Source organism: Cyanobium sp. ULC082 (assembly GCF_977927535.1).
Window position 1 is genome coordinate 817,510 of record NZ_OZ376397.1, and the last position, 54,891, is coordinate 872,400.

59 protein-coding genes and 1 riboswitch (2 of these 60 cut by a window edge) are annotated in these 54,891 nt (G+C 67.1%); of the genes, 28 read left to right on the forward strand and 31 right to left on the reverse strand.

What is annotated here, in order from left to right; translation table 11 throughout:
* Positions 1–430, forward strand: partial view of a glutaredoxin family protein gene (locus ACXMDY_RS04375; protein ID WP_259728584.1) — the 3' portion only. The gene continues 302 nt to the left of window position 1, outside the view; only the last 430 of its 732 coding nucleotides appear in the window; its start codon lies off the left edge, out of view; it ends in the stop codon at positions 428–430.
* 69 nt (positions 431–499) lie between these two features.
* A complete protein-coding gene (locus ACXMDY_RS04380; RefSeq protein ID WP_457767405.1) occupies positions 500–1,204 on the forward strand; it encodes a DUF305 domain-containing protein in 705 nt (234 codons plus the stop codon).
* Between the two features lie 16 nt (positions 1,205–1,220).
* On the opposite strand, the gene ACXMDY_RS04385 is transcribed toward ACXMDY_RS04380, so the two are convergent.
* Genes ACXMDY_RS04385 through ACXMDY_RS04395 form a run of 3 tightly spaced genes read right to left on the reverse strand, consistent with a single transcriptional unit; the run spans position 1,221 to position 1,968 of the window.
* Entirely contained in the window at positions 1,221–1,535 is a 315-nt protein-coding gene (locus tag ACXMDY_RS04385) for a hypothetical protein (protein ID WP_259700920.1), read from the reverse strand.
* Complete coding sequence (locus ACXMDY_RS04390) at positions 1,532–1,786, reverse strand: DUF3721 domain-containing protein (RefSeq protein WP_259700919.1); 255 nt, start codon at positions 1,784–1,786, stop codon at positions 1,532–1,534. Before ACXMDY_RS04390 ends, ACXMDY_RS04385 begins: the two co-directional genes overlap by 4 nt.
* Before the next feature lie 47 nt (positions 1,787–1,833).
* The gene (locus tag ACXMDY_RS04395; protein ID WP_259700929.1) at positions 1,834–1,968 is read right to left on the reverse strand and encodes a DUF3721 domain-containing protein; all 135 of its coding nucleotides are present in this window, start codon (positions 1,966–1,968) and stop codon (positions 1,834–1,836) included.
* 72 nt (positions 1,969–2,040) lie between these two features.
* On the opposite strand from ACXMDY_RS04395, the gene ACXMDY_RS04400 reads away from it, so the two are divergent.
* Positions 2,041–2,445, forward strand: coding sequence for a heavy metal-responsive transcriptional regulator (locus ACXMDY_RS04400; RefSeq protein WP_457767406.1), 405 nt, complete (start codon positions 2,041–2,043; stop codon positions 2,443–2,445).
* A gap of 92 nt (positions 2,446–2,537) precedes the next feature.
* Positions 2,538–3,701 carry a fatty acid desaturase gene (locus ACXMDY_RS04405; RefSeq protein ID WP_259700917.1) on the forward strand — a complete coding sequence of 388 codons (1,164 nt, stop codon included), beginning with the start codon at positions 2,538–2,540 and terminating at the stop codon, positions 3,699–3,701.
* Between the two features lie 173 nt (positions 3,702–3,874).
* Here the strand turns inward: ACXMDY_RS04405 and cax are convergent, their stop codons facing one another.
* Positions 3,875–4,948, reverse strand: coding sequence for a calcium/proton exchanger (gene cax, locus ACXMDY_RS04410; RefSeq protein ID WP_259700916.1), 1,074 nt, complete (start codon positions 4,946–4,948; stop codon positions 3,875–3,877).
* A gap of 25 nt (positions 4,949–4,973) precedes the next feature.
* Positions 4,974–5,300, reverse strand: a complete 327-nt coding sequence (locus ACXMDY_RS04415) for a hypothetical protein (RefSeq protein WP_259700915.1) — start codon at positions 5,298–5,300, stop codon at positions 4,974–4,976.
* 145 nt (positions 5,301–5,445) lie between these two features.
* On the opposite strand from ACXMDY_RS04415, the gene ACXMDY_RS04420 reads away from it, so the two are divergent.
* Positions 5,446–6,048 (forward strand): peroxiredoxin, encoded by a 603-nt coding sequence (locus ACXMDY_RS04420; protein WP_259700914.1) that lies wholly within the window; start codon positions 5,446–5,448, stop codon positions 6,046–6,048.
* A 2-nt stretch (positions 6,049–6,050) separates the two neighbouring features.
* Here ACXMDY_RS04420 and purQ read toward each other — a convergent pair whose 3' ends face one another.
* Complete coding sequence (purQ, locus tag ACXMDY_RS04425; RefSeq protein ID WP_259700913.1) at positions 6,051–6,704, reverse strand: phosphoribosylformylglycinamidine synthase subunit PurQ; 654 nt, start codon at positions 6,702–6,704, stop codon at positions 6,051–6,053.
* The gene (gene purS, locus ACXMDY_RS04430) at positions 6,701–6,976 is read right to left on the reverse strand and encodes a phosphoribosylformylglycinamidine synthase subunit PurS (RefSeq protein ID WP_259700928.1); all 276 of its coding nucleotides are present in this window, start codon (positions 6,974–6,976) and stop codon (positions 6,701–6,703) included. The genes purQ and purS overlap by 4 nt, the downstream gene beginning before the upstream one ends.
* A gap of 98 nt (positions 6,977–7,074) precedes the next feature.
* Here purS and ACXMDY_RS04435 point away from each other — a divergent pair, with 98 nt between their 5' ends.
* On the forward strand, positions 7,075–7,416 hold the full coding sequence (locus ACXMDY_RS04435; protein WP_259700912.1) for a hypothetical protein: 342 nt from the start codon (positions 7,075–7,077) through the stop codon (positions 7,414–7,416).
* On the opposite strand, the gene cobW is transcribed toward ACXMDY_RS04435, so the two are convergent.
* From cobW to ACXMDY_RS04450, 3 genes are all read right to left on the reverse strand, one after another.
* Complete coding sequence (gene cobW, locus ACXMDY_RS04440) at positions 7,398–8,474, reverse strand: cobalamin biosynthesis protein CobW (protein WP_259700911.1); 1,077 nt, start codon at positions 8,472–8,474, stop codon at positions 7,398–7,400. The genes ACXMDY_RS04435 and cobW overlap by 19 nt on opposite strands.
* A 1-nt stretch (position 8,475) precedes the next feature.
* Entirely contained in the window at positions 8,476–9,087 is a 612-nt protein-coding gene (locus ACXMDY_RS04445) for a HupE/UreJ family protein (protein WP_259700910.1), read from the reverse strand.
* Between the two features lie 24 nt (positions 9,088–9,111).
* Positions 9,112–9,273, reverse strand: a riboswitch (cobalamin riboswitch).
* A complete protein-coding gene (locus ACXMDY_RS04450) occupies positions 9,267–9,791 on the reverse strand; it encodes a pentapeptide repeat-containing protein (RefSeq protein WP_399243544.1) in 525 nt (174 codons plus the stop codon). Its footprint overlaps the riboswitch before it by 7 nt.
* Positions 9,792–9,851: 60 nt before the next feature.
* Here ACXMDY_RS04450 and upp point away from each other — a divergent pair, with 60 nt between their 5' ends.
* The 3 genes from upp (at position 9,852) to glmU (ending at position 13,298) form a co-directional block, all read left to right on the forward strand.
* Positions 9,852–10,517: a uracil phosphoribosyltransferase gene (upp, locus tag ACXMDY_RS04455; protein ID WP_259700926.1), complete on the forward strand. Its 666-nt coding sequence runs from the start codon at positions 9,852–9,854 to the stop codon at positions 10,515–10,517.
* A gap of 26 nt (positions 10,518–10,543) precedes the next feature.
* Entirely contained in the window at positions 10,544–11,881 is a 1,338-nt protein-coding gene (aroA, locus tag ACXMDY_RS04460; protein ID WP_259700909.1) for a 3-phosphoshikimate 1-carboxyvinyltransferase, read from the forward strand.
* 64 nt (positions 11,882–11,945) lie between these two features.
* A complete protein-coding gene (glmU, locus tag ACXMDY_RS04465) occupies positions 11,946–13,298 on the forward strand; it encodes a bifunctional UDP-N-acetylglucosamine diphosphorylase/glucosamine-1-phosphate N-acetyltransferase GlmU (RefSeq protein WP_259700908.1) in 1,353 nt (450 codons plus the stop codon).
* Here glmU and ACXMDY_RS04470 read toward each other — a convergent pair.
* From ACXMDY_RS04470 to menD, 6 genes are all read right to left on the reverse strand, one after another.
* Positions 13,295–14,659 carry a UDP-N-acetylmuramoyl-tripeptide--D-alanyl-D-alanine ligase gene (locus ACXMDY_RS04470; RefSeq protein WP_259700907.1) on the reverse strand — a complete coding sequence of 455 codons (1,365 nt, stop codon included), beginning with the start codon at positions 14,657–14,659 and terminating at the stop codon, positions 13,295–13,297. The two genes, glmU and ACXMDY_RS04470, sit on opposite strands and share 4 nt — an antisense overlap.
* 4 nt (positions 14,660–14,663) lie before the next feature.
* Complete coding sequence (locus ACXMDY_RS04475; RefSeq protein ID WP_259700906.1) at positions 14,664–15,407, reverse strand: hypothetical protein; 744 nt, start codon at positions 15,405–15,407, stop codon at positions 14,664–14,666.
* A gap of 12 nt (positions 15,408–15,419) precedes the next feature.
* Positions 15,420–16,958 carry a glycogen synthase GlgA gene (gene glgA, locus ACXMDY_RS04480; protein ID WP_259700905.1) on the reverse strand — a complete coding sequence of 513 codons (1,539 nt, stop codon included), beginning with the start codon at positions 16,956–16,958 and terminating at the stop codon, positions 15,420–15,422.
* 85 nt (positions 16,959–17,043) lie between these two features.
* Entirely contained in the window at positions 17,044–17,640 is a 597-nt protein-coding gene (locus tag ACXMDY_RS04485) for a L,D-transpeptidase family protein (RefSeq protein ID WP_311133926.1), read from the reverse strand.
* A 64-nt stretch (positions 17,641–17,704) separates the two neighbouring features.
* The gene (gene menB, locus ACXMDY_RS04490; protein WP_259700904.1) at positions 17,705–18,568 is read right to left on the reverse strand and encodes a 1,4-dihydroxy-2-naphthoyl-CoA synthase; all 864 of its coding nucleotides are present in this window, start codon (positions 18,566–18,568) and stop codon (positions 17,705–17,707) included.
* 22 nt (positions 18,569–18,590) lie between these two features.
* Entirely contained in the window at positions 18,591–20,396 is a 1,806-nt protein-coding gene (menD, locus tag ACXMDY_RS04495) for a 2-succinyl-5-enolpyruvyl-6-hydroxy-3-cyclohexene-1-carboxylic-acid synthase (RefSeq protein WP_259700903.1), read from the reverse strand.
* A 27-nt stretch (positions 20,397–20,423) separates the two neighbouring features.
* Between menD and lepB the strand changes: the two genes are divergently transcribed.
* Together lepB and ACXMDY_RS04505 are read left to right on the forward strand one after the other, a co-directional pair.
* A complete protein-coding gene (lepB, locus tag ACXMDY_RS04500) occupies positions 20,424–21,008 on the forward strand; it encodes a signal peptidase I (protein WP_259700902.1) in 585 nt (194 codons plus the stop codon).
* A gap of 44 nt (positions 21,009–21,052) precedes the next feature.
* Entirely contained in the window at positions 21,053–21,400 is a 348-nt protein-coding gene (locus tag ACXMDY_RS04505; protein ID WP_259700924.1) for a DUF760 domain-containing protein, read from the forward strand.
* A 7-nt stretch (positions 21,401–21,407) separates the two neighbouring features.
* On the opposite strand, the gene ACXMDY_RS04510 is transcribed toward ACXMDY_RS04505, so the two are convergent.
* The 6 genes from ACXMDY_RS04510 to ACXMDY_RS04535 form a co-directional block, all read right to left on the reverse strand.
* Positions 21,408–22,583 carry a DUF4336 domain-containing protein gene (locus ACXMDY_RS04510; RefSeq protein ID WP_259700901.1) on the reverse strand — a complete coding sequence of 392 codons (1,176 nt, stop codon included), beginning with the start codon at positions 22,581–22,583 and terminating at the stop codon, positions 21,408–21,410.
* Positions 22,567–23,445, reverse strand: coding sequence for a metal ABC transporter permease (locus ACXMDY_RS04515; protein ID WP_259700900.1), 879 nt, complete (start codon positions 23,443–23,445; stop codon positions 22,567–22,569). The genes ACXMDY_RS04510 and ACXMDY_RS04515 overlap by 17 nt, the downstream gene beginning before the upstream one ends.
* Complete coding sequence (locus ACXMDY_RS04520) at positions 23,445–24,188, reverse strand: metal ABC transporter ATP-binding protein (RefSeq protein ID WP_259700899.1); 744 nt, start codon at positions 24,186–24,188, stop codon at positions 23,445–23,447. Before ACXMDY_RS04520 ends, ACXMDY_RS04515 begins: the two co-directional genes overlap by 1 nt.
* Before the next feature lie 5 nt (positions 24,189–24,193).
* Positions 24,194–25,189 (reverse strand): metal ABC transporter substrate-binding protein, encoded by a 996-nt coding sequence (locus ACXMDY_RS04525; protein WP_259700898.1) that lies wholly within the window; start codon positions 25,187–25,189, stop codon positions 24,194–24,196.
* Between the two features lie 139 nt (positions 25,190–25,328).
* Positions 25,329–26,405: a photosystem II q(b) protein gene (gene psbA, locus ACXMDY_RS04530; protein ID WP_259700897.1), complete on the reverse strand. Its 1,077-nt coding sequence runs from the start codon at positions 26,403–26,405 to the stop codon at positions 25,329–25,331.
* 152 nt (positions 26,406–26,557) lie between these two features.
* Positions 26,558–27,967 (reverse strand): YcjF family protein, encoded by a 1,410-nt coding sequence (locus ACXMDY_RS04535; protein ID WP_259700896.1) that lies wholly within the window; start codon positions 27,965–27,967, stop codon positions 26,558–26,560.
* 110 nt (positions 27,968–28,077) lie between these two features.
* On the opposite strand from ACXMDY_RS04535, the gene ACXMDY_RS04540 reads away from it, so the two are divergent.
* The 6 genes from ACXMDY_RS04540 (at position 28,078) to ACXMDY_RS04565 (ending at position 33,047) form a co-directional block, all read left to right on the forward strand.
* The gene (locus ACXMDY_RS04540; protein ID WP_259700895.1) at positions 28,078–29,016 is read left to right on the forward strand and encodes a cation diffusion facilitator family transporter; all 939 of its coding nucleotides are present in this window, start codon (positions 28,078–28,080) and stop codon (positions 29,014–29,016) included.
* Complete coding sequence (locus ACXMDY_RS04545; protein ID WP_259700894.1) at positions 29,009–29,539, forward strand: hypothetical protein; 531 nt, start codon at positions 29,009–29,011, stop codon at positions 29,537–29,539. The genes ACXMDY_RS04540 and ACXMDY_RS04545 overlap by 8 nt, the downstream gene beginning before the upstream one ends.
* 36 nt (positions 29,540–29,575) lie before the next feature.
* Entirely contained in the window at positions 29,576–30,196 is a 621-nt protein-coding gene (locus ACXMDY_RS04550; protein WP_259700893.1) for a hypothetical protein, read from the forward strand.
* The gene (gene trpS, locus ACXMDY_RS04555; protein ID WP_259700892.1) at positions 30,193–31,209 is read left to right on the forward strand and encodes a tryptophan--tRNA ligase; all 1,017 of its coding nucleotides are present in this window, start codon (positions 30,193–30,195) and stop codon (positions 31,207–31,209) included. Before ACXMDY_RS04550 ends, trpS begins: the two co-directional genes overlap by 4 nt.
* Positions 31,210–31,334: 125 nt before the next feature.
* A complete protein-coding gene (locus ACXMDY_RS04560; protein WP_259700891.1) occupies positions 31,335–32,084 on the forward strand; it encodes a hypothetical protein in 750 nt (249 codons plus the stop codon).
* A gap of 297 nt (positions 32,085–32,381) precedes the next feature.
* A complete protein-coding gene (locus tag ACXMDY_RS04565; protein ID WP_259700890.1) occupies positions 32,382–33,047 on the forward strand; it encodes a glycoside hydrolase family 24 protein in 666 nt (221 codons plus the stop codon).
* Here ACXMDY_RS04565 and ACXMDY_RS04570 read toward each other — a convergent pair.
* Together ACXMDY_RS04570 and ACXMDY_RS04575 are read right to left on the reverse strand one after the other, a co-directional pair.
* On the reverse strand, positions 33,022–33,993 hold the full coding sequence (locus ACXMDY_RS04570; RefSeq protein ID WP_457767407.1) for a hypothetical protein: 972 nt from the start codon (positions 33,991–33,993) through the stop codon (positions 33,022–33,024). The two genes, ACXMDY_RS04565 and ACXMDY_RS04570, sit on opposite strands and share 26 nt — an antisense overlap.
* Before the next feature lie 25 nt (positions 33,994–34,018).
* Entirely contained in the window at positions 34,019–34,477 is a 459-nt protein-coding gene (locus ACXMDY_RS04575; RefSeq protein ID WP_259700888.1) for a TM2 domain-containing protein, read from the reverse strand.
* A 111-nt stretch (positions 34,478–34,588) separates the two neighbouring features.
* Between ACXMDY_RS04575 and ACXMDY_RS04580 the strand changes: the two genes are divergently transcribed.
* On the forward strand, positions 34,589–35,647 hold the full coding sequence (locus ACXMDY_RS04580; protein WP_259700887.1) for a hypothetical protein: 1,059 nt from the start codon (positions 34,589–34,591) through the stop codon (positions 35,645–35,647).
* A 29-nt stretch (positions 35,648–35,676) separates the two neighbouring features.
* On the opposite strand, the gene ACXMDY_RS04585 is transcribed toward ACXMDY_RS04580, so the two are convergent.
* Together ACXMDY_RS04585 and ACXMDY_RS04590 are read right to left on the reverse strand one after the other, a co-directional pair.
* Positions 35,677–36,690, reverse strand: coding sequence for a hypothetical protein (locus ACXMDY_RS04585; protein WP_259700886.1), 1,014 nt, complete (start codon positions 36,688–36,690; stop codon positions 35,677–35,679).
* A 211-nt stretch (positions 36,691–36,901) separates the two neighbouring features.
* Complete coding sequence (locus ACXMDY_RS04590) at positions 36,902–37,654, reverse strand: choice-of-anchor W domain-containing protein (RefSeq protein ID WP_457767408.1); 753 nt, start codon at positions 37,652–37,654, stop codon at positions 36,902–36,904.
* Between the two features lie 16 nt (positions 37,655–37,670).
* Between ACXMDY_RS04590 and ACXMDY_RS04595 the strand changes: the two genes are divergently transcribed.
* The 6 genes from ACXMDY_RS04595 to ACXMDY_RS04620 all read left to right on the forward strand — a co-directional run bounded on the left by ACXMDY_RS04595 (position 37,671) and on the right by ACXMDY_RS04620 (position 45,616).
* Complete coding sequence (locus ACXMDY_RS04595; protein WP_259700884.1) at positions 37,671–37,901, forward strand: hypothetical protein; 231 nt, start codon at positions 37,671–37,673, stop codon at positions 37,899–37,901.
* A gap of 16 nt (positions 37,902–37,917) precedes the next feature.
* Positions 37,918–39,753, forward strand: coding sequence for a threonine--tRNA ligase (gene thrS / locus ACXMDY_RS04600; protein ID WP_259700883.1), 1,836 nt, complete (start codon positions 37,918–37,920; stop codon positions 39,751–39,753).
* Positions 39,750–40,805 (forward strand): glucokinase, encoded by a 1,056-nt coding sequence (locus ACXMDY_RS04605; protein WP_259700882.1) that lies wholly within the window; start codon positions 39,750–39,752, stop codon positions 40,803–40,805. The genes thrS and ACXMDY_RS04605 overlap by 4 nt, the downstream gene beginning before the upstream one ends.
* Before the next feature lie 39 nt (positions 40,806–40,844).
* Positions 40,845–41,795 (forward strand): homoserine kinase, encoded by a 951-nt coding sequence (gene thrB / locus ACXMDY_RS04610; RefSeq protein WP_259700881.1) that lies wholly within the window; start codon positions 40,845–40,847, stop codon positions 41,793–41,795.
* Between the two features lie 98 nt (positions 41,796–41,893).
* Complete coding sequence (locus ACXMDY_RS04615; protein ID WP_259700880.1) at positions 41,894–43,435, forward strand: NAD(P)H-quinone oxidoreductase subunit 4; 1,542 nt, start codon at positions 41,894–41,896, stop codon at positions 43,433–43,435.
* A gap of 63 nt (positions 43,436–43,498) precedes the next feature.
* Complete coding sequence (locus ACXMDY_RS04620) at positions 43,499–45,616, forward strand: M3 family metallopeptidase (protein WP_259700879.1); 2,118 nt, start codon at positions 43,499–43,501, stop codon at positions 45,614–45,616.
* Here the strand turns inward: ACXMDY_RS04620 and ACXMDY_RS04625 are convergent, their stop codons facing one another.
* Genes ACXMDY_RS04625 through ACXMDY_RS04645 form a run of 5 tightly spaced genes read right to left on the reverse strand, consistent with a single transcriptional unit; the run spans position 45,617 to position 53,372 of the window.
* A complete protein-coding gene (locus ACXMDY_RS04625) occupies positions 45,617–46,213 on the reverse strand; it encodes an esterase/lipase family protein (protein ID WP_259700878.1) in 597 nt (198 codons plus the stop codon). It lies immediately after the preceding gene.
* On the reverse strand, positions 46,210–46,623 hold the full coding sequence (locus ACXMDY_RS04630) for a dihydroneopterin aldolase (RefSeq protein WP_259700877.1): 414 nt from the start codon (positions 46,621–46,623) through the stop codon (positions 46,210–46,212). Before ACXMDY_RS04630 ends, ACXMDY_RS04625 begins: the two co-directional genes overlap by 4 nt.
* Positions 46,620–47,930: a glutamate-5-semialdehyde dehydrogenase gene (locus ACXMDY_RS04635; protein WP_259700876.1), complete on the reverse strand. Its 1,311-nt coding sequence runs from the start codon at positions 47,928–47,930 to the stop codon at positions 46,620–46,622. Before ACXMDY_RS04635 ends, ACXMDY_RS04630 begins: the two co-directional genes overlap by 4 nt.
* Before the next feature lie 7 nt (positions 47,931–47,937).
* Complete coding sequence (locus tag ACXMDY_RS04640) at positions 47,938–48,882, reverse strand: ROK family protein (protein ID WP_259700875.1); 945 nt, start codon at positions 48,880–48,882, stop codon at positions 47,938–47,940.
* Positions 48,882–53,372: a translocation/assembly module TamB domain-containing protein gene (locus ACXMDY_RS04645; RefSeq protein WP_259700874.1), complete on the reverse strand. Its 4,491-nt coding sequence runs from the start codon at positions 53,370–53,372 to the stop codon at positions 48,882–48,884. The genes ACXMDY_RS04640 and ACXMDY_RS04645 overlap by 1 nt, the downstream gene beginning before the upstream one ends.
* Positions 53,373–53,441: 69 nt before the next feature.
* Here ACXMDY_RS04645 and ACXMDY_RS04650 point away from each other — a divergent pair, with 69 nt between their 5' ends.
* The 4 genes from ACXMDY_RS04650 to ACXMDY_RS04665 form a co-directional block, all read left to right on the forward strand.
* Complete coding sequence (locus tag ACXMDY_RS04650) at positions 53,442–53,909, forward strand: Ycf51 family protein (RefSeq protein ID WP_259700873.1); 468 nt, start codon at positions 53,442–53,444, stop codon at positions 53,907–53,909.
* Complete coding sequence (locus ACXMDY_RS04655) at positions 53,906–54,325, forward strand: DUF4332 domain-containing protein (RefSeq protein WP_259700872.1); 420 nt, start codon at positions 53,906–53,908, stop codon at positions 54,323–54,325. Before ACXMDY_RS04650 ends, ACXMDY_RS04655 begins: the two co-directional genes overlap by 4 nt.
* Positions 54,326–54,396: 71 nt before the next feature.
* Positions 54,397–54,708, forward strand: coding sequence for a hypothetical protein (locus tag ACXMDY_RS04660; protein WP_259700871.1), 312 nt, complete (start codon positions 54,397–54,399; stop codon positions 54,706–54,708).
* Positions 54,709–54,891: the start of a CocE/NonD family hydrolase gene (locus ACXMDY_RS04665; protein WP_311133925.1), read on the forward strand. The gene runs 1,419 nt beyond the window's last position; 183 of the gene's 1,602 nt are visible here — the first part of the coding sequence; it begins with the start codon at positions 54,709–54,711; its stop codon lies off the right edge, out of view.

The following is a 54,891-nucleotide window of genomic DNA, read 5'->3' on the forward strand; positions in this document are numbered from 1 at the left end:
CACGGTCTTCGCCGTGGCGGCCCTGATCGCGCTGGCCCTTGGCAGCGGCGTGGAGGGTTTCATGGGGGCAGCACTGGTGCTGCTGGCCTTGTTGAAGCTGATCGATCCGCCCGCTTTCGTGAGCTCCTTTCGCCAGTACAACCTGCTGAGCCAGCGGCTGAGCAGCTATGGCCGCCTGTTTCCCTATCTGGAGCTGCTGGTGGGTCTGGCGCTGCTCGCCGGCCTTGAGGCCACGCCGATTGCCCTGCTGGCGATCGCCATGGGCGCCGAAGGCGGCCTCTCGGTGATCAAGGCCGTTTACATCGACAAGCTCGACCTCGACTGCGCCTGCGTGGGCGGCAACAACCGCACCCCACTCGGCCTGGTGAGCGTGCTGGAGAATGGGGTCATGGTGGCGATGGGGTTGGTGATCCTGGTTCAGAGAGGGTGAGGTGGGAGCCGACCCTTGACTCTCCCGCCGAGTGGAGACCATACGGTGAGCAGATCCCATCCAGCCACCATGCGCCCGCCCCGTTTCTCCACCACCTTGATCGGGCTGTTCAGCAGCCTTGCCCTGGTGGCCCCCGCCCTGGCCCAGCAGCCCGGTGGCATGAATCACGACGGCCACCACGACATGCCGGGGATGGCCGCCCCGGCCCACGCCGGCCACGCCCATGACGTCGGTCCAGCCGGCGCCACCTACAACCTGCGTTTCATCGACGGCATGGTGCAGCACCACACCGGGGCGCTGCGGATGAGCGAATTCGTCTTCGGGATCGGATCCCCCGGTGTGGGAGCCCTCGGCAAGACGATCTGGCGCGATCAGGCGGGCGAGATCCGGGCGATGGGCCTCTGGCGCAAGGCCTGGTACCCCCAGGCGCCCGTTTACCCGGTGGCGCTGGCGAGCGGCGGTGATCCCAACAGCCTCTCCGGCCTCACCCGGATGAGCCAGGCCCAGATCGATGGCATGCGGATGATGGGTGAGCTCCCCACCAAGGACAACCGGGTGGTGTGGTTCCTGGAGGGGATGCTCGATCACCACGGCGGGGCGCTGCTGATGGCCCACGACGCCCTGGCCAAGAGCACCAACCCCACCATCCGGCGCTTCGCCAGAGGGGTGATCGTGGTCCAGCGGGCCGAGATCATCGAACTGCGGCGGATGCTGGCGGTGGAGGGATTACGCAAACCCGAGTACCACAACTACGACGCCCTGTTCCGGTTCTGATTCCAGCCGGGTCCTTTCAAGAATGTGTTCCGGCCCTTGAATTCCTCTCCGCCGGTGTGGGCGGCTTCCCCCCGCTCCGGCGGCCCAGCAACAAACCGATTCCAGAGCCGGCGATGAACAGGGTGAGCACCCCCAGAACCGTGGAGTAATAAGGCTGCAAGTTGACGGCACCGAAGTTGCCGGTGTGCAGCTTGATCAGCCAGAACGCCTCGATCTCCCGGGCCGACAAGGCGCCGTAGAGCGAACCGGAAAGAGCCGTGAGCAGGAGCGGCAGCGCCGCCAGGGGCACGAGACTGCGGTGCAGCCGGCGCAGCAGGTGAAGGCGGCTCATTCGTTCTGAAGTGCCTTGTGCAGGGCCTGCTCATTGGCGCAGGGCATCCACATCGAACCCATCGCAAACGTGCCCTTGCACTTGAGCTCGGCGGCGCGTTTCTCCGCTTCCTGCCTGGTCTTGTACATGCCCTTCATGTGAGCCGCAGCGGGCACGATGCTGAGCAAAGGGGCGATGACCATCGCCACCAGGGCGACCAGCAGGGCCCAGCGGTGGGGATGCGGTCGGGGGCTGCTGGGGTGCGATGGCATCGGGCGCTTGGGAGTACGGCTCAGAGCAGGACGAAGGAGTGGTGGAGTCACTTCTCCTTGGCGACGGCTTTCTCGTAGAGATCGAAGTTCTGGCAGGGCATCCATTCCTTGCCCATCGCAAAGGCGCCGCTGCAGTTCAGTTGCTTGGCCCGCTGAGAGGAGCAGGGCCAGAGCGACGGGATTCACGGACTGCCGGGGGAGGAGAAGTGGGCGAAGAAAAGCTTAAACTCTCCCTTGAGTGGAGAGTCAAGAGGATGGCGTCCGTTGGCATGAAGATCGGAGCGCTGGCCGGGCGCAGTGGACTCCCGGTGAAAACCCTGCGCTACTACGAGGATCTGGGCCTGCTGCCAGCAGTCGGCCGCAGCGAAGGGGGCTACCGGCTGTTCGCAGAAGAGAGCCTGCGCCGACTGGGCTTCATCCGCCGGCTCAAGACCCTCGGGCTGAGCCTGGAGGAGATTCAGAACTGCCTGGCGGTGCACGATGCCGGTGAGCTTCCCTGCGACGACATCGCGATCCAGCTGGGGCGCCAGATCGAGCGGATCGATGGCCAGATCAGCGAACTGATCCAGCTGAGAACCGAACTGCAGCAGCTGCTGGCCGGCTGGCAGAGCGATCCCGTCAGGAGCAGCACGGTGATCTGCCCGAACCTGCAGGTCTGAACCCGGCAGGCCACGGAGCAGCGGATGTGGTGGTTAGGTTCCTCTGGACAAAATTCTTGTTACGGAGTGCTTCGGGTGGTTTTGATTCATTGATGACAACGACCATCCCTCGCTCCGCCCCCTTCCCATCCCCGTCAGCTCCTCCACAATCACAGTCTGATCCCGGCAGCAGCAACTGGCCCACGAAGCAGCAACTGCTGGCCTGCCTGCCTGCTGACATCACCGACAAGAACAGCGCTCGGGCCTGGCGAAAACTGGCCTTTTCGCTCTCCACATCGCTGCTGGCCTACGGACTCGGTTGTCTGATTCCGCTGCAGTGGGCCTTTGCCCCGCTCTGGCTGGCCTATGCGGTGGTGGCTGGAACACTGGCAATGGGTTGCTGGGTGCTGGCCCATGAATGCGGCCACAACGCCTTTCACCCGAACCGAACCATCGAAGCGGGCGTGGGACTCGTTCTCCACAGCCTGCTGCTGGTTCCCTATTTTTCCTGGCAGCGAAGCCATGCAGTGCATCACAGCCACTGCAATCACCTGGAGGCCGGTGAAACCCATGTGCCGTCGTTGGGGGAATCCCCCTGGGCCGGTTTCACCGTGAAACTGAAGCGAGTCGTCGGCGAATCTGCCTATGGAATGGTCTCCATCCTGGTTCATCTTCTGCTGGGCTGGCCGCTCTATCTCCTGTTCGGGATCACCGGCGGCCCTGAACAGGGATTTCCTACCTCACACTTCATCGATTCGAAACCGTTCAACACCGGCCGTCGCCCATTGTTTCCCGGCAAGTGGAAAGATCTCATGCATCTCTCCAATGCCGGATTGATCGTGGTTCTGGCCCTGCTGCTGCTCTGGGCCTCGCAGACGTCGATGGCCAGGGTTCTGTGCGTCTATGGATTGCCCTACCTGATCATCAATGCCTGGTTGGTCTGTTACACCTGGCTTCAGCACACCGATGCGGAAATCCCCCATTTCTCCGAATCCGACTGGGACTGGGCCAAAGGTGCGCTACAGACCGTGGATCGCCCCTATGGGCCACTCCTGAATCTGCTGCACCATGGTATCGGCTCCACCCATGTGGCGCACCATCTCAACCCCCGCATCCCCCACTACAACGCCTGGCGCGCCACCGAAATCCTGCGGGCAGCGTTCCCGGACCATGTCCGGGTTGATCCCACCCCGATCCATCAGGCGCTCTGGAGAGTGGGCCGCCACTGCAGTTACGTGACCCGTAACGAACAGAATGGCGGCTATTACTACAGCTGAACGGTTCCATTTCAGCCTGACCTGCTGGTCCAGCGGGACATGGCATTGCGGAAAGTTACCTTCCTGGAATTGTTCTTTCTGAAGTGATCCTACTTGAATTCACCTGATGAAATTCCCCTACTGAACTTCACCTATTGAAATTCAGCTAATGAGAGTCTCCAACTGAAGTTCTCCTACTGAAAGTAAAAGCCGGTGGCCACGATCAGGTAGGCCGCCAGCAACAGAACGCCCTCCAGCCAGTCGGAGCGGCCGTCGAGGGTGACCAGGTTGCTGATCACCACCGCGGTGATCACCGCCACCAGTTCGTAAACATCAAAGCTGAGATCCAGCGGGTGGCCCAGCAGCGGCCCGATCAGCACCAGCACCGGCACCACCAGCAGGGCCACCAGCAGGGTGGAGCCGAGCACCACGGAAACAGCCAGATCCATCTTGTCCTTGCGGGCCAGGGAAATGGCGGTGATGTATTCCGCCATGCCACCCAGCAGCGGCAACAGCACCACGCCGGTGAACAGCCCGGATAGTCCAAACCCCTCGGTCACCGATTCCACAACCCCGACGAACAGCTCCGATTCGTAGGCCAGCGCCGCCGTGGCAGCCAGCAACACCAGCAGCCAGGGAAGGGCAGCTGGCTTGTGACCCGGTGCCGCTCCGTTGTCGTCGGCGAGATCTGCCTCGGCCACCGCGTAGAGCGAGCGATGGGTACCGAGTGAGAAAAGCAGGGTGAGGCCGTAGACCACCAGAAGCACCCAGGCAACGAAGGTGGTGAAGCTCTGGGTGCTGGCCACGGAATGGCGGGCCGCCAACACCGAGAGGCTCGGGATCAGGATCGCCAGCAGGGCCAGGGTCATCGCCGAGCCGTTCACCCGGGCCACCACCGGATGGAACTGCTGTTCGCGGCGTCCGATCCCACCCACCAGCATCGAGAGACCAAGCGCCAACAACAGGTTGGCCATCACCGTGCCGGTGATGCTCGCCTTGACGATGTCGACAAGGCCGGCCCTCAGCGCCACGATCGCGATGATCAGTTCGGTGGCGTTGCTGAACACGGCATTGAGCAGGGCTCCGAGCGAGGGCCCCAGGGACAGCGACAACTCCTCCGTGGCGGTACTCAGCCAGATGGCCAGTGGAATGATGCCGATCGCCGCGGTGACGAAAACCGAGACGTCTCCCCAGTGGAGCCGATCAGCCGCCACCGAGATCGGCACCATGGCCAACAGGCCGATCGAGGCTGTCTTGCGGAGGGTCATGCTGGCTGCCCCGACAGCGGTGGCATCAACGCATCTCGATGGCGTTGAGTCGATCCCGGAAACTCATCGACGCTCCTTCGGCGCTGTTGTCGAGCGAGGGGCTGAAGCCGGCCGACTGGGAGCTGGAGGAGGATCCGTAGCTCCCCGAGCGCCGCGAGCGGACGTAGCCCATCGGCTGGGGACGCAGTTCGATCGGGCCGGTGCCGAGCCCACCGAGGCCGCCGCTCTGGTCCTGGGGCACACCCTTCTGGCGGGGCAGAGGGTGGGCCTTGATCTCGGCGCGCAACTGGTTGAGCAGGCGGAAATGGCCGGTGGTGTTGAACTTGCGCAGGATGGCTGGATCCCAGGGCATGGAGCGGGGTTGAACTGGATGGCTCCGAGCTTAAGGGGGCCGCCTCCGGCTGAAATCCGTGATAACTTGTGATCAGCTGCAAGTGGTAGTCGGTCCGAGTTCGGCCTGCCTTTCCAGCTGTCTTCCCTTCCCTTTTCACAACGCTATGACCGTCAGCGCTTCCCTTCGCGTTGGTCAGCCGGCCCCGGATTTCACCGCCACCGCCGTGGTGGATCAGGAATTCAAGGAGGTGACCCTGTCCCAGTACCGCGGCAAATACGTGGTGCTGTTCTTCTATCCCCTTGATTTCACCTTCGTCTGCCCAACCGAAATCACCGCCTTCAGCGATCGCTACGCCGATTTCAGCAGCCTCAACACCGAAATCCTCGGGGTGTCCGTCGACAGCCAGTTCTCTCACCTCGCCTGGATCCAGACCGATCGCAACCAGGGCGGTCTCGGTGAGATCGCCTATCCCCTGGTGGCGGATCTCAAGAAAACGATCGCTGCCGACTACAACGTGCTCGATCCGGAGGCCGGCGTGGCCCTGCGCGGCCTGTTCATCATCGATCCCGAGGGAATCGTTCAGCACGCCACGATCAACAACCTCTCGGTCGGTCGCAACGTCGATGAAACCCTGCGGGTCCTGCAGGCCTTCCAGTACGTTCTGGCCCACCCCGATGAAGTGTGCCCCGCCAACTGGACGCCGGGCGAGCAGACCATGAAGCCCGATCCGGTGGGAAGCAAGGAGTTCTTCGCCGCCCTGGGCTGAGCTCAGCCCAGCAGGCTGGCCAGCAGCCGGCGGCCGTCCAGGCCGCCGGTGACCGGATCACAGGCCCGCTCCGGATGGGGCATCAGCCCCAGCACATTGCCCGCGGCGTTGCTCAAGCCGGCCACATCACCCACCGAACCATTCGGGTTGCGGCGGTAACGCAGGGCCACCTGTCCCTCCTGCTCCAGCCGGGCCAGGGTGGCGTCGTCCACCTGATAGCGGCCTTCGCCGTGGGCGATCGGCAGGCTGATCGTTTCACCGGCCCCATAGCCCTGCAGCCAGCGGCAGGAGCCCGGCTGAACCGTGAGCTCCGCCGGTTCACACAGAAAATGAAGCTGCTGGTTGCGGGTGAGCGCCCCGGGCAGCAGGCCGATTTCAGTGAGAACCTGAAAACCGTTGCAGATTCCAAGCACCGGGCCGCCGCGGGCCACGAAGGCCACCACCTCCTCCAGCAGGGGAGCAAAACGGGCGAGGGCGCCGCAGCGCAGGTAATCGCCGTAGCTGAACCCACCGGGCAGCACCACGGCATCGAGGCCGCGCAGATCCCGCTCCTCATGCCAGAGGAAACGGGTGGGGATTCCCAGGCAGCCTTCGGCCGCCCACTGCACATCCCGATCGCAATTGGAACCGGGGAAGACGGCGATGCCGATCGTCATGGCGAAACGGTGGCGATGCTGGGCTCCAGCCACTCCAGGGACCAGTTCTCGATCACCGGATTGGCCAGCAGACGCTCGCTGAGCAAGGACAACCGCGCTTCAGCTGCGGCGGCATCCGGAGCCTCGATCTCCACGAGGATGGCCTTGCCGATCCGCAGGCTGGTGATGCCCTCCACCCCCAGGCGGGTGGCGGCGGCACGGCTGGCCTCGCCGGCCGGATCCAGCACCGAGGGCCTCAGGCTGACCAGAACGCGGGCTTGGTAGCTGGGCACTGCGTGGGTGGGTTGTTTGTTAAATCTTGCCAGCTCACTCTCCCCCCGCAGCCGTCGCAGGATCAGCTTGAACAGGTGGGTGCGCGGAGGCGCGGCCAATGTCTGCGGCGACGGTTCGCCCATCGATCCTGCTGCTATGGCTCGGGCTTGGCCTGGCAGCACTGCCAGCGGCGTTGAGCGAGCCGCAACGGCTGGAGCTCCGCTGCCGGCGTGAGCAGGGACCCTGGCAGGCCTGTGTGATGCGGATCGAGGCGATCGGCGAGCGCTGGAGCCTGGAGCTGGGCGGCCAGCGGCTCGACTTTCGCCATGACGGCAGCGGCAAGGTTGAAATGCAGCAGAAATCAAGGGGCCCATGGGGCCCCGTTTCCAGCCACTGGAGCAAGGACCAGGCCCTTTGCTGGGGAACGGTCTGCGCCCTTGGTCAGATCCCACTCGACTGAACCGCCGCGTGGGACAGGGCCGCCTCCAGTACGGCTGAATCGAGCTTCAGGCCCAGGGCCACCAGCTCCAGGCCCAGCGCCGGGACGCCGCTGGAAGCCTCCACGGGCTCCCGGTGGTCCTCGTACCAGCAGTCCAGGCGCGGTCCCACGGCCTGGATCTGGAGTGGTCGGCGCTTACCGGGCTGCTGCAGCCAGCCTTTGAGTCGCAGGATCGCCTGCTGCTCGATCTGCTCGCGCAGCACCGCTTCGAGCCGCTGTCGATCAAAGTCTCCAGTCAGCCGCAGTGCCAGCGACTGCATCGGCACGTGGCTGTGATCGTGTTCATGGGCCTCGTGGTGATGGGCCTCGCCTGCCGATTCATCCCGCTGCAGGCCAAACAACAGGGCCGGGGAAATCCGGCCGTTCTCGATCGGCAGCAGCTGGGTTCCGCTCCGGCAGGCCCGCTCGACGCGCGCGCGCACGCGTTCCCACTGGTCGGCATCGAGCTGCTCGGAGCGACTGACCAGCACCAGGTCGGCGGCTTCAAGCTGCTCATCGAACAGCTCCTCCAGGTCGTCGAAATGGTCGAGGCTGGGGTCAGCGGCCCGTTGCCTCTCCAGGGCGGCGGGATTCCCCACCACACTTCCCTGGGCCACCGCTTCGCCATCCACCATCGCCACCACCCCATTGACGCGGGTGCGGGTGCGGATCCCGGGCCAGCTGAAGGCCTGCACCAGGGGCTCAGGCAGGGCCAGTCCACTGGTTTCCACCACGATCCCGTCGAGCCTGTCGGAGGCTTCCAGCAGGGTCTGCATCGTCGGCAGGAAATCGTCCTGGACGGTGCAGCAGAGGCAGCCGTTGGCCAGCTCGACCAGTCGGTCGCCGAGTTCCTCCTCCGGACAGAAGCCGCAGGCACCCAGGAGGCTGCCGTCGATCCCCACCTCGCCGAACTCATTGACGATCACCGCCAGACGCAGGCCGCTGTGGAGAAGCAGATGACGCAGCAGGGTGGTCTTGCCGGCGCCGAGGAAGCCCGTCACCACGGTGACCGGCAGGCGCCGCTGGTTGGTGGTTTCCATCTCAGGGCACCAGGCCGGTCCAGGCGAATGTGGCACCGATGCCGATCAGCATGCCTGCCACCAGCTTGAGATTGGTGGGGCTGAGCCGGCCGGCCCAGGGGCGGATCAGCGCAACCGCCGCCAGCAGCAGGGTGGCCTGGCTGATCAGCAGACCCAGCAGGTAGAAGCCGATCGCACCGGCTTCCCAGCCGATCACCGCGTCGCTTAGCACGTAGCCATGCAGGGCGATCGCCGGCAGCAGCACCCAGCGGGGCCAGCGGCCGATCACCACCAGGCCGAGAGCCACCAGGGAGAGGGCCACCAGCAGTTCAGCACCCGGCAGGTTGGGCAGCAGCAGGCCGACGCCACTGGCGCCAAGCCCGACGGCCAGCAGCCCGATCAGCCAGCGGCCCGGTTGCTGAAGCCCCACCAGGCCCAGACAAAGCAGAAAAAGTAGATGGTCGGGGCCGAGCAGGGGGTGACCCAGACCGCTGAGAAAGCCGCCCAGGGGGCTCGCTTCGATCTGAAACAACTCCATCAGATGGTGGGCCGAGGCCGGGGCCGCCAGCAGCGGCACACCCAGCAACAGCAGAAGAGCCGGGGCCGCGGCAGCGACCCGGATTCGATGATTCATTCGGTGGGTACCGGTCCGCGCCGGGTTTGATGGTGCGATCCGGCGGGTGTTCTGACTGGATCCTCAAACCGGTTGGCACCGGCGTTCGGATCTTCACAGCTGCGGGACAGCGCCGGGTTCACACCGGACTTTCCCCCTTGCCTCCCCAGGCTGATCTCAAGGGGAACCGGGCCGTGAATCTACCCGCAACCCAGGCTTTCAGCCGTGGCGGCTCCGGTGCTCGGGTTCACTCCGCTGGCCCTGGCGCAGAGGGCTCGCTGTTGCGAAAGGTCAAGCACCGCTTCGCTGAAGTCGGCGCCATCGATCACGGCATCGGTGAAGCGGCTCTGCATCAACATGGCGTTGCGCAGCACGGCTCCACTCAGGTCGGCGCCATCGAAGCGGGTGGCAAAGGCCACCACGTCCTCGAGATTGGCGCCGCTGAGGTTGGTTTCCCGCAGGTCGCTGGAATTGAACACGGCACCGCGCAGGTCGGCATCGCTGAGATCGAAACCCTGCATCTTGGCCTTGAGAAACTCCTGTTGCTTGAGATCGCGGCCCCGCATGTCGGGCTGGAGATCCTGGAGTGAACGCTGACCGCGCAATTCCGGTGCCGTGATCGCCCAGGCCGGCGCAATCACCGGTGAAGCCAGCGCGAGGGTCAGAACGGCGAGCCCCAGCAGCAGACCCAGGAGGGGCACCCCCCGGCGGGAAGGGAAGAACACAGGCACAGCCGTAGCTTGGACCCTCAAGCTATGGCAGGCCCCGCCGCGGCGCGATTCAGCATGAGCATGTCCCTGCGGGTGGTGGTGCCACCCCATCCCCTGATCGCCCACTGGCTCACCGTGCTCCGCGATCAGGCCACCCCGCCGCCCCTGTTCGCCAGCGCCATGGCCGAGCTGGGCCGCTGGCTCACCTACGAGGCGATCCGCGACTGGCTGCCGCAGCGGCCCGTCACGGTGCAGACCCCGCTGGCGGCCTGTGAAGGGACCGTGGTGGATGCAGCCGTGCCGCTGCTGGCCGTGCCGATCCTGCGGGCCGGTCTCGGCCTCTGGCAGGGAGCCCAGACCGTTCTGCCCACCTGCCGGGTGGCCCATGTGGGATTAAGCCGTGATGAAGCGACCGGAGCGGCCCACTGCTACCTCGACACCCTGCCGGCCACGATCGGCGATCAGGTGGGTGTGCTGGTGTTCGATCCGATGCTGGCCACGGCGGGCAGCCTGATTCAGGTGCTGGAGCGGCTGGACCAACGCGGGGTGCGTGGCGAGAGGCTGCGGGTGATCACCGCCCTGGCCGCGAGCCCCGGCCTCAGGGCCCTGGCCGATCGCTTTCCCCAGCTCACCGTGTACACCGCCTGCATCGATGCCGACCTGGACGAGGCCTTCCGGATTGTGCCGGGACTGGGCGATGCCGGCGACCGGTTGTTCGGCTCCGAGGGGCCCGAGATTTAGGCTCCAGCTCCGTTCGCGCCGCACCCATGGCCGTTGCAGTCGGCAGTGCTGCCTCCCAGCCCCGCCGGCTCGGGGCCCCGGATCCGGCCAGCCTGCGCGGCCAAGTGCGGGTTCCAGGCGACAAGTCGATCTCCCACCGCGCCCTGCTGTTCGGCGCGATCGCCATCGGTGAAACCGAGATCGACGGCTTGCTCCCCGCCGAGGATCCGCTAAGCACCGCCGCCTGCCTGCGGGCGATGGGGGTGGGCGTAGGTCCGATCGAGGCCGGCCAGCTGGTGCGGGTGCAGGGGGTGGGACTGGATGGACTGCGGGAGCCCGACTGCGTTCTGGACTGCGGCAACTCCGGCACCACGATGCGGCTGATGCTGGGCCTGCTGGCCGGCCGCCAGGGCCGCCACTTCGTGCTCAGTGGGGATGCGTCGCTGCGGCGAAGGCCGATGGGACGGGTGGTCCAGCCCCTGGCGGCGATGGCAGCCCAGGTGCACGGCCGCGACGACGGGAACCTGGCCCCCCTGGCCGTTCTCGGCCGGGCCCTGCATGGAGCCGTGATCGGCACACCGGTGGCCTCGGCCCAGGTGAAATCGGCCATCCTGCTGGCCGCCCTCACCGCCAGCGGTGCCACCACCGTGATCGAGCCGGCCCGCTCCCGCGACCACAGCGAGCGGATGCTCAGGGCCTTCGGTGCTGATCTGAGCATCGGCGATGAGCTGGGCCGCCAGGTGACGCTTCAGCCAGGTGGGGTGCTGCGGGGCCAGCGGGTGGTGGTCCCCGGTGACATCAGTTCCGCCGCGTTCTGGCTGGTGGCCGGTGCCATCACCCCCGGCGCCGACCTCACGGTGGAGAATGTCGGGCTGAATCCAACCCGCACCGGAATTCTGGAGGTGCTGGAGCAGATGGGAGCCCGCATCGAGCAGCTCAACCTTCGCGAGGTGGCCGGCGAGCCGGTGGGGGATCTGCGGGTGCGCCACGGTCCGCTGCGGGCCTTCACGATCGGCGGTGAGCTGATCCCCCGTCTTGTCGATGAAATCCCCGTGCTGGCGGTGGCGGCCTGTTGCGCTGAAGGGGTCAGCAGGGTGACCGATGCCGCGGAGCTGCGGGTGAAGGAAACCGACCGGCTGGCGGTGATGGCCCGACAGCTCACGGCGATGGGGGCCAGGCTGGCTGAATCGGCCGACGGCCTCACAATCGAGGGGAGCACCCGCCTGCATGGCGCTGTCGTCGACAGTGAAACCGACCACCGGGTGGCGATGAGCCTGGCCGTGGCCGCCCAGGTGGCCACGGGGATCACCGAGCTGCACGGCAGCGAAGCGGCGGCGGTGTCCTACCCGGGATTCTGGGAAGACCTGGCGCGACTCCAGGCCTGAGCCGCCTCCAGGCCTGAGGCCGACGGTGGGGCCGGTAGATTCCGCCCAGATCGCCTCGCCCGCCATGCTCGCCGTTGCCATTCTGGCTGCCGGAAAGGGCACCCGAATGAAAAGTGAGGCCCCCAAGGTGCTGCAGGAGCTGGCCGGGGCCACGCTGCTGGAGCGGGTTCTCGACTGCTGCGACAGCCTCTCCCCTGATCGGCGCCTGCTGATCCTCGGCCACCAGGCCGGCCGGGTCGAAGCCTCCCTGGCCCGACGCTCAGGCCTCGAGTTCGTGCGCCAGGAACCCCAGAACGGCACCGGCCACGCGGTGCAGCAGCTGCTTGTACCGCTGCAGGGATTCAGCGGAGATCTGCTGGTGCTCAACGGTGATGTGCCGCTGTTGCGTCCAGCCAGCCTGGCCCGCCTGCTGGCCCAGCACCGCAGCAGCGGCGCTGCCGTCACCCTGCTCTCGGCGCGACTGGAGGACCCCAGCGGCTACGGCCGGGTGTTCAGTGATGGGGACGGGCTGGTGAGTGCGATCGTCGAGCACCGCGACTGCAACGACGCCCAGCGCACCAACGACCTGATCAATGCCGGCATCTATTGCTTCCACTGGCCACGGCTGGAAGCCGTGCTGCCCCACCTGGAGGCCAACAACGACCAGGGGGAGCTCTACCTCACCGACACCGTTGCCCTGCTTGATCCCGCCCTGCAGCTGGAGGTGGCCGACAGCGGCGAGATCTTCGGCATCAACGACCGGCTGCAGCTGGCCCAGTGCGAGGCGGTGCTGCAGGATCGATTGCGGCGTCACTGGATGACGGAAGGGGTCACCTTCCTGGATCCGGCCAGCTGCAGCCTCAGTGATGGCTGCCGTTTCGGCCGCGATGTGGTGGTGGAACCCCAGACCCATCTCCGCGGCGACTGCCTGATCGGTGATGGCTGCCGGCTGGGACCAGGCAGTCTGCTGGAGAACGTGACCCTGGCGGCCGGCGTCACGGTGCTGCATTCGGTGCTGCGCGATGCCACGGTCGGTGAGGGCTGTCAGATCGGCCCCTTCGCCCAGCTCCGCAACGGCACCCGCCTGGCGGCTGACTGCCGGATCGGCAACTTCGTTGAGATCAAGGCCAGCCAGCTGGCGGCGGGCTGCAAGGCCAATCACCTCAGCTACATCGGCGATGCCGAGCTCGGGGCCGCCGTCAACGTGGGCGCCGGCACCATCACGGCCAACTACGACGGCATCCGCAAGCACCGCACCCTGATCGGCGCCGGCAGCAAGACCGGTGCCAACTCGGTGCTGGTGGCACCGATCAGCCTCGGGGCGAACGTGACCGTGGGGGCGGGCTCCACCCTCACCCAGAGCGTGCCGGCGGGTGCGCTGGCCGTGAGCCGATCACCGCAGCGGATCAGGCTCGACTGGCCTGGCCCCGCCGCCTAGCCGAACCGGGCTTCCAGGGCGGGGATCAGCCGCTCCAGGGCGACGCCCCGGCTGGCCTTGAGCAACAGCTGATCATGGGGCCTGAGCCACTCCAGCAGGGGGGAGAGCGCCTGCTCGGGCGTGGCCACCCTCGCCAGCCGCGCCACCTTGAGCGCCGCCTCGGCCATCGCCTCTCCCTCGGCACCGCCATCGACGATCACCAGGCCGTCGAGGCCGAGTTCGGAGGCCAGGGCACCGATGCTCCGGTGCAGCTCCACGCTGTGGTCGCCGAGTTCGCGCATCGTGCCGAGCACGGCCAGATGCCGGCCCGGCTGGGCCGCCAGCAGGTGCAGCGCCGCCGCCACCGCTTCCGGCGAGGCGTTGTAGGTCTCATCGAGCAGGGTGATGGCACCCAGCTGGCGGCGGCTGCTCCGTCCGCCCGGCAACCGGGGCCGCAGGGCCGCCAGCTCAGCCGCCGGGACGCCGAGCTGGTCGGCAACGGCCAGGGCCAGCAGCAGGTTGCGGGCATTGTGCGCTCCATCGAGCGGCAGGCGGAAGTGATCACCGTTGCAGACCAGATCGGCTCCCTGGAGCTGGGCACACCAATCAGCAGGAGGCAGGTCGGCGGCAACTGGATCGGTGGCGAGGGCCACCCGCAGCACCCGGCCAGTCCAGACAGCCCGGAGCGAGTGCTCCAGGAGGGGGTCACCGGCCGGAATCACCACCAGGCCATCGGGCCTGAGCGAGCTGGTGATCTCGCACTTGGCGCGGGAAATCGCCTCGCGGCTGCCGAGCCGGCCGATGTGGGCCGTGCCGATGTTGGTGATCACCACCACGTCCGGCTCGGCGCAACGGGAGAGCCTCTCGATCTCGCCGGAACCCCGCATGCCCATCTCCACCACGATGGCGCGGTGTTGAGACGTGGCCCGCAGCAGGGTGGCTGGAACGCCCACGTCGTTGTTGTCGTTGCCGCTGCTGGCCAGCACTGGCCCTAGCGGTTCGAGAGCGGCGCGCAGCAGCTCCCGGGTGGTGGTCTTGCCGGCCGAACCGGTGACTGCCACCACCGGTGCCGCCAGGCTGCGCCGCCACTGCCGGGCCAGTTGCTGGTACCCCAGCAAGGTGTCGTCCACCACCCAGGCCGGCAGACCCGGCGGCAGCCTGGCGCTGTGGCTGCGATCCACGAGAGCGGCCTGGGCACCGAGCTCCAGGGCCTGCTTCAGGAAGTCGTGGCCATCAAAACGCTCCCCCACCAGGGCCACGAACAGCTGGCCAGTGGCGAGGGCGCGGCTGTCGGTGCAGACCGGTCCGAGTGGCATCTCCGGTTCGAGCCGCTCCACCCCGATCGGGGGGCCCCACAGCGCTGTCAGCTCGCCTAACCGCATGGACTCAGACCGTCTCGGGAGGTTCGAGCACGATCATGCCGCCTCCCACCAGGGCCGATCGACCCAGAAGGCGTCCCCTCCCGTCGACCAGCTCCAGCTTCTCGTAACCGAGCGCATGGGCCCGCTCCAACCAGGCTCCGGCCTGCTGCTCGCGCTGGACGGCGGCCTGGGAGCCGAACCCATCCGCCAGGGTGAGCTCCAGCAGCGAGCGGCCGCCCTGGGGACGGGCGGCGATGATCAGCCCGGCCGGATCCTGCTCAGCCAGCAAGGCCAGCAGGGGATCGATCTGCAGGGGTGTGGGCTCCACTGCGGCGGTGGCCGGGCTCAAGGCAGGCTCCTGGCTCAAGGCAGGATCCGGGTTCAAGGCGGGGTACTGGCCCATGGCGGGATCCGCCGGAGGCGCCCCGGAAAACTCCTGCTGGGGTGCTGGGGCTGCTGCCGGAGTGAGGGGGATGGGGGCGCGATCAACGGGCGGGCCCGGCAGGGAGAGCCACCGGGCCACCAGCAGCACGGCACCCAGCAGCAGCGCCACCAGCAGCGGCCAGAACCAGGGCCTGAGGCGCCGGGGCCAGCGGGACGGCACCCAGAGGTCCCCATCGCCGTTGAGCCGCCAGAGCTCCTGCCGCTTCAGCCGCAGGCTGGCCAGCACCGCCCGGACATCCCGGCCGAGCAGCAGCCAGGGGTTGCGGTAAGGCGCCGGCAGTTCGTGCTGGTCGATCGGTGCCTGCTGCTCCGCATCCGGGTCCATCGCAGGGGCGGCTCAGGGGCTGCCGCGGCGCAGCAACTGCGACAGCCGCTGCTGCAGGGGGGCGGCGATCGCGATTGAAGGAGCGGGCTGGGGATCCGGCTCGGGATCCGGCTGCTTGACCGTCACCGCTTCGAGCCCGGCGGGATCCAGCTCACCCGTCTGGAGGGCCGGTGGGTCGGGGATGCCGCGCAGCTCGCGGTAGAGGCGGTCGTAATCAAGGGCGGAGCGATCCCAGCTGCTGTCGCGGCCCATGGCGCGGCGCTGCAACTCCCGCCAGCTGCTGGTGTGGCGCCAGGCCTCCCAGGCCCTGACGATCGCGGTGTAGAAGTCGATCGGCTCGTAGCGGTCGAAGCAGAAACCGGTGCCGCTCTGCTGGTCGGGCAGGTGGGGAGGAACCGTATCCACCAGGCCGCCCACCTTGCGCACCACCGGGATGCAGCCGTAACGCATCGCCAGCAGCTGACTGATGCCACAGGGTTCGAAGCGGCTCGGCATCAGGAAGGCATCGGCGCCGCCGTAGATCAGCCGAGCCAGGGCATCGTCGTAGGTGAGGAACACCGAGAACCGGCCGGGATGGCGGCTGGCCATCTGCCAGAGCATGGCTTCGTAACTGCGATCGCCGGTGCCGAGCACGACGATCTGACTGCTGGTGTAGGCCAGCACCCGCTCGGCCACCTGCAGCAGCAGATCCACCCCCTTCTGGTCCACCAGGCGGGAAACCATGCCCATCACGAAGCTGTCGGGAGAGGGGCTGAGGCCCATGCGCTCCTGCAGCACCCGCTTGTTGGTGGCCCTGGGCTCAAGATCATCCGGCGTGAACCGGGCCGGCAGGCTGAGATCGCTGCTGGGGTCCCAGTCTTCGGTGTCGATGCCGTTGAGGATGCCGCTGAGTTTGCCGCTGAAGAAATTCAGCAGATCCTCAAGCCGCTCGCCGTATTCGGCGGTGCGGATTTCCTGGGCATAGGTGGGGGAAACGGCGTTGATCCGATCGGCCTGGATCAGGGCCGCCGCCATGGTGGTCTCGCCCTGCATGTACCACGGGCACCAGGTCATGCGCTCGAGCTTCCAGCGCCATGGCCCCTGGTACTTGAGGTTGTGGATGGTGAAGACCGTGCTGATTTCAGGGTCCTGGTGCATCCAGACCGGCAACATGCCGGTATGCCAGTCGTGGCAGTGAAGCAGCTCCGGCTTCCAGTGGTGCCAGCAGAATTCAGCTGTGGCGTTGGCGAAGAAGGTGAAGCGCCAGTCCTCGTCTTCGCCGCCGTAGATCCGGGCCGGATTGAAGACGGGATGGCCGACCAGGTAGATCGTCAGGCCGTTGCCGGGATGGCGTGTTTCGTAGATGGCGAAATCGGTTCCCATCGCCCAGCCGTGCCAGATCGGCTCGGCGGGGATCGACAGCTGACCCCAGAGCTTGCCGTAGCCGGGCAGGATCAGTCGCACGTCGTGGCCGAGGGCGGCCAGGGCCGGGGGCAGCGAGCCCACCACATCGCCCATGCCGCCCACCTTGACCATCGGGGCGCACTCGGCGGCGGCAAACAGCACGCGCATGGGAGGTCGCTCAGGTCGGGGAAACTCTACGGGTGCTCTCCGGCGGCAATCCGCAGCCCGGCAGGCTCGGGAAGAGGGCGGCTGGTCAAGGCAGCACCGTTACCAGGGTGCCGACCTGGACAAGCTCATAGAGCTCCTGAACGTTTTCCTCGAACAGGCGGACACACCCATGGGAAACGGCCCGGCCCACGCTGCCGCGGTTCGGGGTGCCGTGAAAGCCGGAGCTCACGCATCCCTTCACCTCCAGGTGCTGCTGACCATTGAAACCACTGCGCCCCTTGCAGTCGAGCAGGAAGCCGATCCAGCGGCTGCCGAGGGGGTTGGCCGGACCAGCCGGCACCACCACACCGGTGGCGGGATGCTTCCACTCCGGATGGGCCCGCTTTTCAATCACCGCGAACTGACCCACCGGCGTTTCCCAGCCCGGCATCCCAACCGCCACGGGAAAGCGGCGCAGCTCGCGGCCGTTCTCCAGCACCAGCAACTGGCGCTTGCCCCGCAGCAGCACCAGATTGCGGCCGGGGGTGAGCTCCGGGGGCAGAAGGGCCGGTTGGCTGATCAGTGGGTCCGAAGGCCTCAGCACCGAACTGGAACCCAGCCAGTCGCCGGCGATGGCGTGCTGGGGAATGCCACAGCTGGCGCCGATCAGAGCTGCGGCCCACAGGGTGCTCAGGCGAGGCACGGCTAAACGAACGGTTGGCAATGAAGGACGGGCCTCGGCCCAGGCCTACAGATTACCCAGCCGGCTAGGGAAGCCAGGGCTGGGCTGAGAAATCGGGATCCCGCTTCTCCAGGAAGGCATCCCTGCCCTCCTGGGCTTCGGCGGTTCGATAGAAGAGGTGGGTGGCCTGGCCGGCCAGTTCCTGCAGACCGGCCATGCCGTCGGTTTCGGCATTGAAGGCGGCCTTGAGGCAGCGGATGGCAGTGGGGCTCTGGCGCAGCACCTCCCTGGCCCAGCGCACCCCCTCCGCCTCCAGGTCTTCCAGCGGCACCACCGCGTTGACCAGCCCCATCGCCAGGGCCTCTGTGGCGTCGTAGCGGCGGCCGAGGAACCAGATCTCCCGGGCCTTGCGCTGCCCCACCACCCTGGCGAGATAGCTGGCGCCGTAGCCGCCGTCGAAGCTGCCCACCCGCGGGCCGCTCTGGCCGAACACCGCATTCTCAGCGGCCAGGCTGAGGTCACAGAGCAGGTGAAGCACCTGGCCGCCGCCGATCGCGTAGCCCGCCACCAGGGCGATCACCACCTTGGGCAGCGAGCGGATCAGCCGCTGCAGATCGAGCACATTGAGTCTTGGCAGTCCGGATTCATCCAGGTAGCCGCCGTCGCCGCGCACGCTCTGGTCACCACCGGCGCAGAAGGCGTGGACCCCATCGGCCGCCGGACCGGCGCCGGTGAACAGCACCACCCCGACGGCAGGGTTCTCGCGCACCCGCGCAAAGGCATCACAGAGCTCCTGCACGGTCTGGGGGCGAAAGGCGTTGCGCCTGGCGGGACGGTTGATCGCAATCCGGGCGATCCCCTCCGAGCTGAGATCGAAACAGATGTCTGTGTAACTGCCGGCCGCGGTCCACGCCACGGCAGCTCCGGTCGGGGTGGATTCGGCGCTCATCGCGATCGAGCAGACGGGAGCGTCATTCTGTGACGGAGGTTGCGGCGGCCCGGAGCTCCTGCCGCAGAGCCGCATCGGCGCGGCGGTCGGTGCGCAGCTCCAGCAGGGCCAGCCGCTGGCTGAAGCTCCAGGCCAAGGCCTCCTCCAGCTGCTCCAGCCGCCCCACCCGGCGCCAGGCCACCCCATGGGCAGCCGCCAGGGCGCAGTGATCCACCGCCTGGGGCATGGCGAACAGACGATCGAAATCCATCACCGCCGCCGCCGCCGCTTCAGCTGCCCCAGCCGCTGGCCGGATCGGCAGCTGCTCGAAGATGCCGCCGCCGCCGTTGTCGATCAGCACCACGGTGAGATGGCCCGAGAGTTGCCGGCTCCACAGCCAGCCGTTGCTGTCATGCAGAAGGGCCAGATCACCGGTGAGCAGCACCAGCCTGCCCAGACTCTCGGCCAGTCCCGCCGCCAGCGACAGGGTGCCGTCGATGCCGGAGGCACCCCGGAAACCGAACAACGGCCGGGCGGCGGCGGCCGGATCCGAAAAGCTCTCCCAGTCGCGGACGGGGCTGCTGCTGGCCAGCATCACCGGCAGCTGGGGCGGCAGCAGGCGGCTCAGTGCCCGGGCCAGGGCCGGCTCCCGCGGCGAACCCATCGCCGGCAGCTGCTGGCTGAGCAGCGTCTGGCAGCGCGCCTCCAGCCGTTGCCAGCGCTGCCGCTTCTCCAGGCTGGCCGCCGAGGCCTGCCCAGCCCAGAGCGAAGCGGGCAGGGCCGCGCACCAGCGCTCCAGCCCGGCAGCGAAGCCCTGGGACACCGTGCCGAGCGGATCCTGGTTGCGGGGCTCGTCTTCGCAGATCAGCAGCTGGCGGCCGCCGAGCTGGCTCAACCAGTCCTGAAGGCGGCGGCTGGCCGGCAACGGGCCGAGCCGCAGCACCTGGCCCACGGCCAGCTCCGCTGGCGGGGCCTGCAGGAACAGGTCGTAGCTGGCCACCAGCTCCAGGGCCTGCTCCCCCCTGAGCCCGGAGAGCCCATCGGCGAGCAGGGGCCAGCCGCTGCGCTCCTGCCAACGGCGCAGGGCGGCGATGAAGGGAGCTCGCCGCTGCGGGTGGCCGCGCCAGGGTCCGGCCACGATCAGGCCAGGCTGGTCGGGATCGAGCCGGAGCTGGGGTGGCAAGGCAATCTCCCCGGCGGGCACGGCCGCCGCTGCAGGCTCGGCCTCAGCGGCATCAAGGCCTGAGGTCAGGGCCAGCAGGGCCGCCGCATCGGCGTGAAGAGGTTCATCGAACGGCAGATTCAGATGGACCGGCCCGGCCGGCGACCCGGTGGCGGCCCGCCAGGCCAGGGCGGCCAGCCGCTCGATCGCGGCCGTGGGCATCCCGCCCAGGCCGGCCGGGTCCGCTTCCCCCACCCAGCGGCAACTGGGCCGCAGGAACTCCTCCTGGTTCACGGTCTGGTTGGCGCCGCAACCCTTGCGATCGGCGGGACGGTCGGCGCACAGCAGCAGCAGGGGGATGGCGCCATGGTCGGCTTCCACCGCCGCCGGCAGCAGGTTGGCCACCGCGGTGCCGGAGGTGGTGACCACGGCCGCCGGGTACCCATCGGCCCGGCTCAGCCCGAGGGCGAAGAAGGCGGCGGAGCGTTCGTCGATCGCGGTGTGCAGGCTGAGGCGCCGGCCGGCCAGCAGCCCGGCCGCCATCGCCAGCGGCCCGGAGCGGCTGCCCGGGCAGAGCACCAGGCGCCGCAGGCCCTGCCGCTGGAGGGCCTGCAGCAGCTCCAGGGAAGCAGCGAGGTTCCTGGTTGCGCCCACCCCCGTCCCCCCGGCCTGTTCAGGATGGATCATGACCAATCCCCAGGACAGCTCGGCGCCATGACCTCTCCCGATGGGGCTTCGAACCGGCCCGGTCTCCTGCGGCAGCTGGCCGGGCTGCTGCTCTGGGTGGGCCTGGCCCTGCTGCTGCGCTGGGCGGTGATCGAGCCGCGCTGGATCCCCTCGGGCTCGATGCTGCCCACCCTGCAGCTGCGCGACCGGATCCTGGTGGAGAAGATCCGCCCCCGGCTGCCGGCCCCCCTGCCGCTCGGCACGATCGTGGTGTTCCGCCCGCCCGATCCCCTGCTGGAGGCCGGCTACGACCCCGATGCGGCGCTGATCAAGCGGATCGTGGCCCTGCCGGGGGACCGGATCGACGTTCACGACGGTGTGCTGCACCGCAATGGCACCACCGTGGCCGAGCCATGGCTCCGCTCGCCGATCGACTACGAGCTGGCCCCCCTGGTAGTGCCACCTGGCCACCTGCTCGTGCTGGGGGACAACCGCAATGCCAGCCTCGATTCCCATCTCTGGGGGCCCCTGCCGGCCGATCACGTGATCGGCACGGCGGTGTTCCGCTACTGGCCGTTGAACCAGTTCGGACCGATACGGTTCTCCCTCTCCGAGCGGAGTGGATCGTCCTGAAGGCCTGCGTTAGGGTGCAGATCGTGATGCAGAGCACACCGGAGATGTTCAACCCGGAGTTCCTGACGGCCGACAGCGAAGCGATCAACAGCAATCTGCTGATTCAGTATCTCCAGGATCAGTCTCCGGATGTGCTCCAGCGGGTGGCTCGCTCCGCCAGCGGCGACATTCAGGAAATCATTCGCCATAACGTTCAGGGCCTGCTCGGCATGTTGCCCGGCGAGCAGTTCGAGGTGAAGATCCAGGCCAGCCGCGACAACCTCGCCGGGCTGATGGCTTCGGCGATGATGACCGGCTATTTCCTGCGCCAGATGGAGCAGCGGATGGAGCTCGAAACCACCCTGTTCGGCGAAGGCGGCGAAGACAGCGATCCAGCCGAACTGAAGCTCTGAAAACCGGCTAGATCGATTCCTCCGGTGGATGGCTGCGGGGGACAACCCCCAGCTTCACCAGGCCCTGATCCAGCCCGGCCAGAAAGCTCCAGGAGCCACTGGATGAGGCCCAGTCGCGGCTTTCCAGATCAGCGGCCAGGGCCAGCAGGTCGCCGCCACGGCAGGGCAGCGGAGCGTCGTAGTGGGCGGGCACCAGCCAGGCCAGGCTATCGATCCTGCCCAGCTCCCGCAGCCAGGCCACCAGCTGGCCTCGAGCCCGCGGAAAAACCAGCCGCTCCAGCACCGGCGCCACCTGAGGCAGGGCCTGCCCCGGCTGGAGCAGCTGGGCACACTCCTGCTCCCAACCCGGCTCCCAGCGGAAGGGATAGAAGCCGAAATAGCAGCGTGGCTGCCGCAGACCAGGCTGCCAGCTCTGGCTGAGCACCTCCCGCCAGGGTGCCAGCGACACGGAGGCGGGCCGCAGGTATGAGGCGAACAGCACCAGCCGTCGCCAGCCGCGCCGCCGCTGCTCCGCACCATCGACAAGCGGCTGGTCGCCCCGCTCGCGGGCATGGAACAGCAGGGGGGTGGGATCCGCCTCGAACAGGGGCGGCGGTTCCGCAGAAATCGCCACCAGGGCATCGGTGATCAGCAGGGCGCCGCTGGCCCGGTGGAAGCAGGCCAGCTCCAGAAAGGTGCCCAGGCCCAGATCGAGGGGGCCGAGCGGCAGCCAGGCCAGTTCATCAGCGTGGGGAAGGCCCTGCTCGATCAGCACCCGGGTGCGGCCGGGCGGAAAGCCCAGCCAGGCCAGGGGCAGCGGCAACGGGAAACTCCATTGGCGCGGACTCACCCAGAGCAGGGCGTCGGGAAAGGCCCGGGCCATCGCCGGCACCGGCAGCTTGTGCTCAAGCCCCGAGCTGGTGGGCAACACGATCGAGAGCACCGGCCCGAAGCGCTCCACCAGCTTCTGCAGCTCCCCCAGCAGCTCGCCGGTGGGGGCGACCGGGGCATAGAGCAGCAGGCCGTGGCGCAACCGCAGCACGGTCATCCGGATCGGCACGGCCACGTAGAGCACCCCTTGCAGCTGCTCGAAACTCCAGACCTGATCAGGAATCAGCTCCCGCACCAGGGTGCGCCGCTGGCCATAGGGATAGAGGGGCAGCAGGGGCCACCAGGGCCAGCGCCGATCAGGCCTGCCGGTCACTCGGAAAACCCCGGTCGATGCCCCGCCGCCTCGACTGGGCCAGCAGACCGTGGCGGGGAGCGAACAGGAAACTCAGCACGAACAGGCCCGTCTGGACCAGCACGATGCAACCGGCGGTGGAGGCATCGAGCCAGTAGCTGAAATAAACGCCCAGCAGGCTGGAGCAGACGGCGGAGAGGATGGCGATCCAGGTCATCTGATCGAAGCGGTCGGTGAGCAGATAGGCCGTGGCGCCGGGGGTGACCAGCATCGCCACCACCAGGATGATTCCCACCGTCTGGAGGCCGGCCACCGCGGCGAGCGAGAGCACCGAGAGCAGCAGGTAGTGGAGGAAGCCGGTGTGGATGCCGATCGAGCGGGCGTGGGTGGGATCGAAGCAGAACAGCACAAGGTCGCGGTAGAACACCAGCAGCAGGATCAGCACCAGCCCACTGATCAGCAGGGTCTGGAGAATGTCGGAGGGGCTGATGCCGAGCACATTGCCGAACAGGATGTGGGTGAGGTCGATCGAGCTCCTCACCTTGGAAACCAGGGTGATCCCCAGGGCGAAGAACCCGGTGAACACCAGCCCGATCACCGTGTCCTCCTTGATGCGGGTCATCTGTTTGATGTATCCGATCACCGCCACCGACCCCACGCCGAACACAAAGGCACCGAGCGCAAAGGGCAGGTTGAGGGCGTAGGCGATCACCACGCCCGGCATCACGGCGTGGGACACCGCATCGCCCATCAGGGCCCAGCCCTTCAGGGTGAGAAAGCAGGAGAGCAGGCCGCAGACAGTGGCCACCAGCGCACTGACCAGCAGCGCCTTGACCATGAAGGTGTGCTGCAGCGGCTCGATCAACCAGGTCCAGGCGCCCATCAGGCTGGGCCCAGGCCGAAGGTGCGGGCCAGATTCTCCTGGGTGAACACCTCGGAGGTTTCGCCGTAGGCCAGCACGGTCTTGTTGATCAGCACCACCTGATCGCAGAAGCCGGTGACGTGCGCCATGTCGTGGGTGGAGATCAGCAGGGTGCGCCCCTCGCGGCGAAACTGCTGGAACAGCTCGATCATCAGCTTCTCGGTGCGGATGTCGACGCCGGCGAAGGGTTCATCGAGCAGCAGCACCGAGGCCCCCTGGGCCAAAGCCCGCGCCAGAAAGGCGCGCTTGCGCTGACCTCCGGAGAGTTCACCGATCTGGCGTTGATTCAGGGGCCAGAGCTCAACGCGCTCCAGGCTGTCGCGGACGGCCTGGTGATCGGAGCGGCGTGGAATCCGCAACAGATTCATTGATCCATAGCGGCCCATCATCACCACGTCGGCGACGCTGATCGGAAAGTTCCAGTCAACGCTCTCCGCCTGGGGCACATAGGCCACCGCATGGTCGCGGCGCGCCTGACGGAGGGAGTGGCCGTTGATGGCGATCGTTCCGTAGGAGGGCTGCACGAAGCCCATCAGGGCCTTGATCAGGGTGGATTTGCCGGCACCGTTCATGCCCACCAGGCCGCAGATGCTGGCCGCCTTCACCTGCAGGGAGGCGTCGTAAAGAGCCACCAGGCCGTGGTAATCCACGCTGAGATGCTGAACGGAGATGCGTGTTTCGGCCTGGGGTCTGGGGTTGTGCATCGTGTTCAGGGTCGCTGCAGTCCGCCGACCAGGGTGCGGATGTTGTGACGCTGCAGGGCCAGCAGGCTGCTGGCGGGACCACTGGCGGCGGAGAGGGAATCGACGTAGAGGGTGCCGCCGAAACGGGCCCCGGATTCAGCGGCCACCTGGCGCTGGGATTCGTCGCTGACCGTGCTTTCACAGAACACCGCCGGCACGTTGCGCTTGCGCACCAGCTCGATCAGGCGGGCCATTCGCTGCGGGGTGACTTGGGATTCGGCGTTGACCGGCCAGAGGTAGGCCTCCTTGAGACCATAGTCGGCGGCGAGGTAGGAAAACGCCCCTTCGCAACTGACCAGAACCCTCGTGCTGACAGGGATGCCGGCTACTGCCACGGTCAGCTCGCGATCGAGAGCACGGAGTTGAAGCCGGTAGCGATCGGCATTGCGGCGAAACGCCTCGGCATGGGCGGGATCGAGTGTGGTGAAGGCTCGGCGGATGTTCTCCACGTAGATCTCCGCCAGCTTCGGTGACAACCAGGCATGGGGATTGGGCTGGCCGGCGGCGGCATCGGTGGCGATCGGCAGCGGCAGGATCCCCTCGCTGAGGGTGGCGCGGGGAACGGCCGGGGCGCCGCTGTAGAAGCGCGCGGCCCAGGCTTCGAGATTGAGGCCGTTATCAAGGATCAGCTGGGCCTGGCCGACCCGCTTCAGATCAGCCGGGGTGGGTTCGTAGCCGTGGATCTCCGCCCCCACTTTGGTGATCGATTCCACCTGCAGGTGGTCGCCCGCCACCTGGCGGGCCATGTCGGCCAGCACCGTGAAGGTGGTGAGCACCAGGGGGCGGCCATCCGGAACGGCCTCAGGGGCGGATTCAGGCCCGGAATCCGTCGCCTGCGGCGGGCTCAGCGTGCAGCCGGCCAGGGTGAGGCCAAGCAGGGCGATCAAGCCCCAGACAAGGCTCGACGCCGGCTGGACTGGCTTCGCCGGCTGAAAGGCAATCAGGCTGCGCCAGCCCCGCATGGCCCACCGAGCGAATGAACCAGCCTGCCATCTCTGGCTGGAAATGGTGGCAACGGCAGCAAAAAGCCCCCTTGCGAAGGGGGCTGAAGGATGCACAGGAATCGAGTGTGCGCAGGAAAGTGCGCGCAGACAAAGGTGCTCAGCCGATCGCCGGGGCGACCAGGGCCACGGGCCGGGCTTCGATCACGGCCAGATCGAGGGGGAAGTTATGGGCGTTGCGCTCATGCATCACCTCGAATCCGAGATTGGCGCGATTGAGCACATCGGCCCAGGTGTTGAGCACCCGGCCCTGGGAATCCAGGATCGACTGGTTGAAGTTGAAGCCATTCAGGTTGAAGGCCATCGTGCTCACCCCCAGGGCGGTGAACCAGATGCCGATCACCGGCCAGGCGGCCAGCAGGAAGTGCAGGCTGCGGCTGTTGTTGAAGGAGGCGTACTGGAAGATCAGGCGACCGAAGTAGCCGTGGGCGGCCACGATGTTGTAGGTCTCCTCTTCCTGGCCGAACTTGTAGCCGTAGTTGAGGCTTTCCGTTTCGGTGGTTTCCCGCACCAGCGAACTGGTGACCAGCGAACCATGCATCGCCGAGAACAGCGAGCCCCCGAACACACCGGCCACACCGAGCATGTGGAAGGGGTGCATCAGGATGTTGTGCTCGGCCTGGAACACCAGCATGAAGTTGAAGGTGCCGGAGATGCCGAGGGGCATGCCGTCGGAGAAGGAACCCTGGCCGAACGGATAGATCAGGAACACCGCGAAGGCGGCCGAGAGCGGTGCCGAATAGGCCACGCAGATCCAGGGGCGCATGCCGAGCCGATAGCTCAGTTCCCACTGCCTGCCGAGGTAGGCGGAGATACCGATCAGGAAGTGGAACACCACCAGCTGATAGGGGCCACCGTTGTAGAGCCACTCATCGAGGCTGGCAGCTTCCCAGATCGGGTAGAAGTGCAGACCGATGGCGTTGCTGGAGGGAACAACGGCACCGGAGATGATGTTGTTGCCGTAGAGCAAGGAACCGGCGACGGGCTCCCGGATGCCGTCGATGTCGACGGGGGGGGCGGCGATGAAAGCAATGATGAAGCAGATCGTGGCTGCCAGCAGGCAGGGGATCATCAGCACACCGAACCAGCCCACATAAAGGCGGTTGTCGGTGGAGGTGATCCACTGACAGAAGCCTTCCCAGGAGTTGGAACGTCCGCTGCGAACAACCGTTGTCATCGGAAGAACGAGGACGAAAGAGGACGGGATGATCGGGCCATCGAAGCGACAGCCAGATGACTCAACTTAGGAAGGGCGCCGAGTGAAGCTGCGATCAGCCAACCAAACGCAAGGGCCCGTTACAGGGCAACACAAAAGATGTAACGAGGCTGTCATGAAGGCAGTCCAACGCTGGGGACCGCCGCCACTCCGGCTGGGCCACCCTGGCGCAGCCAGTCTTTGGCCTGGCCGAGAAAACCAGGCCAGTCGAGCTGGGCCGCCACCGCCGCCCGGGAGACCAGCAGGGGGGCCTGGCGGCGCAGCTCGGCCAGATCGGCCTCGACCACCCCACTGCTGAGCGCGAGCCCATCAGCCATCGCCAGGGCCACCACCCGGGTGAGATAGGCGGCGCTGAGGGCCTGCAGGGCACTGCCCACCAGCCAGCTGCCCGCCTCCAGCCGCATCAGCGTCAGCAGGGTCTGGCTGCTCCATTCCGCCACGCCCAGGGCCAGGGCCGCTTTGGCCAGCTCGATCGCCGCCTCCCGCAACTGGTCGGCGCTCCAGCTGCAGCCCCAGAGCCGGGCCATCTCCTGGAGCATCAGGCCATTGGCAACGGCGAGAACGAGCAGATCCAGGCTGGGCAGCGGCGTGACCACGACCGCAGCCGCCACCAGCCACTGGGTGCGTTGGAGCAGGGGGCGCAGCCGCTCCCGTCGCAGCAGCTCCAGCTCCTTCTGCCAGTCGGCATGGAGTGTTTCGAGGCAACGCCGATCGGTGGCGAGCAGCAGCTGCCTGCCGCCGGCCTGCAGCTGCTGGCGCATCGGTTCGAGGCTGGCCGGCAATTGCGCCGATCCACCCGGCCAGAACAGCAGGCGCTCGGCAAAGTGCTGGGGCAACTGGGCGCGCAGCTCCAGCTCCAGCTGGGCACGAGCCGCCTGATCCAGGGATCCGCACGGCACCAGCAACCAGGCGGGCTGCCCCTCCGGCAGGCTGTCGAGCCAGCGCAGATCAGCGCCACCCAGACCATTGCCCAGGCAGTAGAGCAGCTGATCGGCTTCGGCAAACGGTTCGGCCCAGCGCCAGCTGGGGCTGGCGGCGGGCAGGGGATGGGCCCAGTGAAGAGCCAGGGGAAGGGGGCCGCGCAGGGCTTCGAGCAGAACCGGCTGAACGGCCGGGGCGGGCAGATTCACACCCACCACGGCCAGCTCAAGCTGGTGGCGTCCGCGGCGGCGGCGCAGCCGCTCAAGGCGCTCGGCCCTGGCCAGGCCGGCCGCAGCGGCCCCCTGCAGCTGATCGAACTGGAGCAGGAGCTGGTCACAGCGCTGGAACCAGGCCTCCAGGGACTGGGGCAGGGCGGGGCGCGGCCTGGTGCGGCTCCGGCTCAACAGCCACCAGCCCCCGGCCATCGCCGCCACGGTGAAGCCCGGCAGCAGCGACCCCTGGAGCGTGTCCACCGCCAGCAGGCCCCCGGCCAGAACAATGGTGGCGGGCAGCAGCAACCGGGCCGGGGCGGCGGGCAACCAGGGAATCGGCCAGGGCCTGGCTGGGGGGGCAGCCTGATCAGGTGGAAAAGCGGGAGCCACAGCGGGTGGGCAAGGGGGCCAGATCAGCTCCGGCTCAGGTGTGCATCTCTAGCTCAGCCCTGCCGATCTGCCCAGCCTGTCGATAAATTGCAGAGGATCCCGCCGGCGGCATGGCCATCCCCCACCCGCGAGGCAGTGCTTCCCCGCCTGGCGACGGCCGGGAGCAGGTGAAGCGGGTTCTGCTCACCGCCCTGGCGGTGAATGTGCTGATGAGCCTGCTGAAACTGGGGGTGGGGCTGATGAGCGGCTCCCTGGCGGTGCTGGCCGATGCGATGCACAGCGCCACCGATGGCCTCTCCAGCCTGCTGGGGCTGATCACCAACGGCCTCTCCGATCCGCAGCCCGACCGGGACCATCCCTACGGCCATCACAAATACGAAGGGGTGGGTGCCCTGGCGATCGCCGCCTTCATCTTCTTCGCCTCCTTCGAGATCCTCCAGACGGCCTTCCAGCGGTTGAGCGGTGGCATGACTCCGCTGCGCATCGGCGGCCTGGAGCTGTTTCTGCTGCTGCTGGCTCTGCTGTTCAACGTGCTGCTGGCGGCCTACGAACGCCGGGAGGGCCACCGGCTCGGCAGCCGGCTGCTGCTGGCCGATGCCATGCACACCACCAGCGACATCTGGACCACCCTGGTGGTGCTGGTGGGCCTGGTGGGGGTGGTGCTGCTGGGGCTGAACTGGCTGGATGTGGCGGTGGCGGTCCCGCTCGCCCTGCTGCTGGTGCGCGCCTGCTGGCAGGTGCTCAGCTCCAACCTGCCCTGGCTCGTCGATCAGATCGCCATCGCCCCGGAGGCCATCCATGCCGTGGCGATGGCGGTGCCGGGGGTGCTCAACTGCCACGACATCGCCAGCCGCGGTGTGCTCGGGCAGCAGGTGTTCATCGACATGCACATGGTGGTGTCGGCCGACGATCTGCCCACGGCCCACCGGATCACCGAACTGGTGGAGGAGCACCTGGAGGCCCGCTTCGGGCCGGTGCGCTGCACGATCCACCTGGAGCCCAGGGAATATGCCAGCGCCGAGATCACCTTCCGGGGGGTCCATGGTTGAGCTCGGCCGGGCGGGGGGCCTGGCACTCACCCCACGCCAGGGGTTGCTGCTGGCCGAGCACTGGCAGCGGCAGCAAGGCCAGAGCGGCTGGCACGGCGAGTTGCCGGTGCTGCTGCTCAACCGCTGCTGGTTGCGGCTGGAGCTGATCGGGGTGGCGGAGCTGGCCCGGCGGCTGCCGCCGGACAGCACGGCCGAGGCGCCGGAGCTGGCCCGGTTCCGCGACCTGCGCCAGGCCGGGCTGGAGGCGGGCCTGGCCGAGAGCCTCTGCTGGCAGGAGTTCGGCCAGGAGGCCTGCCAGTCGGCCCAACGGCGCTTCTGGCAGGCACGGGAGCGGGGCAACCAGGGTTGGACCCTGGCGGCCTATCTGGGCTTTCTGGCCCAGTACCGGGCGGCCTTCGAGCGACCGGGACCCAGGCCCCTGCCGCTGCTGGTGCTGGCCCGCGCCCAGGAGGGTGAGCACCACCGGCTTCACTGGCTCTGGGACCCCCCAGCGGTTGATGCGGCAAACTTGCCCCCGGAATGAGGCGGAGCGGCCATGGCCGATCAGAGCAACACAGAGATGTCCCCGGACGTGGAGTCCAGCCAGGACCCCCAGCCCTCGGCGGACACCCAGCCAAGCCAGGACAGCCAGCCAAGCCAGGGCCGCGAGCGCAGCCGCCAGGGTGGCCGTGAGGCCGGTGGCTTCCGGATCCGCCTGAGCGACAACGAACAGCGGGCTGCCCAGCTGGTGCAGGAGAGCTTCCAGCTGCGCTCCACCGTGGCAGCCCTGGGCTTCTCGATCCGCACCGTCGCCCAGTTGCTGGAGCAGGGCAAGCTCGATGAGCTGGTGGTGCTGCAGCGCAGCCAGGCCGGGGCCAGGCCGGAGCAGCCGGGCCGCGAGCCCGTGCCGGTGCGGCGGCTGGAGCGGGGTGAGCGCCGCGGCGAAGCACGCCCGGAAGGCCGCGGCGAAGCCAGAACCGAATCCCGTGGCGATTCCCGTGGTGAGCGGCGCGTGTCACGGCCCGATCCCTTCGCCCGACCCAGCCGCCCCCAGCCGGCGCCGGAACCCCAACCGATCGATGACACACCCCTGGTGGAGGTGGCACCGCTGATCGATCCGGCTCTGCTGGAGGAGCCTGGTGAGGCGGTGGAAGCGATCCTGCCGGTCACGATCGAGCCGGAGGCCGAGCCCCAGCCGTGAGCGAACGCCCCCGGGTGCTCTCCGGCGTGCAGCCCACCGGCTCCCTCCACCTGGGCAACTGGCTGGGGGCGATCCGCAACTGGGTGGCCCTGCAGGACAGCCACGACACCTTCTTCTGTGTGGTGGATCTGCACGCGATCACCGTGCCCCACGATCCCGCCGAGCTGGCCGAGGCCACCCGGCGCACCGCCGCGCTCTACCTGGCCTGCGGTATCGATCCACAGCGCTCCACCGTGTTCGTGCAGAGCCAGGTGGCGGCCCATACCGAGCTCACCTGGCTGCTGAACTGCCTCACGCCGCTGAACTGGCTGGAGCGGATGATCCAGTTCAAGGAGAAGGCGCTCAAGCAGGGAGACAACGTTTCCGTGGGGCTGCTGGATTACCCGGTGCTGATGGCGGCCGACATCCTGCTCTACGACGCCGACCTGGTGCCGGTGGGAGAAGACCAGAAGCAGCATCTGGAGCTGGCCCGCAACATCGCCCAGCAGCGGGTCAATGCCCGCTTCGCCCGGGAGGATCAGCCGCTGCTCAAGGTGCCCGAACCGCTGATCCTGGCCGAGGGTGCCCGGGTGATGAGCCTCACCGACGGCCGCAGCAAGATGAGCAAAAGCGATCCGAACGAGGCCTCCCGCCTGCACCTGCTCGACCCCCCTGAAAAGATCACCAAGAAGATCAAGCGGGCCAAGACCGACCTGGTGATGGGGCTGGAGTTCGGCAACCCGGAGCGCCCCGAGGCCGACAACCTGCTGGGGCTCTACGCCATCCTCAGCGGCCAAGCGCGGGCGGCCGTGGCCAGCGAGTGCGCGGCGATGGGCTGGGGACAGTTCAAACCCCAGCTGGCCGAGGCGGTCGTGGCGGCGCTGCGGCCCGTGCAGGAGCGTTATGGGGAGCTGCGGGCCGAGCCGGGCTATCTCGATGCGGTGCTGCGCAACGGCCGGGAGCGAGCCGCCGCCGTGGCCGACGCCAGCTTGAAACGGGTGCGGGAGGCACTGGGGTTTCTGGAAGCAGGCTGAGCGGAACTCGCAACAGCTGCTCCGATCGAGCCCCAAAACCGTCTGCCTCACCCCCGATCGGCGAGTTGCATTTGGTCGCAAGCTCCTGTAATTTGATCGCGTTATAGCTTTTCTTAAGGAGCGACATGGCATTTTTGCGATCAACCCTGCTGGCTGCCGTCGCTCTTGCAGCCTCACCGATCGTTCTTGGCTCTGCGCCAGCCCTGGCCGCCACTTGCCTTGGCAACAACACCTTCGGCTCTGCTGCCAGCGGCTCAGGTGCCAATTGCGGCGGCCTTGGCGTTGGAGACAGCTTCTCGATCGACGTCACCGGCTTCTTTGCAAACCTCGGTACTCTCCCGTTCAACACCACTCCCTACGGCGTCGCGGTCGTGAAGGCGGCAGGTTCATCGCTGTCGTTTACTAACATCGGCGCAAGGGTTACCGGTGTTGCCGGCGGAAATCCTTTCACAAATCAACTGATTGCGATCTGGAATGCCACAGGTGACAATCCTTTTGGCGCCGTCGACGACTACACCACAATCGGAGCTGCTGTACCACCTGCGAATGCTTTCCGATCAGTCAACATTGATCTTGGAACCATTCTCTCCGGGGTTGGCAGCGGCAAAGCGACCCCGAACCTGGTGGGCCTCACAGAAGTTTCCAGCTTCGTGATCGAAGGCACACTCAGTGGTGGCAACGAGAATGGCACCACCGTGGTGAGCTTCGGGGTGGGACCTGGCGGCACCCCCACAGCCGGCAGCACCTTCGGTGGCTACTTCACCACGGTTCCTGGCCCCCTGCCCCTGGCTGGCGCTGCCGCCGCCTTCGGCTGGAGCCGCACCCTGCGCCGCCGGATCAAGGCTGCCAAGCAACAACCGGCCTCCGTCGGCTGATCAGCATCGGCCCTGGCCATCCTCACCTCCCCACCGGGGAGGTTTTTTCATGGGAATCGCAGACCTGCTCGGCCAGCTCGGCCCCTGTGAGGAGTTCAGCACAAGCTGATCAGCACCAGAGCTGAGATCAGCAGCACTGATCAGTGAGCCGGGCCAACGCCTGTCCCCAGCCTTCTGGCTTCAAGGGATTCCACCGAATACATCATCAGGTTCGCTTGTCAAGGCCTGGGCGGAGGAGCTTGCGGGCAAACGGTATAAAAATGCACACTTTTGCCACTGATCGATGCCCCAGACCCAATGCCGTTCTGGCGACACCCCAGCCCATCGCTGCAGCCGCTGAGCCTGCTCCTGTTGCTTGGAACGCTGCCGCTGCTCTGTTCAGCCGCCACGCCCGGCCAGTTACCGGCGAAACGAATCCAGCCACTGCCTGCCAGCAACCTGGGGAGTGGCCGGGTTGAAACCAAGGGTCCGGGGTTGTATGAGCTCACGGCGGAACGCCGGGCGGCCCTGGAAACGATCCGCTACGCGGAAGGCACCTGGAAAGGTGGCAGCAGCATCGGCTACCGCATCCTCTATGGCGGGGGAACGTTCAACAGCTTCGAGCGCCATCCCGACACCGTGGTGGTGAAGCGTTATGCCAGCGCAGCGGCAGGCGCCTATCAATTCCTGCCGGGCACCTGGGAAGCGGCCACCCGCTCGCTCGGCCTCTCCGGCTTCGGGCCCGCCAGCCAGGACCAGGCGGCGCTGCACCTGATCGAGAGGCGCGGCGCCCTGGCCGAACTGGATCGGGGTGTGCTCACCGATCAGGCCATCAATCGACTGGCCCAGGAGTGGGCCTCCTTTCCCACCGCATCAGGGGGGAGTGCCTACGGACAACCGAGCAAATCAGTGGAGCAGTTGCGCGCCTTCCACCGCGAATCACTGCGACGCCATCAACTCAGGCGTGAGGGCGCCCCTGCCTGATCCGTGCCCTCAGCCGGCGGGACCAGAGGACGCTGAAGGTGACGCCAGCCAGGGGAAGGGGGCCCGGAGTTTGGATAGGGACAGCACCGGCTCCACCGAGATCCCTCAGGGCATTGCCATTCGAGGCAATCGGCGTGGCGAAACCACTGAGCGGGGTGGCCAAACCAGTGCTCCTGTTGATGTCGTACCACTGACCACCGACAAAATCCTGGCCAAACAGCCGGGAGAAATCAGCACTGAACGAGAGTTGCAGACTGGGGTTGGTGCCTGGGTTGGCAAGGGTTGGTTTGATCACCGTGTAGCTGGTGGTGGGATTGGCCAGATCGATCGAGAAGAAGGTGCCTCCTGTGGTGGCTCCATAGAGGATTCCAGACCCATCCACAGCGATGTCCCCGAACGTGTTGGTTGACGGGTTTGTGATCCCGGCAATGCTGAATGTGGATTTGGCGTCAGCTGTGGGAGCAGTTGGCACCGCATAGTTCAGGGGAATCTGATTGAGTGTGTTGCTTCTCTCGGTGAAATACCAATAACTGTTGTTGTAATACACCGCATTGGCAGGCTGACCTGAACCAATCACACCTGATCCGGCTCCTGCAACACTGAACAGGCTGGGACCACCGTCCCAGAACCTCAGATTGCGAGCCGAATCAATGAAAAAGAACTGCTTGCGAATCGGGTCATAGGCAAACGCATTCGAAGACCCAGACAGACCGGTGTTGAAGATGGGGGCAATGGTTTGGCTGTCGGTTTCCACCTGATAGATGATGTTGTCATCGCCGATGCCATAGATGAAATCAGCCCGTGCCGGCTGAGCCCAAGCCAATGCTGTGCATGCTGCAAGGCAAGCCAAAGCTGATTTTAAGGCAACCTTCAACATGGATCTGTTCGTATCTGAGGAGCTGATTGCTCCAGCAGTTTCATTTGTTGATGTCAACTTAGCAGCCATTGATCCCAGCTGACAACAGCGCTGCTCAAGGCTCTCTGTACACCACGCGGCCATGGTCGTCATTGCCGACATCCAGCAGATCAACCAGCATCAGCCGCTCAATTTCGGCACGCACCAGCTCGGTGGAGCCGCCATTGGGGAGCTCCACCGCCAGCATGGCGTCATTGATGGTGAAGCCGGGCCGGCCCGCCTGGCGTGCCAGCAGCAGCAGCTGCCGCTCGATTGATGGAGGAGCGTTGCGATCGGCCTCGGCCAGGGCCTGCTGAAGCAGCAACGGCTGGTTGGCCTGCTCCACCAGGTGTGGAATCAGAAACAGATCAATCAGCTGGCCGATCCCACACCAGCCCAGGGTGACCAGCCAGAGGGTGCCACTGAGCGGCTTGCGGGCGTAGAACCGCTGGATGCCACAGACCCCGAAGATCGAGAGGGCCCAGAGCAGGTAGCCAACGGACACCCGGCGCCGTTCCGCCAACGGCTTGGGCATAGCCGGACCAATCAGCAGATCACCAGCTGAACTTAAGGCAGCATTGCTGAGGTGGAGCCGAACATTTCCTAGCCTTGGCCGTAACCGTTCACCATGAGCAAGAATCTTTAGATGACAGACGATCCGGAACAGGTCAGGCCAAAGCTCGATGCCGAAGTGATTCGGATGGTTTGCCTGATCGGCCTGGGGCTGGTGGCCATGTTCCTGGTGCTGGGCACATCATCTCTGATTCCGATCAGGCCACTGGATCCCGAGTGGCAACTCGGTGTGGTGGCAACGCTGGTGGGCAACAGCTGGCAGGCCCTGCTGGGGGTGAGCCTTGTGGCGCTGGCATCCGCCCTGCACCCGGAGGATCGGCTGGCCGGCAGCTGGTTGCGTCGTTTCCGGCGCCTGAGCCTGTTTGCCTGCCTCGGCTATCTCCTGTTGGTTCCGCTTCAGGTGTCTGCAGTGATCAGCCGCGGGGTGTTGAGCGAAATTCCAGCCAACCGCCAGATCGCCGCCCTCACCGAGATCAAAACGAAGGTGTCCCTGAGCAGCAGCCAAGCTGAATTGGCTCTGGCCATCCGTGCCTTGCCGGGGGCCCCCACGCTGCCGAAGGGCTTTTCAAGGCCATTGCCTGGGTTCCGTCAGGAGGTGGTAACCAGCATCAGCAAGAACATCGCTGACATTTCCCAACAACAGCAGATCGATCGCCAGAAGCGGCAATTCACCGAAGCGGGAATCCTGATCCGGGGCGGAGCACTCTGCCTGATGAGTGCCTTTCTGTTTGCAGCGGCAACCCAGCTCAGTCCATCAAGGCCGCCATTGCTTACGGCTATGGCGATGGCACTGCAATCGAAGCGGGAAGGACATGCCCACCGCCGCCAGGCCCGCCTGGAGAAACGGGAGAGATTCAGTCAGGTGGATTCAGGCACCAAGGCTATCCACCAGCTCTATCGCCAAGCAGAACGCAACCAACGCATTGCTGAGAAGGCCAAGCCCGAAGGCTCTGCAGCAGAACGATCCTGGTCATGGCCTGGAGCTGTGTTGCACCGTAAGGCCACAACGCTTGGCGAGCGGATCAACCAAGAAGTTCCCTATCTGGCCATAATTGCTCCTTATGCTGCCGAAAGCGAAAATGAGGAAGGCTCCACAGAGCAGGAATCAACCAATGAACCACCAACCCCTTGAACCTAACCTGAATCAATCAATCGAAAGAACTAAGTGCTCGGCAGCCTTGTTGATTGAGAGAGTGCTCGTTTTCTGAGTTTGCGGCTCCAGCCAAAGGCAGCCAGCAGGCCAATCACAGGCAACGGTGCAGGGACAATTGCCTGCCGAAGGGAAACGTCAGAGAGATCAAAAAGCTCGCTGGGTGATGCAATACCGGTTGATGTTGCAACTGTGCCTGTAGGCGGAACAGGTGTAATGCTCTGGCTTACATTGTACCAAAGGTCTGTTACATTGGAAACACCAAAGAGATTGGTGTCAGTGGAATTAAAGGCTAACTGAAGGTTGGTTGGCACGCAGCGGCTTGTTGGATTTGGATTCACTGATGCTGTGCAAATATTTTGATATCTTGCACTAGCGACCGTGACAGTTGTGTTTGCATTTGGCAAGCCGGCCAAGTTAATAGTGTAAAACGTGTCACGGGAAGTTGTCTGTATTCCTGATGTGGCAGCGTAGAGTCGACCTGACGAATTGATGGCAATGTCACCGAAACGCTGGAAGGCTGTTAGGCTGGCAAGACCATCTATTGTATAGTCTACAAAGTTATTAAACGAAAGTGTTTGAGTTGGCGTTGTGTTGAAGTTGACTCTCCTTAACGTGTTGGTATTGGATGGGAAGAACCAATAGGATCCGTCGTAAAACGCTGCATTGAGGGGGCGACTCGTTGAAGTTATCCCTAATTGAGCTGGGGTGGCAATGGCTTGCAATAAGTTCGTGCCGTTTCTCCAGATGTAAAGATTATCATCTCCTCCAAGCACGAAGAGTTCAACTCTGTCTGGATCTACGGCTACGGCGTTGGCTTGCGCAGTACCAGGAATTACCTGAACTGTGCTGGGAGGCAGGAGTGTTTCGACAAAGCCTGTGGTGTTGATTTGATAAATCCGGTTAACACCACCAACCAGACCAGTTCCGTACAGAAATTCGGCTTTTGCGGCGGTCGTTGTGCAAACTGCCCCCAAAGTCACCAGGACTGAAAGCGTCCAATTTCGAGCTTGCAGGCTAAGCACGTGATGGAGACAGATCAACACTTATTATTATATTAAGCCTTAGGGGGCATTCTGTCAAGCCTTTGGTTGGGTCCCGGCCCTGCAATTGCGTGCCAATCCATCAATCGGCACGGCAGCCCCAATCCATGCCAGCGCTGAGCGCTCAAGCCGTGGAAGGGCCTGGTCAACAGGGGGTGCAGGCCTGGAGCCAGCTTGAGAGAATGGGTTTCACTCAAGAACCCGATGCTGAGCAGGCGCTCTGTTGGTGGCGAACCCTTCGCCTCAGCTGCCGGCTCCAGCCGAATGCGGCCAGACCGCCCAGGATCGGCAGGGGGCCAGGCACCGTGTTGGTGTAGGCCGCCTTGATCTGCCAGTTGCCGCCGCGAAGGGGGGTGGGGGACGTGGGGCCATTGAAGAAGGCATTGCCGGTGATCGTGAAATCACTGTCTGGAAGATCCCTGACCACGGCATACTTCACCTCCCGTCCTGAGGCCAGCCCATTGGCCGTGATGCTGCCAATGGAGGTGGTTCCCTGGCTGGTGCTGAGGCTCAGGTTGGTGAGGGAGGTGATGAAAAAGGTGCTGTTGGAACCTGAAGCCACCCGGATGTAAAGGGAATCGATCGCCGGGGAACGGGTGAGCGGAGCAAATGAGGACACCTTCGTGCCAATCGATCCGCCGAAATCCAGGCTGAACACGACCCCCTGGCTTGCCTTGGTGTAAACAACGGAAAAGGGAACCGTTGTGTTGTAGGGCCAGAGTTGATCCTGTTGATCCCTGGGGGTGAAGGCCGTGTTGGAGGTCCATTCGTTGATGCGAGTGAAGGCATTCGGAACCGCCCTTCCATCACCTTCAACGACCCAGTTCTCTTCAATGGTGGCTGGTGTGCAGCCTGCTCCGGTTCCCTTGAGGCAATTGAAACCCACATCATCCAGGGTGGAGGGGTTGGTGACCACAACGGCCAGGGCCCGAGGGCTGAACACCACCTGCATCATCGCTGCCGTGGCCAGGATTGAGCCTTTTTTTAATGGTGCTGAGCAAAGAACTTGCCAATCTGAATTCAACCCTAAGGCTTCAGTTGTTCCTGTTTTGTTAATGCCCAATGAAAAGTCCCTGAAAGTCCTTCCAAATGCAACTGAAGCCTTGGCAGCCATGGTCGGCCTTCCTGCGGTGGGTCACCAAGCCCTTGGGCTGGGCTTGCCTTCCCTTCCCCTGACTAGGATCAGCTTCTGAACCCTGAGCCGAGTCCGTGCCTGCCGCCCCCCCTGCCGCCGAGTCAGTCAGCCGCAGGGAGTCCACGGCCACCACCCCGCTCCATCTGCCGAAAACCAGCGAGAGCCCCGAGCTGCTCAGGATCCGCCACTCGATGAGCCATGTGCTGGCCATGGCCGTGCAGACCCTGTTCCCCAGGGCACAGGTCACGATCGGTCCCTGGACCGAGTCCGGCTTCTACTACGACTTTGACCATCCTGAGCCGTTCACCGAGGCCGATCTCAAGGCGATCCAGAAGGAGATGGGCAAGATCATCGCTCGCCGTCTGCCCCTGCAGCGCCTAGAGGTGAGCCGCGAGGAGGCCGAACGCCGCATCACCGCCCAGGGTGAGCCCTACAAGCTGGAGATCCTCGCCGGCCTCATCGAACCGATCACCCTCTACACCCTCGGCGAGAGCTGGTGGGATCTCTGCGCCGGCCCCCACGTGGCCCACACCGGCGAGCTCAACGCCAAGGCCTTCGCCCTGGAGAGTGTGGCGGGCGCCTACTGGCGGGGCGATGAAACCAAGGCCCAGCTGCAGCGCATCTATGGCACCGCCTGGGAAACACCTGAGCAGCTCGCCGAGCACCAGCGCCGCAAGGCCGAAGCACTACGGCGCGATCACCGCCGGCTCGGCACCGATCTGGAGCTGTTCTCGATCGAAGACGAAGCCGGCGCCGGCCTGGTGTTCTGGCACCCCCGCGGCGCCCGCATGCGGCTGCTGATCGAAGACTTCTGGCGCCAGGCCCACTTCGCCGCCGGCTATGAGCTGCTCTACACCCCCCATGTGGCCGACCTGAGCCTCTGGAAAACCTCCGGCCACCTCGACTTCTACAAAGAGAGCATGTTCGGGCCGATGCAGGTGGATGAGCGGCAGTTCCAGCTCAAGCCGATGAACTGCCCCTTTCATGTGCTCACCTATGCCAGCCGCCTGCGCTCCTACCGGGAGCTGCCGATCCGCTGGGCAGAGCTGGGCACTGTGTATCGCTACGAACGCCCCGGTGTGATGCATGGGCTGATGCGCGTGCGCGGCTTCACCCAGGACGACGCCCACATTTTCTGCCTGCCCGAGCAGATCGGCGCTGAAATTCTCGGGGTGCTCAACCTCACCGAAACGATTCTCTCCAGCTTTGATTTCAACCGCTACGAGATCCATCTCTCCACCCGGCCGGCCAAATCGATCGGCGAAGACGCCGTCTGGGAACTGGCCACCGCCGGCCTGATCGAAGCGCTCGATCGCAAGGGCTGGGCCTACAAGGTTGATGAAGGCGGTGGCGCCTTCTATGGCCCCAAGATCGATATCAAGATCGAAGATGCGATCGGCCGCCTCTGGCAGTGCTCCACGATCCAGCTGGATTTCAACCTGCCGGAGCGCTTCGATCTCCACTACGTGGCCGCCGATGGCACAAGGCCACGACCGATCATGATTCACCGCGCCATCTTCGGCTCCCTGGAACGCTTCTTCGGGATCATGCTGGAGAACTACGCCGGTGATTTCCCCTTCTGGCTCGCCCCCGAGCAGATCCGGCTGCTGCCGGTCACCGATGCGGTGCTGCCGGTGGCGGAAACCCTGCTCAGCCAGTTCAGGGCCGCCGGCATCCGCGCCGAACTCGACCGCAGCGGCGAGCGGCTCGGCAAGTTGATTCGCCAGGGCGAGCAGCAGAAGATTCCCCTGCTCGCCGTGATCGGTGCCGCCGAAGCCGAGGCCGGAACCCTCAACCTGCGCAGTCGCCGCGATGGCGACCTCGGCGCCGTGGCCGTGGCAACCCTGCTGGCCGCCGCCGAGGCCGCCAACCGGGATCGCTCGGCCGGCCTGGCCCTCGAACCAGCGTGACCACCCTGCTTGCTGGTGACATCGGCGGAACCAAAACCCTGCTCGCCACCTACCGGCTCCAGGCCGGGCAGCTGGAGCTGCAGCGCCGGCACCGCTATCCCTCCGCCGGCTGGAGCGATTTTGCGGCGCTGGTGAGCCATTTCCTCGCCGCTGAACCCGAGCTGGAGTCCCCCCGGCACGGCTGCCTGGCCGTGGCCGGCCCTGTGCTCAACGGCCAGGTGAAGGTCACCAACCTGCCCTGGAGCCTCGACCAGGCGGAGCTGAGCAGCGCCTGCGGCCTGGAGGCCCTGGAGCTGGTCAATGATTTCGCCGTGCTGATCTACGGCCTGCCCCATCTCGCCGCCGATCAGCAGCAACCCCTGCGTCCCGATCCACCGACCCTCGGCTCGGGCGAGAGCGGCGGGCCACTGGCGATCCTGGGGGCCGGCACCGGCCTGGGAACCGCGATCGGTGTTCCCGGCCCCGGCGGCCTGATCGCCCTGGCCAGCGAAGCCGCCCATGCCGAATTCGCCCCCCGCAACGAGCCGGAATGGCGGCTGAAACAGTGGCTTGCCGCCAACCTGGGCCTTGAGCGGGTTTCGGTGGAGAGGGTGGTGAGCGGCACCGGCCTCGGCCATCTCACCCGCTGGCTGCTGGCGGAGCAGGATCCAGGCGCCGCCCACCCCCTGGCCGGTGCCGCCCGCCACTGGGCCGATCCCGCCACCGCCGAGCGGCCCGATCTGCCCGCCCTGGTGGCGGCGGCGGCGGAGCAGGGTGACCCCCTGGCCAGCGCGGCGCTCCAGCTCTGGCTGGGCGCCTACGGCAGTGCCGCCGGTGATCTCGCCCTCCAGTGCCTCTGCCGCGGCGGCCTCTGGCTGGGGGGCGGCACCGCCGGGAAACTGCTGCACCACCTGCGCTCCGAGGCCTTTCTGCTGCCCTTCGGCGCCAAGGGTCGCCTCTCGCCCCTGCTGGCGGCGATCCCCCTGTGGGCGATCGTCGATCCGGATGTGGGCCTGTTCAGTGCAGCCTGCCGCGCCCGCATGCTGCTGGAGGGTGCAGCGACAACCTCCTGATCCAGCAGGTGGGACACTGAGCCCAGCAGCGCACAAGACATGGCACGGCCGCGGATCGGCCAAGGGGTTGTGGTGGACGTGCCCGCCACCACCGCCAACCTGGGCCCGGGCTTCGATTGCCTCGGCGCAGCCCTGGAGCTCAACAACCGCTTCGTGCTGCGCTGCATCGAAGGGGATGGGGAGCGCTTCGAGCTGCTGATCGAAGGCAGCGAGGGCGCCCACCTGCGTGGCGGCCCCGACAACCTCGTCTACAGGTCCGCCCAGCGGGTCTGGAAGGAGGCCGGTGAGCAGCCGGTGGGCCTGGAGGCACGGGTGAAGCTGGCGGTGCCGCCGGCCAGGGGGCTGGGCAGCAGCGCCACGGCGATCGTGGCCGGCCTGATCGGCGCCAACGCCCTGGTGGGCAACCCGCTCACCAAGGAGAAGCTGCTGGAACTGGCGATCGACATCGAAGGCCATCCCGACAACGTCGTGCCCTCCCTGCTCGGTGGTCTCTGCCTCACCGCCAAGGCGGCCTCGCATCGCTGGCGGGTGGTGCGTTGTGAGTGGAATGAGCTGGTCAAGGTGGTGGTCACCATTCCCGCCCTGCGGCTGCCCACCAGCGAGGCGCGGCGGGTGATGCCGCGCCAGGTGCCGATCGCCGATGCGGTGGTGAACCTCGGTTCCCTCACCCTGCTGCTGCAGGGATTGCGCACCGGCAACGGCGATCTGATCGCCGATGGCATGCACGACCGCCTCCACGAGCCCTACCGCTGGGGCCTGATCCAGGGGGGGCGGAGCGTCCATGCGGCGGCCCTGGCCAGCGGGGCCTGGGGTTGCGTGATCAGTGGCGCCGGGCCGAGCCTGCTGGCCCTCACCACGGCCGAGAATGCCGCCAGCGTCGGCCGGGCGATGGTGCAGGCCTGGGAGAAGGAGGGCGTTGCCTCCCGGTCGGAACTGCTGGAATTGCAGCACCGGGGCAGCCGCTGGGAAGCCTGCGAAGACCAGCCCTAGGCTCGGAAGCAGGCTGGAAACGGGATAAGTACAACTACTCAGCTGATACATTCGCTACCGCCGGGCCGCCGGCCACCTCGGAAATTCGCCCGGCTGCCATGGACCCTTTTCTTTCCGCCACCGCAGCGGCAGACCTGGCGCCAAGCTTCCCCTGGCTCAGCCTGATCGCACTGCTGCCCGCCGCCGGGGCCCTGCTGCTGCCCCTGCTGCCGGACGATGGCACCGATCCCCGCGGCCCCCGCACGGTGGCGATGACGGTGCTGGTGGTTGATCTGCTGCTGATTCTCTACGTGTTCAGCCAGCACTTCGATGGCAGCAGCAGCAGCCTGCAGCTGGTGGAGCGGGTGGCCTGGGTGCCGTTTCTCGGCCTGGAGTGGTCGCTCGCCGCCGACGGCCTTTCCGCACCGCTGGTGGTGCTCAGCGGTCTGGTCACCCTGCTGGCGGCAGCGGCCAGCTGGAACATCAACCGCAAGACCAACCTCTACTTCGGACTGCTGCTGCTGCAGGCCTCGGCCCAGTCGCTGGTCTTTCTCTCCCAGGATTTCCTGCTCTTCTTCCTGGCCTGGGAACTGGAGCTGGTGCCGGTGTATCTGCTGATCGCGATCTGGGGGGGCAGCCAGCGTCAGTACGCCGCCACCAAGTTCATCCTCTACACCGCCACCGCCTCGCTGCTGATCCTGATCAGCGGCCTGGCCCTCGCCCTCGGTGGCGATGGCTTCACCCTCAATCTCCATGAGCTCAGCGAGCGCTCCTACGGCGGCAATTTCGGGCTGCTCTGTTATCTCGGCTTCCTGGTGGGCTTCGGCGTGAAGTTGCCGATCTTCCCCCTGCACACCTGGCTGCCCGATGCCCATGGCGAGGCCAATGCGCCCGTATCGATGCTGCTGGCCGGGGTGCTGCTGAAAATGGGCGGCTATGCCCTGCTGCGCTTCAACGTGCAGATGCTGCCAGAGGCCCATCTGGTGCTGGCGCCGGCTCTGATCGTGCTCGGCATCGTCAACATCATCTACGGCGCTCTCAACGCCTTCGCCCAGGACAACGTCAAGCGCCGGATCGCCTGCAGCTCAGTGAGCCACATGGGCTTCGTGCTGCTCGGCATCGGTGCCATCGACAGCCTCGGCATCAGCGGGGCGATGCTGCAGATGATCAGCCATGGCCTGATCGCCGCCTCGATGTTCTTCGTGACAGGCGTGTTCTACGAGCGCACCAAAACGCTCTCGATTCCGAACATGGGCGGCCTGGCCAAGGTGCTGCCGATCACCTTCGCCTTCTTCCTGGCCAGTTCCCTGGCCTCGCTGGCGTTGCCGGGCATGAGCGGCTTCGTCAGTGAGATCACCGTGTTCCTGGGGGTGACGAGCAACGAGGGCTTCACCACCGGCTTCCGCACGATCACCGTGGTGCTGGCGGCGATCGGCCTGGTGCTCACCCCCGTCTACCTGCTCTCGATGTGCCGCCGCGTCTTCTTCGGCCCCCGGATTCCGGCCCTGGCCGTGGTGGGCGACATGCGACCCCGGGAACTGCTGATCGGCCTGATGCTCCTGGTGCCCACCCTGGCGATCGGCTTCTGGCCCCGCCTGGCGATCGATCTCTACGGCGCCAGCACCACGGCGGTGGCCGAGAACCTGGCCTCGATCGGCTGATCCGCTCCGCTTCGCGGCCGGCGGCTGGATCAGCTGGAATGGAGCGATCACCGTTCCGCGCCGATGCCCCTCTCCACCCTTGTCTCACCCCTGCTGGTCGGTGAGGGGCTCCCCCGCTACGAGGCGATCGATCCGGAGCAGGTGAGCAGCCAGATTCCCCTGCTGCTCGGCGAGCTGGAGAGCGAGCTGGCCGGCTTCGAGCGCCAGCTGGAGCCGCGCCTGGAGGGCTCCGAACCCCTCGGCTGGGAGGAGCTGATGGGGCCGCTGGAGCGGCTGTCGGAGCGGCTGCGCTGGAGCTGGGGCGTGGTGAGCCATCTGGTCGGGGTGTGCAACACCCCTGAACTGCGCGAAGCCCACCTGGCCCAGCAATCGGCCGTGGTGGCCTTCACCAACCGGGCCAGCCAGAGTCCGCTGCTCTATCGGGCCCTCGAGCGGTTGCAGGCCCAGCATGATCAGGCCGCCGCCACCGATCCGCTGCGCCTCGATGCCACCCAGCAGCGCATCCTCACTGCCGAGCGACGGGATCGGCGGCTGCGGGGCGTCGGCCTGGCCGGCCCCGAGCAGGAGGCCTTCAACCAGGCCAGCGAAGAACTGTCCGCCCTCTCCAGTCGCTTCGGCAACAACGTGCTCGATGCCACCAACGACTGGACCCTGGAACTCAGCAGCCCACACGAGGTGGAGGGCCTGCCGGCCAGCCTGCTGGCCCTGCTCGCCCAGGCCGCCGGCCATGGCAACGCCGAGAGCGGTCCCTGGCTGCTTGGCCTCGATCACCCCCGCTATGGCCCCTTTCTTCAGTACAGCCAGCGCCGCGACCTGCGGGAGCGGGCCTACAGGGCCTTCGTGGGTCGGGCCGCCAGCGAGGAGCTCGACAACCGACCCCTGATCGAGCGCATCCTGGTGCTGCGCGGTGAACAGGCCAGGCGGCTGGGCTTCGCCAACTGGGCCGAACTCAGCCTCTCCAGGAAGATGGCCGGCTCGGTGGAGGCGGTCGAGCAGCTGCTGGACGATCTGCGGGCGGCGGCCTGGCCGATGGCCCAGCGGGAACTGGCCGAGCTGGCCGCCTGCGCCGCCCGCCATGGCGCCCCGGAGGCGGCCGAGCTCAGGCCCTGGGATCTGCCGTTCTGGTCGGAGCGGCTGCGGCGGGAACGGTTCGATCTCGACAGCGAAGCGCTGCGGCCCTGGTTTCCCCTGCCAGCGGTGCTCGATGGTCTGTTCAGCCTCTGCGGCCGGCTGTTCGGCATCCGCATCGAGGCCGCCGACGGAGCGGCGCCGCTCTGGCATCCCGATGTGCGCTTCTTCCGCGTGATCGATCAGGCCAGCGGCGCGGCGATCGCCGCCTTCTACCTCGATCCCTACAGCCGCCCGGGCAGCAAGCGCGGCGGCGCCTGGATGGACGACTGCCTCGGCCGCTCCAGGGATGCCGAAGGGCAGCCGGTGCTGCCGGTGGCCTATCTGATCTGCAACCAGAGCCCACCGGTGGCAGACACCCCCAGCCTGATGACCTTCCAGGAGGTGGAAACCCTCTTCCACGAATTCGGCCACGGTCTGCAGCACATGCTCACCACCGTGGAGCGGCCCCAGGCCGCCGGCATCAACCGGATCGAATGGGACGCGGTGGAGCTGCCCAGCCAGTTCATGGAGAACTGGTGCTACGACCGCGCCACCCTGCTGGGCATGGCCCGTCACTGGCAGAACGGTTCAGCGTTGCCGGAGGCCGACTTCGCCAGGCTGCTGGCCGCCCGCACCTTCATGGCCGGTGCGGCCACCCTGCGCCAGGTGCATCTCGCCCTGGTCGACCTGCGCCTGCACAGCCAGTGGCAGCCCGAGTGCGGCCTCACCCCCCAGCAGTTGCGCCAGGAGATCGCCGCCACCACCTCGCTGCTTCCCCTGATCGAAGCCGACCAGACCCTCTGCTCCTTCGGCCATATCTTCGCCGGTGGCTACGCCGCCGGCTACTACTCCTACAAGTGGGCCGAAGTGCTCAGCGCCGACGCCTTCAGCGCCTTCGAGGAGGTGGGTCTGGAGAACGAAGCGCAGATCAGGGCCACCGGTCGTCGCTTCCGCGACACCGTGCTCAGCCTGGGCGGCAGCCGCAGCCCTGAGCAGGTGTTCGAGGCCTTCCGCGGCCGGGCCCCCAGCCCCGAGGCGCTGATCCGTCATTCCGGCCTGCTGGCGGCCTGATCACTCCTCCAGCAGGGCCTCGCGCAGGATCGTCAGGGCCCGCGGCTCACGCAGGATGGCCTGGTGGCTCATCGCCGGGAACGCCTCGCAGCTGCCCACCGGCAGAACGCCCCGCCAGCCGGGCACCACGAGCTGGTCGGTGGGTGTGTAGAAGCTGCGGCAATCCACCGCCTTGAGCAGCTCGGGCGCATCGTTGAGCTGTTTGAGCAGGGGGCTGCCCAGCTTCAGTTCGGCGATGCCGCCCAGCAGCCAGGGCGGACAGGGCTGGGCCACGGGCGTGCCTCGCTGGGGACTGGCCACGCAGAAGAAGCGGCGGGTGCGGCGGTGCCCGCCGAGCAGCTGGATCCAGGTGCGGCTGATCACCCCACCCATCGAGAAGCCCAGCAGGTCGATCGGCTGGTCTGGCCCGAAGGCCGCTTCGATGCAGGCGCCGAGCCGCTCGGCCAGGGGCAGCATCCGGGTGGCACCGAGCCGGTGGTGCAGATAGGGCACCAGCAGCGGATCCCGGCCACCGGCCAGCTCCTCCTTCAGGTGCCGGAACAGCCGCGGTGTGTCCCAGAGGCCGTGCACCAGCACCAGCGGCGGCGCCGGGCTCATCGCTCCCCTCCGGCGTGGCGCCAGCGCTCCACTGCGACGCGGCCGTGGAACCCAGCCACCGGCGCCTGGCACTTGGTCAGCAGCACCCGCTGGGGCACTGCCCCGTACAACCGCTCCAGCTCGTCCATCACCCGCTCGGCAAACCGCTCGATCGTGTGGCAGCGGAGCCCCACGGCCAGGTGCTGGAGAGCCTGGATCGCCAGGCCGTAATCCAGGCTGCAGGAGAGATCATCGCTGCGACCGGCCGCTTCGAGGTTGTGCCACAGCGAGAACTCCAGCTCGAACCACTGGCCCAGCTCCCGCTCCCGCTCCAGCACCCCCACGTGGGCCCAGAGCCGCAGACCGCTGACGTGAATGGCATCACGGCAGGGGAAGCCAGTCGGTGAAGCGGAGCTGATCGAGGCGTTCACAAGGGCAGGGGGCGATGGGTGAAAGCACGGCTGCCGCTGGCGTAGTCGGCGGCGATCTGGCCTTCGCCCCGCAGCCGGTAGCGGTAGGTGACCAGCCCGTCGAGCCCCACCGGGCCCCGCGGCGGCAGGGTCTGGGTGCTGATCCCCAGCTCGGCGCCGAAGCCGTAGCGGAAGCCATCGGCGAAGCGGGTGGAGCAGTTGTGGAACACCCCGGCACTGTCCACCGCCCGCAGGAAGCGCTCGGCGGTGGCGGTGTTGGTGGTGCAGATCGCTTCCGTGTGGCGGGAGCCGTGGCGGGCGATGTGGGCCAGAGCCTCATCCAGGCCCTCCACCACTTTCACCGCCAGGATCGGCGCCGAGAACTCCCTCCCCCAGTCGTCGTCGCTGGCGGCCCGGGCGATGCCCAACCCACAGGCTTCCAGGTCGCCGCGCAGCTCCACCCCGGCCGCCGTGAACGCCGCGATCGCCTCCGGCAGGAAGGCCGGGGCGATGGCGCGGTCCACCAGTAACGTTTCGAGCGCATTGCAGGCCGCCGGGTACTGGGTCTTGCTGTCGAGGGCGATCCGCACCGCCTGCGCCACATCCGCCTCCCGGTCCACCAACAGGTGACAGACGCCGTCGGCGTGGCCGAGCACGGGGATGCGGGTGTTGTCCTGGATGAAGCGCACCAGGTCACTGGAGCCGCGCGGAATGATCAGATCCACCAGCCCGTCGAGCCGGAGCAGGGCGAGGCTCTCCTGGCGGCTGGTCAGCAGGCAGAGGCAGCCGGGTGCCACGGCACTGGTGGCCAGGCCCTGCTGCAGGGCGGTGAGGATGGCGCCGCAGCTGCCGCTGGCCTCCCGCCCGCCCTTGAGGATGGCGCCGTTGCCCGAGCGGATCGCCAGGGAGGCGATCTGGATCACCGCATCGGGGCGGGCTTCGAAGATCACCCCCACCACCCCCAGGGGAACGGTGATGCGCTCCAGCACCAGGCCGCGATCGAGTTCGGTGTGCAGCTGCCGGCAGCCGAGCGGATCAGGCAGGGCCGCCACCTGGCGCACGCCGTCGATGGCGGCCGCCAGTTTGGCTTCATCGAGCTTCAGCCTGGCCACCAGCGACGGGGCGAGGGCGTCTTTCGTGGCTGCTTCCAGATCGGCCTGGTTGGCCGCGAGGATCGCCGCCGCATGGGCCCCGAGGGCATCGGCCATCGACTCCACGGCGGACCGTCGCTCGGCGTCACTGCTCTGGCCCAGGGCCATGGCGGCCCCGCGGACGGCGACGGCACGCTGCAGCAGTGAAGGGGATGGGTCTGGAACGGTGGAGTCCATCAGGCCATCATCCCAAGCGGCGGAGCACCAGCCGCTCGAGGGCGAGCCGGGCCGCCCCCAGCCGGCCGGCACCGTTGCCGAGGGCGCAGCGCTCGATCCGCAGCCCCTCCCGGCTGGCCGGCTCCACCCGCTCTTCCACCTCCCGCCAGAGGGCCGGCAGGAAGTGGGGGCTGGCGGCGCTCAGCCCACCCCCCAGCAACACCAGCTCCGGGGTGAGCACGTAGACCAGAGAACTGATGCCGATGCCCAGCCAGCGCCCGTACTGATTCCAGATCGCCTGGGCCTCCGCCTCGCCCAGCTCGGCCCGGCGCACCAGCTCATGGGGATCCAGGGGGCTGAGCCGGGCCAGTCCGGCGATGCTGCAGTACTGCTCCAGCGAGCCCCGGTTGCCGCTGTTACAGGCTGGCCCGTTTGGGTCGAGGCAGATCAGGCCGGGCTCCGCCGCCGCCCCGTTGTGGCCGCTGAACAGCTGGCCGGCCAGCAGCACACCTCCACCCACCCCTGTGCCCAGGGTGAGCAGCAACACGTCGCCGTGGCCCCGGGCGGCGCCGCACCAGGCCTCGCCCAGCAGGGCGCAGTTGCCGTCGTTGGCCAGGGTCACCGGCCGACCCAGCCGTGGCTCCAGCCAGGCCGCCAGGGGCACGTCGTGCCAGCCGGGCAGGTTGATGCAGACCCGGGCCACCCGGCCGGCGGCATCCATCGGCCCTGGCAGACCGATGCCCACCGCCACCGCCTGGCGCTGCGGATCGATCGCCGTGATCGCCTCGGCCAGGGCCATCGTGACGGCACCGGGCAGGGCCGGCTGGGGCGTGGGCCAGCTCAGCTCCGCCAGCAGCTGGCCGTCGGCATTGAAGCGGCCCAGCTTGATCGCCGTGCCGCCAAGATCCACGCCGATCAGCTCGGCCTGCTCGGCGGGGTTCAGCCTGGCTGGTGGGGCGGGAGCGGCTGGCATCAGAAGCGCAGAAAGAGTTGCATCTGGGTCTGCCAGCGGCCATCGGTGTCGAAGGAACCCTGCAGCCCGACACTGTCGTTGATCTGATAGCGCAGGGTGAGCTGGGGCGGGATGTCGCTGCGGTTCGGCGCCGCCAGAACCGAAAAATTGAACCGCTGGCTCAGATCGAGGCCCAGCTCGGTGCCGAGCACCAGCTGGCTGGGCACGCGGCGGCGGCTGATCTGGCCGGTCGTGCTGCCCTGGCTGATTGTCGGGGTCACGAAACTGGGGTAGACCGCAAAGCTGACCCGTTCGCCCAGGGCATCCCCCAGGCTGCTCAGCACCGGCGAGAGCAGCGACTGGCCCACCACCGTGGCCAGGGCGGCTGTGGCGTTGCCACCGCCGAGGCCGGCCACCGTGTTGCCACCGATCAGGGCCACCAATCGATCCCGGGAGAGGGGCGGGTTGCTGCTCAGTTCGATCGAATCGGCGAGCTGGTCGGCTGGCCCGCTCACCTTCAGCGACACCCGCACCAGGCTGAGCTGATCCAGCGGTGTGAAGCCGCCGCGGAGGTCGAACTCACTGATCGGATTGCGGTCACGGCCGATGCTCAGGGTGTTCGAGACACGGGTGCGCAGGGCGATGTCCACGAACGGCACCAGCCCCTGGCTGGGGGTGAACACCGCCACGTTGGGCGCATCGGGATCGAGCGTGAAGACGGTGGTGAAGAAGCTCAGTCGACCGCTCAGCAGCCGCACCACGCCACTGGCCTTGAGGCTGCGATCGATCGGGCCGTTGAGGGTGAGCAGGCCACCGGTCTTGAACGAGGCCAGCGGCGGTGAAACCACCAGCAGGTCGGGGCCGAACCGCAGCCGCAGGTCGCTGAGCCGCAGATAGGCGAAGTTCGGAATCGCCTCGCGCAGGGCCAGCCCCGTGCTGGTTTCCACCTCCGGACCCAGCAGCAGCAGAGGTTGCTTGAAGTCCCAGCCCTGCTCCACCAGCTGGGGGATCGCCACGGGCTTCACGGCGCCATCGGCATCGACGCGAGCCAGCTCACCCTGCTGGCCATTGATCGTGCCCCGACTCACCTGCAGATCCCCGCCAAGGCTGGGCTTCAGCAGGCTGCCGGCGATCGAAAGCTCGCCATCGAGGCGTGCCTTGAGCCTGGGCACACTGATCTCGGCATCGCTGATCTCCACCGCCAGGGGGGTGCGCTGGTCAGTGGCCTCGAAGAGCCCCAGCCCGCCGGCAGCCTTCAGCCTGCCCCGCTCGCCGAGCCGGGCACTGAACTCCTGGACCAGCAGCTCCTGGAAATCGAACAGGATCGTGGCCTCCAGGTCGCGCACCTGCTGCCCGGCCAGCAGCAGGCCGCCGTCGCGGAAGCGCAGAAAACCATTCGCCACCGGCTGCAGCCTGCTGCCGCGCACCAGCAGCTCCAGGTCGGCACTGCCCTGCCGCCAGATCGGCTCAGAAGCGGCCAGCTCGTTGAGGAAGCGCAGACCATCGCCCCGGCTGGAGAGCCGCAACCTCAGGCCCTCGGCGGCCGGATCGAGGGGCACCGTGCCGATCAGGTCGACACTGTTCTCGGCATCACCACCGCGCAGCGAAGCCTGGAAGGCCAGCTTGCCGTCGCCGAGCTGCAGTTCCCCCTGCTCCAGCCGCAGGGGCGTGTCGTTCAGGCTTCCCTGGCGCAGCGCCACGCTGGTGCTGAAACCGCTCCCGGCCCCGGCCAGCCGGAAATCACCCCGCAGATCGAGGGCTCCCCGCAGGCCCCTGGGCACCGGGGTGAGCAGGGCCAGCAGGCTGAGCGGCAACCCCTCGATGCCGAAACGTCCCGTGCCACCGCCGAGGGGACCCCGCACCGTCACCAGCAGGGGATCGAGCAGCAGGGCCTCGTCCTGGTTGTCCCCCTTCTGCCAGAGATGGGCCTTCGCGGCCAGGTCCACACGCAGGGCACGGAGCGAGGGTCCCTGCAGGGTCAGATCGGCATCCACCAGGCCGCGCAGGTCCTCGGGATGGAAGCGGGGCGAATTCAGTGGTGAGAGCCGTGCATCGTTCAGCCGTTGACGGGCCCGGTCGAGGGCGGCCAGCTGCTGATCGAGCGTGCCGCCCAGGTTGGCGATCCAGCCGTTACCGAGCTCCGCAGCACGCCCCCTCGGCACTGCTGGTGCCCCCTGGAGCTGGGGCCAGGCATCGCTGAGCTGCTCGAAGAAGCTCAGGGGCAGGGCCCGGCCCTCGAAGCCGGCCCGCAGGGCGCCGCCACGGCGCCCCTGGCCGTTGAAGGCCACCGAACCACCCCCCAAGGGTTGAAAGGCCCCCTGGATCCGGAACAGCTGCTGCCGGTACTGGCCGCTTGCGCTCAGCCGCTGGCCCTGCAGTTGCAGCAGCACCGGACGCTCCACCGTGAGCCTTCCCTGCATCGCCAGGGGTTGGAGATCGAGGCTGCCCTGGCCGCCCAGCAGCCCCCCCAGCGGGCCAGGCGTGGCCCGGGCTCCGGCGGTGAGCAGCAGACCCTCGAGCGGCAGCGCGCGGGCCGACCAGCTGTAGCGCTGCGGGGAGCCCTCCAGTTTCAGCGACCCCTGGCCGCGCCGCAGCAGCACCTGGCGGGGGAGTCCATTCGCCGCCAGGCTGGCCCGCAGCTCGGCCGGCAGTCCTGGAGGCTGGGCCGTCATGCGCAACTCCCCGCCGCTGCCGAGCTGGCCGATCAGGCGGCCACGCCAGGTTTCCTGCAGTCGCAGCGGACCGCTGGCCGGATTGCGCAGGGTGATCTCCAGGTCGGGGCGGAGCCGGGCCAGGGGGCCCCGCAGGCTTCCGCTGGCGGCCAGATCACCACCCAGCTGCACCCCCACCAGGGGGCTGAGCCGCTGCAACTGGAAGGGCGCCGCCTCCAGCTCAAGGGCGAGATCACCGGCCACCAGGCCCCGGCGGTTCTGCCAGCGCAGGGGGAGCAGGCCGCTGGCCTGCAGCTCGACGCTGCGCAGATCCTCCAGCCGCAGCAGGTTGTCGCGCCAGAGCAGGCTGGCGCTGGCCGGTCCCAGCACCGCCGCCTGGTTCAGGCGCAGACCGGCGGGTGCCCGCAGGGCGGCGCTCAGGCCAGTGGCGCCGCTGCGGCGGGCCTCGATCTCCAGCAGGGGCCGCCTGCCCTGGGTGAACAGCCCCCGCAGGCGCGGATCAGCCCAGGCACCGCTGAGCGCCAGCTGACCCTCCACCCACTGCTCGGCCCCCAGCAGCGGCCTCAGCCAGGCGGCTGAGCGCCAGAGCGAAGGATGCAGCTCAAGGGAACGGCTGCGCAGATCCAGCCGGGGCCAGAGCATCCCCCGGGCCTGCAGCTGCGAGCGCCCGGAGTTGAGCTGCAGCTGCGCCAGTTGGAGGCTGAGCCCCTTGCGCCGATCCACCTGGATCTCTCCGGCCATCCGCAGGGGTTCGGGGCTGGCCGGCGTGCCGCGCCCGAGCGGGATCAGGCCGGTGAGCTCCAGGCGCGGCTGGTTCCAGGCCCCCCGCAGGGCCAGACCGAGCCGATCGCCACGCTTCGGGTCGGCGGCCGTCAGCTTCAGGTCGAACCAGCGGTTCAGCGCCAGGGCTCCGCGGGCGCTGCCACGCCAGTTGGCCATGCTCCAGGGACTGCTGGCCAGATCGAGGCGATCGCCGCTGCAGCGCAACGCCAGCCACTCCAGGTTGAGCGGCGCCGGCAGGAGACGATCCCGCAGCCGCAGGTCCTGGAGGCGCAGGCTGCCGTCGCAGCGCTGGCGTCCCCCCTGGCGTGCCAGCACCAGACGACCGGCCAGCCGGCCGCTCAGATCAGTGCTGCTGCGCAGATCCGGCCAGAAACGGGCCAGGGGAGCGAGGGGCTGCTCCCGGATACCGAGCTGGAGCCTGAGGTCACCGGTGTCCCAGTTGGCGCCACCACCCAGCTGGAAGCGTCCGGGCGATTCAGACCCGGCAGCAGGCGGCAGCTGCGCCAGGCCTTGCCAATCCACCTGGCTGCGATCAAGCTTGACCGAAAGTCCCCCCTCCACCGCCAGATCGAGGCCGAAGGGCTCCACCCGGACCCGGGCCCGGTCGGTGAGGCGGATGGCCAGGTCCAGCCGCGGCGGCTTGCCAGCCGCACCGCCACCGAACACCCAGAAGCGACCGCTGGCGTTGCGCACCAGCTGCAGATCGCCACCGCCCACGCCCAGCTGCAGCACCGGCAGGCGTCGGCGCAGGCTGGCCAGCGGTGCGATCGACACCTCCAGACTCTGCAGCGAGGCGCGGGAGCCATCCTTCGCGCTCGGGCTGATCCGGCTCGGGCCGATCAGCAGACCCCAGGGTCTCAGGCCGCGGTAGGGACCGAGCTGGAGCGGATGGCCGAGGCCACGCCCGATCTGCCGCTCCAGATCCGGGCGCCACTGCCGGTAGATGCGACCCGCCAGATGGTCGGCACCGAACCAGAGCCCGGCCAGGCTGGTGGCACCGAGCAGAACACCACCGACAACGATGGAACGGCGCCAGTTGACCTTGGGCAGCCCCATCGGAACGTTGTGGTTACCGGCTGAGGTGGGCGCAATCTATAAGGTGATTCCGCCCTCGCCCAGCCCCCCATGCCCGTCGATCCCCTGCTGCTGGCCGTGGGGAAATGGCTCGGAGCAGCCAGCGGCGTGCTGGCACTGCTGATGGTGGCGGGCTTCGTGGCCGGCTGGGGAATTCGCTTCCGCCTGGTGGGGATCACCAGCTTCACCGCCCTGCTCTCACTCTCCTGCCTGGCCTTCGCGATCAGCTACAACCCTCGTGTCGAGGTGGAAGGTGCGATGAACGCACCGATCGTTTTCGACAACGGCACCAACCTCGTGGTGGCCACGGCGGGGCCGGATCTGGCTCCGGAGGCCTTCGGTCCCACCGTTCAGCAATTGGCTCTCAACCTGCGCGGCAACGGTCGCAACACCCCCGATGGACTGGTGCATGTGCGCCTGCGAAGGGTGGAATCGGCGGGCCCGGGCGTCAGCCGGCCGGTGGTGCTGGCCGAAGCCACCCGCAATGCCCAGGGTGACGTGGCCCTCCTGCTGCCTTGAGCGCCGCAGGCCAGGCCGAAGGGTCGATCGCTCCGTTGCCGAGCCACTTCCAGGCGGAGCAGCAGGAACTGGAAGCGGATGGTGTCAGCCGCTGGATCGATCTGGCCGGGCTTGCCGACCACGACCTGCGGCGGCTGGCCCGTCGCGGCGCCTCGGAGCAGCGGTTGATCAAACTGCGCGGCCAGGCCCGACTGATCACGGCGGTGGGTCTGGCACCAGTCGAGGCGGCCCTGCTGCTCTATGCCGGGATCGCCTCGGCCGATGGTCTGGCCCAGGCTTCGCCGCAGCAACTCGTGGTGCAACTCGGTCGGCTGCAACGCTCCCTGACCGGCACGTCGATGCCGATGGTGACGGCCACGACGGTGCGCGCCTGGATCAGCACTGCCCGCCGGGTCACCGGTCGCTCACCAAACTGACCCGATCCAGCCATGGCGGGGCTGGGGCAGCTCTCAAATGGAGATGTACCCCCTTTGGGGCTGGTTGTTCCGTGAATCCTGATCGTGCTCCGTTCCTGAGCCTCAAGCCGTTGCGGCGGGGCCTCGCCGTGGCAGCGGTGATCACCCTGGCCGGCGGCCACGGCACGGCACTCGCCGCCTCCCCCCTGCTCGAATCGGTCAAGCAGAATCCGCAGGTGGCCAAGAGCCTCTGCAACGAGCTGCGCCAGCTCAACGGCCAGGGCATCCGCTCCACCTCGCCCCAGGCGATCGCGATGGTGGCCCAGCGCCAGAACATCAGCCTGGCTGACGCCGAGATCGTCACCACCTACGTGGTGGGCCTGCACTGCCCCGACGTTCGCTGAGTGGTCCCGCCGCTCTCGGTGGAGGTGCTGGACACCTGGATGCCCTGCCCCGATGGGGTGCGGCTGGCCACCCGGATCTGGAAGCCAGGTGGCGCCGGTCGCTGGCCGGTGCTGTTGCTCAGGCAGCCCTACGGCCGCAGGATCGCCTCCACCGTCACCAGTGCCCATCCCCACTGGTATGCC

Coding starts and splice junctions, on each gene's coding strand:
- ACXMDY_RS04380 (WP_457767405.1), top strand. CDS start 500: ATGCGCCCGCCCCGTTTCTCCACCACCTTGATCGGGCTGTTCAGCAGC.
- ACXMDY_RS04385 (WP_259700920.1), bottom strand. CDS start 1,535: ATGAGCCGCCTTCACCTGCTGCGCCGGCTGCACCGCAGTCTCGTGCCC.
- ACXMDY_RS04390 (WP_259700919.1), bottom strand. CDS start 1,786: ATGCCATCGCACCCCAGCAGCCCCCGACCGCATCCCCACCGCTGGGCC.
- ACXMDY_RS04400 (WP_457767406.1), top strand. CDS start 2,041: ATGGCGTCCGTTGGCATGAAGATCGGAGCGCTGGCCGGGCGCAGTGGA.
- ACXMDY_RS04405 (WP_259700917.1), top strand. CDS start 2,538: ATGACAACGACCATCCCTCGCTCCGCCCCCTTCCCATCCCCGTCAGCT.
- cax (WP_259700916.1), bottom strand. CDS start 4,948: ATGACCCTCCGCAAGACAGCCTCGATCGGCCTGTTGGCCATGGTGCCG.
- ACXMDY_RS04415 (WP_259700915.1), bottom strand. CDS start 5,300: ATGCCCTGGGATCCAGCCATCCTGCGCAAGTTCAACACCACCGGCCAT.
- ACXMDY_RS04420 (WP_259700914.1), top strand. CDS start 5,446: ATGACCGTCAGCGCTTCCCTTCGCGTTGGTCAGCCGGCCCCGGATTTC.
- purQ (WP_259700913.1), bottom strand. CDS start 6,704: ATGACGATCGGCATCGCCGTCTTCCCCGGTTCCAATTGCGATCGGGAT.
- ACXMDY_RS04435 (WP_259700912.1), top strand. CDS start 7,075: ATGTCTGCGGCGACGGTTCGCCCATCGATCCTGCTGCTATGGCTCGGG.
- cobW (WP_259700911.1), bottom strand. CDS start 8,474: ATGGAAACCACCAACCAGCGGCGCCTGCCGGTCACCGTGGTGACGGGC.
- ACXMDY_RS04445 (WP_259700910.1), bottom strand. CDS start 9,087: ATGAATCATCGAATCCGGGTCGCTGCCGCGGCCCCGGCTCTTCTGCTG.
- upp (WP_259700926.1), top strand. CDS start 9,852: ATGAGCATGTCCCTGCGGGTGGTGGTGCCACCCCATCCCCTGATCGCC.
- aroA (WP_259700909.1), top strand. CDS start 10,544: ATGGCCGTTGCAGTCGGCAGTGCTGCCTCCCAGCCCCGCCGGCTCGGG.
- glmU (WP_259700908.1), top strand. CDS start 11,946: ATGCTCGCCGTTGCCATTCTGGCTGCCGGAAAGGGCACCCGAATGAAA.
- ACXMDY_RS04470 (WP_259700907.1), bottom strand. CDS start 14,659: ATGCGGTTAGGCGAGCTGACAGCGCTGTGGGGCCCCCCGATCGGGGTG.
- ACXMDY_RS04475 (WP_259700906.1), bottom strand. CDS start 15,407: ATGGACCCGGATGCGGAGCAGCAGGCACCGATCGACCAGCACGAACTG.
- glgA (WP_259700905.1), bottom strand. CDS start 16,958: ATGCGCGTGCTGTTTGCCGCCGCCGAGTGCGCCCCGATGGTCAAGGTG.
- menB (WP_259700904.1), bottom strand. CDS start 18,568: ATGAGCGCCGAATCCACCCCGACCGGAGCTGCCGTGGCGTGGACCGCG.
- menD (WP_259700903.1), bottom strand. CDS start 20,396: ATGATCCATCCTGAACAGGCCGGGGGGACGGGGGTGGGCGCAACCAGG.
- lepB (WP_259700902.1), top strand. CDS start 20,424: ATGACCTCTCCCGATGGGGCTTCGAACCGGCCCGGTCTCCTGCGGCAG.
- ACXMDY_RS04505 (WP_259700924.1), top strand. CDS start 21,053: ATGTTCAACCCGGAGTTCCTGACGGCCGACAGCGAAGCGATCAACAGC.
- ACXMDY_RS04515 (WP_259700900.1), bottom strand. CDS start 23,445: ATGGGCGCCTGGACCTGGTTGATCGAGCCGCTGCAGCACACCTTCATG.
- ACXMDY_RS04520 (WP_259700899.1), bottom strand. CDS start 24,188: ATGCACAACCCCAGACCCCAGGCCGAAACACGCATCTCCGTTCAGCAT.
- ACXMDY_RS04525 (WP_259700898.1), bottom strand. CDS start 25,189: ATGCGGGGCTGGCGCAGCCTGATTGCCTTTCAGCCGGCGAAGCCAGTC.
- psbA (WP_259700897.1), bottom strand. CDS start 26,405: ATGACAACGGTTGTTCGCAGCGGACGTTCCAACTCCTGGGAAGGCTTC.
- ACXMDY_RS04540 (WP_259700895.1), top strand. CDS start 28,078: ATGGCCATCCCCCACCCGCGAGGCAGTGCTTCCCCGCCTGGCGACGGC.
- ACXMDY_RS04545 (WP_259700894.1), top strand. CDS start 29,009: ATGGTTGAGCTCGGCCGGGCGGGGGGCCTGGCACTCACCCCACGCCAG.
- ACXMDY_RS04550 (WP_259700893.1), top strand. CDS start 29,576: ATGTCCCCGGACGTGGAGTCCAGCCAGGACCCCCAGCCCTCGGCGGAC.
- ACXMDY_RS04560 (WP_259700891.1), top strand. CDS start 31,335: ATGGCATTTTTGCGATCAACCCTGCTGGCTGCCGTCGCTCTTGCAGCC.
- ACXMDY_RS04565 (WP_259700890.1), top strand. CDS start 32,382: ATGCCGTTCTGGCGACACCCCAGCCCATCGCTGCAGCCGCTGAGCCTG.
- ACXMDY_RS04570 (WP_457767407.1), bottom strand. CDS start 33,993: ATGGCTGCTAAGTTGACATCAACAAATGAAACTGCTGGAGCAATCAGC.
- ACXMDY_RS04575 (WP_259700888.1), bottom strand. CDS start 34,477: ATGCCCAAGCCGTTGGCGGAACGGCGCCGGGTGTCCGTTGGCTACCTG.
- ACXMDY_RS04580 (WP_259700887.1), top strand. CDS start 34,589: ATGACAGACGATCCGGAACAGGTCAGGCCAAAGCTCGATGCCGAAGTG.
- thrB (WP_259700881.1), top strand. CDS start 40,845: ATGGCACGGCCGCGGATCGGCCAAGGGGTTGTGGTGGACGTGCCCGCC.
- ACXMDY_RS04615 (WP_259700880.1), top strand. CDS start 41,894: ATGGACCCTTTTCTTTCCGCCACCGCAGCGGCAGACCTGGCGCCAAGC.
- ACXMDY_RS04620 (WP_259700879.1), top strand. CDS start 43,499: ATGCCCCTCTCCACCCTTGTCTCACCCCTGCTGGTCGGTGAGGGGCTC.
- ACXMDY_RS04625 (WP_259700878.1), bottom strand. CDS start 46,213: ATGAGCCCGGCGCCGCCGCTGGTGCTGGTGCACGGCCTCTGGGACACA.
- ACXMDY_RS04635 (WP_259700876.1), bottom strand. CDS start 47,930: ATGGACTCCACCGTTCCAGACCCATCCCCTTCACTGCTGCAGCGTGCC.
- ACXMDY_RS04640 (WP_259700875.1), bottom strand. CDS start 48,882: ATGCCAGCCGCTCCCGCCCCACCAGCCAGGCTGAACCCCGCCGAGCAG.
- ACXMDY_RS04645 (WP_259700874.1), bottom strand. CDS start 53,372: ATGGGGCTGCCCAAGGTCAACTGGCGCCGTTCCATCGTTGTCGGTGGT.
- ACXMDY_RS04650 (WP_259700873.1), top strand. CDS start 53,442: ATGCCCGTCGATCCCCTGCTGCTGGCCGTGGGGAAATGGCTCGGAGCA.